This is a genomic window from Paenibacillus sp. J22FR5 (assembly GCF_059691975.1).
In genome coordinates this window covers 57,672-105,441 of the sequence record NZ_JCAUAN010000026.1, presented here as the reverse complement: position 1 = coordinate 105,441, position 47,770 = coordinate 57,672, and the positions used below count along the sequence as shown (strand labels likewise).

Here is a 47,770-nt window from a genome sequence, read left to right as displayed (position 1 = left end):
TTTTTTTGAACGATTTCTCGTTCGTGCTTACTCACTCGTTGTTCAGTTTTCAAAGATCAATTTCTTTCGTTCACTGCCGTGTTACCGAAGCAGCGAGAAGTAATATACCATGTTTACTTTTAATGTGCAACTACTTTTTTTCGAGTTACTTTCAGTTACTCTCGCCAGCCTGTCTTGCGGCCGGAGTGATAATATAGCATGGTTTCGACAAGTAATGCAATGTTTTATTTTTCCATTTAAAAATAAACTTTCTTCAGGCCTTATATACAGACCGAATTCGGAGTCCATAATCGTTTCTATTATTGAAGTGATTAAAAAAGCTTCTCTATTCATAATAGTCTTTATCCGAAACACAATATTCCGTAAATGGAGGTCAAATCCCCCATTCGGGGGATTTTTTTTGATTATTAATAGGCATATAGTATGGGAGAATTGTCGCAAAAGATCTAAATATGTAAAAAGACAGTACTACTTTCATTGCTTTTTAAAATGTATAAGGAGGTTATACAGGCAGTTTCTAGCGAGTCATTGTATCCTGCTTGAAAAACTTAAAGTATGCATTAAAAAAAACAGATCTTTACAGGAGGAAAAAGAAACTATGATTTTTAAATTTAAGAAAATGGTCATCTCTTCACTTTTAGCAGCATTAGTCATATTCGGTGCAGTCGCTCCTATGGCATCTGCAGCAGCAGCAGGTGGCGGATCTACGCGGGTAAATGGTTATGAACCTGATTTTAATTATTACTCAGATTCAAATACAGGTAGTATTCACGTTTATAACTTAGATCCGGATACTTCCAAAGTTGTTCTATATGATGCTACTGGCGTTGAAGCAAGTTCTGCAGTAAATGCAAATCCTGTGGTTAACAATCTGATCACTACAGGACAAACACTATTAGATGTTGAGTTTAAAAATGTAACTCCTGGTCTTTATACTGTTGCTGAATTCGCTGGTACAGTTAAAAGTGCACCCAGCGAAGTTATTACTTTGGGTCTTAAACACCCAGAATCAACTTATAGTTGGGATGCTACAGCGCTCGGGACAGTTCACGTTACTAATCTTACACCAGGAGCAGTTGTTTCTTTATTAGACGGACATCAACTAGGTGAAGTGCTGCTACAACCTACCAAAATAGCAGATAGTAACGGTAAAGCTGAATTTACAGGTGTTGCACATGGTACATGGTATGTTGTAAAACAAGAATTTGAGGCACTAGATGAGAATACACTTACTTCATCTTCAAATTCAGTAAAATATCTATCCAAAAATGACCTGCCTCGCATGAGTATTGATACGGATGCTCAAGGTAATGTAACTGTAAGTAATGCTACTCCTAATGCAGAATTGAGACTATATCATGTTTCAATAACTTCTACAGGTAGCACTTCGGTTACATCAGATGTTTATTTGTCAGCAGTCGCTCCACTTAGTGGAACTTTTACATTCCCAGCCGCTGCAACAGTTGCAGCACGCTACAGAGTACTTGAAATGGATAGCGAGGGAGGAGATAGATCCGATAGCTTCAGCGTAGAACCTCATGCGCCAACCCTTGCCTTATCGGCAACTGGAACAGGTTTAGTAATTACAGGAGCTTTACCACATGCTAACATTACTATTTACAACAGCTCCATAGGCAGAAATTTCAGTGGTACTGCTGATGAAAATGGTACTCTAACCTTTGACCAAGTTCCTGCAGGCAAATATACTGCTGCTCAAGCATCTCCATTTAATTCTTGTTCATATGGAGACAATTCAAATGAAATCATTGTACAAAAATGGATGACCCGTCATCTATATACAGGATGGAATACATTATCTGTTCCTTTCGCTTTGAAAACTGCCACTTTACAAGCTATTCTTGGAAATCAATTTACTTCCTTGGATAAAGCCTATGCGTATGACAATACATCTGGCTTATGGGTAGCACTAACAAATGCGAATCAAGCACAATATTTGTCCAAGCCTCAGACAGCTTTGTATATTAATCTACTAGCATCAAATGATTCTGTTAATGCGACCTTCGTTGCAACTTCAGATATCACGCCTCCGTCCGTTTTACACATTACTACTGGATGGAATCTAGTAGGTCCATCATTATTGAACATCGGTGGTTCTCCGAGTCAACTTTTAACTGGAAATTCTTTCGACGTCATTCCAATGTTGATCAGTCCCAATGGCCAAGGCTTTGTTTATAATGAGAATAATAATAATGAAAACTATGTAACTAATACACTAGGTTATTGGGTATACGCGAAATCAGCAACGAATTTAATCGGACAAATTTCTACTGGAACCGTTAGTGATCTTAATTATTGGGATATTAACACTTGGATTTACAACAGTAGACTCTAATTTATAACACGGGGGTACATTCTGCTGTACCCCTTTTTTATTTTGATATGTTCATTATTCTTATAAAAAAGCATCTCATTTGAAAGGCGGAAAACACTTGAAAAACAGGACTTTGAAATTTTCGGTAGTCTTCATTATATGTATCACGTTTTTGTTCTCAGGCATGTCAGTTTATGCCGATGAAAGTACCCCTCCTAGCTTGCCTATGTCTGTTTCCGGTTCAGTCATTTCCACAACTGGTGCGCCTGCTTCGGGATCCATTGAGGCTATTCTCGATGGTAAGACAGTCGGAACGCTTTCGATCAATTCGAATGGGACTTTTGGTGGTACAGGATTAGTGCCTCAGCTATTAGTTCAAGGCTCCTATTCGGAAAATAATGATCACCCAGTCACATTTAAAGTGAATGGTGGAAGTGCTACAGCTTCAATGGCAATTACCTTCCATGCAGGAACTAACATTACTAATGTGATAATTACTGCAACTATATCCTCACCTCCTAGCGGTGGCGGTGGCGGCGCAGTTATACTTCCACCAAAAAAAGGAACCCAAGTAACCCCTGTTGATTCAAATGCTGTGCCTGTAGAAGTAGACACTAGCAAGAATGTAGTTAAATCAACTAAAGATGTAGAGGGACATGTAACAAATAACGTTACTCAAGATGAACCAGCTTTAACTGACGCACTTAAAAAAGCAGCAAACCAAGATAACCATGGGGATGCTCCAATCGTTTATATCACTTTCGATAACCCATCTGGCGAAGCTGTCGTTTTTAATATTTCCTCCTCGGTATTGGCTGCTGCTGCAAACACTACACCTGGTGCAATCATTTCTTTACAAACCAATGATGGTGAGTATTCATTACCACTTAACATTATTGACTTTGCTGCAGTAGCACAAAGTCTTGGCACTTCAAATGCAAATATTAACATTCAAATCAATATCTCAACAATTAATACAGATATCAATGATAAGATCAAAACAGATGCTACAGACATTTCATCCTCTCAACAAGGAAGTGCAATTGAATTTTCAATTACAGCAGTTGGAAATGGAAAGACAGTTGAATTGAACAACTTTGGTACAACATATGTTGACAGAACTATTGTGTTGGCCATTCCCCTTGATGAAACTCATGCAACGGTAGTTCTTTACGATCCGGTTACAGGTCAATTTTCTTTCGTACCTGCATTATTTATAAAACAATCAGACGGATCAACAAAAGTTACCTTCAAGCGTAATGGGAACAGTATTTACACCGTACTTTCCTCGACTAAAATGTTCGATGATGTAAATAATCACTGGGCCAAAGCAGATATCGAGCTAATGGCTAACAAATTAATCGTCAAAGGCGCTACAGATACTAGCTTCGCTCCAGAAAGTAACATTACCCGCGCTGAATTTACTGCCTTGTTGGTTCGTGCATTAGGACTAACCTCAGATGCAGCTTCAGCAACCTTCATTGACGTAAAATCAAGTGATTGGTTTGCTGGCTCTGTTGGCGCTGCTGTTAAAGCTAAACTAGTAAGTGGCTTTGAAGATAATAGCTTCAAACCTAATGCTACCATTACACGTGAGCAAATGGCGGTTATGATAGCAGGTGCCATTAGCGCAGCTGGAAAAACAGCTGCTACAACTTCTACATCGAGCCATGCTTTGGCTAACTTCGATGACAGAGACTCTATCAGCAGTTGGGCTCAAGCAGCTGTAGCACAATCCGTTGAAGCGAAAATCATTTCTGGTATGACGAATACAACTTTGGTTCCTTCTGCAAATGCAAGTCGTGCTCAAGCGGTTGTTATGCTCAAGCGATTGATGCAATACGTAGATTTCATTAATTAAATCAATAAATTTGATAGAGGAGGATAACCTCCAATACAGGGGATGGTATCCTTTATTTATCACTAGCAGAAAAGGCCATTCCTTCATATCGAAGGATGGCCTTTTCAAATTCACTTACTCAAAATCCACAAAATCAATGAACCGCTCTTGCTGTAACTTCCGTTTCTCTTCGGCTTTCAACACCGTCACGAATACCTCTCGATCAATAGCGACGGCTACAAACTCATATCCGCTTTCCTTGATCATTTCATTAATCTCTTTGAGGATGTTTATATCGAGATAATCGTAGAAATACTCCGGATGTAGCACTTTCTTTTGGCCGAACATCGTAAAATTAATTGTAACGGGTCCCTCTTCTGATCCCCACGTTTCAGTAATGTCAGATGGCTCAAAAGCCCCGCGTGAAATGTCACTCCACCATTGTAGCGTATCTACATACACATTTTTCCCCTTGCCAACATCGGCTTTTGTGTCTTCTAACCAAACGCGGTCTTGGTCTATTTCTAACATATAGATTTCAGCAAACTCATTGTAATACTTGCTAGAATCAAATGGGTTCCAATCTTTCGTACCATTGTAAATCCCTAGGAACTTTGTATCAAATTCTTGGCTCGACAAGGTCTTATACTTATTGAAAAATCCAAAATTTCGATAGTAGTGTGCAGCATCTAAAAAACGTTCAGTAGGCTGTAGTGCTCCAAACTTTTCCTCGCTTAATTGCGCAGGTGTTTTGATTTCTTGGAAAGTTTGAACGATACTTTGGTAGTCTTTGATTTGTTCTGGATCAATAAGATCCTCACTCAGCAAAACAACTCTAAAATAATTATACTTTCCATCAATAATCGTTTGAAGGTAATTATAATTGATGCCATTCGTTGTTTTGAACGTGTATGAAAATTGTCGTGCATCCATACCGTTGAGCTTTAATACTTTATCCTCGGAAAATGAAGTGGCTTGTGGTTCTAGGGATTTTTTGATAGCTGCTTCATATTCCCCAAGGGTCTTAATTTCACCAACGGCCAACTTGGATTCCGTAAAAGTTAGCACTGCATTGTTTTCATTCTCGATGTATATTTGATACCTTAATGAAGATGATGGCTTCTGATTTAGCCATTTTCCATTAACGGTTAATTTCGACTGCCCATCTGGGCTAACTATGGAGCGAGTTGGCATGAGATAAATCGTTTTCGATTTACTGTCCCATGTAACAACGTAATTAGAAGCTTCTCCCACAAAGCGAATCGGCACAAAAACACTGCCTTCCACATTTCTTGGAGCTACGGTGAGGGTATACGGCGATCCATTCAGACTTCCATTCGTGCTATCTACCTGAAGAGTAATGTGTACCCCTTGCTTCTCTGCTTGAATTGTCCGTGTTTCTTGATCCCACTGAATAGTGAAACCTAGCTTTTCAAACAGTGGACGAAACTGTACTAACGTTGTTCCAGAGTCCACAATAGGAGAATGTTCAAACAGCACTCTCTCCTCATTGACCAAAACCGAAATGCCAGATGAGGAGTCCGAGACTGCGGATGTTCGATTCACAGCTACACCTGATTGTTCGAAAAGCTGCAGCAGTGACTTCGATTTCTCATCGAGAGGAGCCTGGTTCAGGAATAGATGATGCAGAGTACTCATAGACCCTAATGCCGTTACATCCCCAACAGGGTTCTCCAAAATATTCAGCCACCCTAAATGAAGCTTTGCAAGTGGTGTAATGCTTGTAAATTTATTGTTACTTGCGATCAAATCAGTTAGGGAAGTCAAATGTGAAAAACAACCGATATCCCTAATCTGATTATCACTAATCAATAGCGTTTTTAATTGATAGTGATACGCGATCGGGCAAGCGTTCTGAATTTGATTATGACTTAAAGAAAGAAACGTTAAGTTATACAGACTACTAAGTGGACTAATATCTGTAATTTCCTGATTAGATAAGTATAATTCTTTGAGGTTATACGCTTTGTTCAGGCCTTTTAAGCTTTTAATTTTCTCTTTCCCATTTGGGTAAAGGGACGTTAACTTTTCTAACGCTTTTACATCTAAAAGCGCACTAGCATCTAGCTTCAACTCGTCTCGAATTGCTTTCTCAAGAACAGGGTCTTCAATCTTTACTACCTCGTTTGCCGAAGCGGCGTAGGTCTGCGATGGCGTGAAAATGCCCAATACTAGAAAGCTAATGATAACCATTGCGAAAATTCTATGTTTCATTTTGACACTCCCTCTAAATAAAATACCATTTTTTACTTTATAACCCATTGCTCCATTATAGTAGAATTACGTAGTATCGTATACTAAATATTACACTTTCTGGTTTTCATACAACCACAAGTATTCTGAAATTGATGCGCAAATAGGCGCAGCCTCTCTAGGCACGCCCCTCACGTCATTATTTTAAAATGGAACTAACTTCGCTCAAATAGCGTCTGATTCAATTTCGCCTTCATATCCTCGTAACAATACAAAAGAGTGATTGTTTATCTCCACTTATTTATGTACATAATATCGGTGCACTAGCCAGATTGGGGCTCAAAAGTCACCCATTAAAACCCACCATCCTGCGTAATTCATTGGTTCGGACTGCACATTTCACAACCAAAATAGAACAAAACAAATTGAAATATAAAGAAGTTGAACAAGTCTATCAGACTTATAAAAAGAATCCCTTAACCATTAAACAGAAGGGGCAGGTTCGTATACAACAGAAATATAAGGTGCCGACCAGCGGTCCTTCGCTACATCTGCAGGAATACTCCCAAGGGCGGCATTATTGTCTATTTTACTATAATTCCTAATGCAGATAATGTGTAAATCGGATCCTTGCTGAGGCAGAGTGAAAAAGTTAAAGAAACTGAAGCAAAGGAAACCATGAAAATATTAGAAGAAAAACCGTCCCATCACAAGTGGTGTGATCGTGGACGGCTGGTTAAGCAATATTTATAATCAATCCTCTAAGCTTGGCAAATTCAGAAATAGCTTTCTTAGCATCTGCAAATTTCATTTTAGGCTCACCGCGGTCAGGATAAAACTGGATCAAAATCTTCTTTTCCGCTGCTTCAAATAATTGATTTTCCGTACTTTCAGGATCTAGCATCATGTGAATATATTTTTTGACATCCTCGCTCGATTTATAGCAATCGACAATGATATGGCATCGACATATTTATGATTACTACTTTTCCTCAGGTAATGACTTACCTTCACGAAAATATAGGACATGATTAAATAACAAAGAAAGCAATTTCCGCATCGATTTGATGCCCGCTTTGTTCATTATATTAGCAAGATGAATCTTGACCGTTTTTTCGCTGATCCTGCAATGTTCGGCAATTTCGTAATTAGAAAATCCATATACGGCAATCATCAACAAAATCTCCGACTCTCGCTTCGTTATTTGATACCGATTAGAAAAATCGTCCATGGACGTACCCGTTTCCTGAATAAGAAACTCATTCATACTCTCATAGTCGATGCTGTACTCTTCACGAATTCCGCTGTTCTTGCTGCAATGATCGTCTTCTTTCAAATCGTAGTCTCTCCTACTCAGGGTTACGTTCCAATAATGATCGGATGAGCATATATAAACTCAAGATTAGAAGAATGCCACCAAGTAAATTCCATAAAATCAGTAACAATTTGGACATGCCTCCCTTGCCATTATCAATATCCACTCCCCTTATTATAAATGCTACCAAAGACCTATCCTAGATGAAGAAGTTCACTAGAAAAGCCGTTTTTTCGCTATTACTCGTCAGTTCCGCCCCGTTTTATATGACTTAAGTCATGTTTATGGTAAAATAAGTAGAAACCAGATCATTCTACTAGAGGGCCACTTATATGGATGTACAATTAAATAATAAAATGACGCTCATTTTGAATATCATCGTTATAGGGGCAACATTCTTCGTATTGTTCCATACGAGTAATTTTTCGATTGGACTTTTGGGGCTAGCATGCACGTATGTGGCTATCGTCCTTATTCGAGATTACGTCTTGAAGATCGCTCTGCACGGAGTGACGGGCATGCGCTTTTTATATGGTCAACTAGCCTTGGCTTTATTGATATGTGTATGGTCGGAGAGCTTTTTCTCACAAATCTATCTCCTAATCCTCATTGGAGAATTTACGTTTCATCAATCCAGAAAACATGCCATTATCTTCACTACAATGAATTATGCTTGTGTTCTGTTAGGCGTATTGATCTATCGTCACTTTCCGCCTTTTGAGCAAATCTACTTACTTATTCCGCGAGTTGTGGACTTCTTTGCTATATTCGGGATGAGCCTTCTTGCCAAAATAGCTTTTCAGCAAAAGAACCAGTTGGCTACAGACAATGAACAACTGCGAATTACCTCTATTGCGTTGGAGCAGAAAGCGAAACTACAAGAACGGACACGAATATCCCGTGACATTCATGACTCCGTAGGACACACGCTTACCTCAGCATTAACCGGGTTACAGACAGCAGCACATGCCATTGAGAAAAATCATGTTCCACTTGCCAAAGAGATGATCGACAGAACGAAAGAAAGTATTCAACGAGGCCTGGATGACGTACGAAGCTCCGTACATGTTTTGCGAGAAAACTTCCCAGATCACTCGTTTATACCCGAGCTTATGAGGTTGATCGATGATACGAAAAAGCAAACGAATGTGGAAATTGCCTACACAATAGACACAATGACGCCTGATCTGTCACCCATTATCGAGATAACCATCTATCGCGCACTACAAGAGGGTCTTACCAATGGCATTCGTCATGGGATGAGCACCTATTTTCACTTCTCGTTGACTTATCATGATGGGGTGATTCGAGTTGTCTTATCCGATAATGGTCATGCACCAAACCAAATTGTTATGGGTTACGGACTAAACGCGATGAAAGAGAGAGTCGAGGATGTTGGAGGGGCATTTTCAATTCGTAACCAAGGTTCATCTGGGGGAGTAACACTGGATATAACCATACCCTTCAGTCGAAAATGATCCGAAGGAGTGATCGCATTGTCTACAACAACTATACTTATCGCAGACGACCAACCTCTCATCCGTGACGGTTTAGCAGCTATTCTAAGCATGGAAGAAGAATATACAGTCGTAGCTAAAACAGGTGATGGGTTGACTACACTCGCACTAGTGCAGCTGCATCGTCCTCAACTTGTTTTGATGGATATTCATATGCCGAAGCTAGATGGATTAGAAGCAACAAAACGAATCAAAGCAGAATTTCCAGATACCAAGGTGCTCATTTTGACAACTTTTGAAGACGAAGCTTACATCTGGGAAGCGATACGTCATGGTGCAAGCGGCTATTTAGTTAAAGGCGTCGAGACTAAAAAAATACTTGCAACGATTCAGGTCTGCTTAGATGGTGGAATTACTTACCCCATAAGTATTCAGCCACGGCTTGTCCAAGCTCTACGTACATCAGAGGAGCATGAAGATCGCGCATCGGAAGAAAGTCACAAACCTATTTCAGAGCAACAGCAGGATGACAAGTTACCTGGTTTATCCATACAGGAACGGAACATCCTAAGGAACTTGAAACAAGGGAAGTCGAATCAAGTTATCGCTTCCGAATTATTCTTAACAACGGGTACCGTGAAGAATTATCTGAGTGCCATTTACAAAAAGCTGAAAGTCTCTGGTCGGTCTGAAACCATTGCTTATTTGCATGAGAATGATCTTTAGAGATGGCGGATAGATGATGAATACGGGATGAGAAAGGAGCTAGGTTCAAGAACCTAGCTATTTTTTGTTGTATATGGTGAGTACCAGAGATTAAAGTGTCATCGCCTGTCCATACCGGGCTAGGTACGCTTCCTTCTCTTTATAATCCGGCATAATGCTGCCTACACGCCTCCAAAAAGATCGATCATGATTCATATGCAAGAGGTGACAGAGCTCATGGACGATAACATAATCAATCACCTCAACGGGCGCCATGGCTAGGCGATAATTAAACGTTAGCTTTTTATCCGAGCTGCAGCTCCCCCACTTCGTCCGCGACTCATCGATCTCGATCGTCTTCGGTTTGACTTTTAGTTGGGTTTGATAGGTTTTGATTCGTTCTGCTACGATCTTCTTGCAGCTAGCGAAATAGAACTTCTTCAGGTTGATTTTCAACTCGTCCTCCGATAAGCCATTCGTTTCGATCAACTCATGGAGGAAATGATATTTCCCAAGATGAAGAAACTTGCCTTCGTCTTCGTATTCTCTGACTTTGGGGATTGGTTGTCGCGCTTTGGTGATGGCGTTTAGCTTTTCTTGAATAGGCTTGCTGTGTTGTTTCACAGCGTTAATGATCAGCTCCTGACTGGTGTCATTCGGAGCTTTGACGGTGATGAAACCCGTGTCATCGATGTGGATGTAGAGTTTTTTGCGGATGCCGTATTGGACGTTGACGTCTATGGTTGTGTTTTCGAGTTCGATTTTCATGGGTATCATCGTTTCTTTGGAGGGATTTGTGTAACAGATAAAGAAAAGGAAATCCCCTCTTCTCGTTCCCCTATTGTATCAAAGTATGATTTGGTTTTGGTAGGGATTTCGGAGTAAATAGTGAATGAAAGGAAGAAACCCTAGAAGTTAGTGCTTCTAGGATTGGTTTGACTTAACGACAAAATCACCTAAGTTGTGGACTTATCTGACTCAACAACTCTTCGACATCCTCTTGTCTCAAACTTACTGGACTTGAAATGATCATCATAATAACATCCATAATGTCTAGAACCCCGTCATGATTTACATCAATTAACTCAATCATCTTGACTGGTTCACGGTTCACGTAGATTTCATAATCATTGAACGTTCCATCTTGCGCGATTACCTTGATCTGAATTGAGTTCGTGCCTACAAGCAGGTCGGGCACGACATACGTATACACATCGTTTGTCACCGTGCTGTAAACTGCACCTGTAACTACAATCGTTTCTGTTGGGTCTGCTTTAGTATAGAAAATTGTAAGATTTGAAATGTTATTAGGCACGATTACTGTATGCGCCAGTTGCGATGTCGGGAGCTCAGCTGCAAATCCCCCTTGGAGCACATTTAAGCTGGACAGCAGCGCATTGCTGCTCGGTGGTTCATTCACGCTGACGGTGTAAATCACGCTCGCTACCCCATCCTCCGCTGTAACGATAATCATACAACCTGTGACTAACGTAGTTGCTTCTGTGTGGCCATCCGCTTCATAAATGTGATATGTTGCATTAGCTGCAGGGGTGATCGAAGCTTTCAATGCGTCCAGTGTAGTCCCGTACGTAATATTCGTTACCGTTTCGTTCGCCGTTCCGCCTGTGCTAACGTTGCCAAGATAGGAAGTAAGGGTTGCTGATGTGCTTAACCATTTGGCAAACAACGTTGTATCGCCTAGCACCTTGTCTGATTCAAAGTCCCAGGGAGTCGTTAACGTGGACTCCTTATACCAGCCTGCAAAGGTATAATTCGCTTTCGTTGGCGCGGAAGGTGCTGTGATAGCTGTATCATAGTTCGCTTGCACACCCGCTACATCGCTGCCACCCTTGGATTCGAAGTTCACGATGTAATTACTCGGCATCCATTTCGCATATAGCGTTGTATTACCTTGCACTTTGTCTGATACAAAGACCCATGGAGTCGTTAAATCTTCCTTATACCAACCAGCGAAAGTATAGTTCGCTTTCGTCGGGTTGGACGGCACTGTAATTACCGTATCATAGCCCGCTTGCACACTCGCTACTTCACTGCCCTCATTTACTGCAAAGCTTATCGTGTAGTTGTTCGGCGTCCATTTCGCATACAGCGTCGTATTGCCTAGCACTTTGTCTGTTTCAAAGTCCCACGGAGTCGTTAGCGCGGATTCCTTATACCAACCAGCAAAGGTATAGTTCGCTTTCGTCGGGTTGGACGGTGCTGTGATTACCGTATTATAGCCCGCTTGCACACTCGCTACTTCACTGCCCTCGTTTACTGCATAGCTTACCATGTAGTTGTTCCGCGTCCATTTTGCATACAGCGTCGTATCACCTAGCACTTTATATGATTCAAAGTCCCATGGAGTCGTTAGCGCGGTTTCTTTATACCAACCGGCAAAGGTGTAATTCGCTTTCGTCGGGTTGGACGGCGCCGTGATTACCGTATTATAGCCCGCTTGCACGCTCGCTACTTCACTGCCATCGTTTACTGCAAAATTTACCGTGTAGTTGTTAGGCGTCCATTTCGCATACAGCGTTGTATTACCTAGTACTTTATCGGATCCAAAGTTCCATAGAGTCTCTAAATCTTCTTTATACCAGCCTGCAAACTCGTGATTCGGTTTCGATGGCGGATTGGAGGGCTCTGCGATTGTTGTATCATAGTCCGCTTGCATACCCACTACTCCGCTGCCTCCATTGGAGTCGAAGTTCACGTCGTATTTCTTCAGCGTCCAATTCGCGTACAGCGTTGTACTGCCTAGTACTTTGTCGGATTCAAAGTCCCACAGCGTCCTAAAATCTGCCTCTTTATACCAGCCGGCAAACTCGTAATTCGATTTCAATGGCTCAGTAGGAGCAGTGATTTTTGTATCATAGCCCATATTCATTTTTGCTACTAAGTCGCCTCCATTGGAGTCGAAGTTCACATCGTATTTCTTCAACGTCCAATTCGCGTACAGCGTTGTATTACCTAGTACTTTGTCGGATCCAAAGTCCCACAGCGTCCTAAAATCTGCCTCTTTATACCAGCCTGCAAACTCGTAATTCGATTTCAATGGCTCAGTAGGAGCTGTGATTTTTGTATCATAGTTCGCATTCACTTTTGTTACTATGTCGCCTCCATTGGTTTCGAAGTTCACGTCGTATTTCTTCAGCGTCCATTGCGCATACAACTTTGTATTCATTGTTATCGTAAATGTTTCTGCTGCCGCATAGTTCGTTCCACTTCCATCAGATGATGTATTCCATCCGACGAAAGAGTAACCATTTTTAACTAAAACTAAAACCTCAACAGTTTCTCCACTCGTATAAAAAGCACTAGAAGTCGGTATATTTCCCGCTATATTTCCGTTCCCATCATACGTCAGACTAACGTAGAAAGATCGTAAAATGGGATATCCATTATTTCGCAATGAATGGAATGCCCAAGTAGTTGCAAAATCCCAACTTGGATCCAAGTAGGTGCTCGGCTCCTTCATTTCGGCGGCTGTTTTGGCAAGACCTTTTCCTTCATCGTTCTGCCCTGTTGAATCGGAGTAGAAGCTGTTATTAACAGCCGCTAGATTTAAACCCACTAAGCCACCTACATTAGCTGCTTCACCCCCTGTTACAACCCCTGTGGCATAGCTATTGCTGATTGTTCCTCCTGGATAATCACCATTGAGACCATTGGCACCAACCAGGCCGCCTACATTACTTCTTGTTCCAACCACACTTCCAGTGGCATAGCTGGCACTAATTGCTGCGCCATGTAGAACTCTTCCAACCAAACCACCTATACAGTCTTCTCCACTCACATCCACAATTGCATAACTGTTAAGGATGGATGCAGTCGTCGTATCATTCTCACCAACCAAACCGCCTACAGTATCACTTCCATTCACATTACCTGTGACGGCGCTATGACTGATCGTACCTATATTTACACCAGCCAATCCAGCAACAAGCCATGAACCCGTAATCTGTACATCTTCCAACATCACATTGGTAATTGAACCATCATTTTTACCAACCAAACCACCTACAACCCAGTAACCTATTGCATTTACATTTACTAACTTCATGTTCGTAATCGAACTACCTACACCTATACGACCAAATAACCCCACATCATTCTCGTTCGGCCTATTAATCGATAAACCCGTAATCCTATGCCCATTTCCATCCAAGGTTCCAAAAAAAGGTGAATCTTCTCCACCTATCGGCTTCCAATTCGTGTATTCTCCCAAATTAATATCATCAGTCAGTTGATAATAGAGACTCATTTGTAAATAATCTCTGATCTTATCAAGTTGAGCCGCGGTTGCGATCTGATAAGGATTAGTAATCGTACCGTCTCCGCCAGCGAACGGTATTGGCAAAAAGTCATTTGCGGCGACCGTCAATGCCTTAGAGCTTGAAATATTTCCTTCTACACGTACAGTGATCGTATCTCCTGTTTTTGCATGAATATTGTCAACTAAAAAGCCATCGATCGAGATGTAGCTCCCTCCGTTAACGGAATACGCCATCCCACTTGCAACATTGTTCAATTTTGTTGTTGCCGGGAGCGTCCCCTGAGACAAAGTCGTAAATGACCATAATTGTGGATATTGATTAGGAAGCAGATACCACTCGGAATTGAAATCCCAACCCGAATACGAATACGAATACGTGCTTAGCGACTTCATTTCAGCCGTTGTTTTGCCAACACCTTTTCCTTCGTCAAATTGCCCTGTGATATCTCTGTCGTAAAAGCTGTTGTTGATAGAAGACGAAGAACTATCCCCCACCAAACCGCCGCTTGTCGACTCATATCCACTCACGCTTACATGTCCTGCAGCGTAGCTGTTGTTGATCGATCCGACATCATGATTCCGTCCAACTAAGCCACCCACTCTTGTTTCCCCATTTACATCGGTTGTGGCATAACTGTTGTTGATATATCCATCCAAATTGTAACCGACCAATCCCCCTGCTGTTTCACCCGAAGCATTCACTCGTCCTGTGGCGTAGCTGTTGCTGATTTGCCCCTCATTCTGACCTGCTAGACTACCTACCTTAGATTGACCCCAGATATTTGCTTCTTCCAGTTGCATATTCGTAACAACACCATGTTTACCTATAAAAGCAAACAATCCGATATATTCATCCATCGTATCAATCGTTAGATTCGTGATTTTATACCCATTGCCGTCCAAACGTCCTTGAAACCTGGCTCCATCCTCACCGATCGGAATCCAGTTCGCATAACTTGCTAAATCAATGTTTGCTGTCAGCTTATAAAAAGCGTTCAAATGCTTCCTAACCTCATTGAGCTGATCATCGGTTGCAATCAGATAAGGATTGTTAGCCGTACCATCTCCACCAGCGAATGCTATCGATTTGATATCTGTTGGCTCGATCGTAAAAAACTTTACACCCGGAAAATTTCCTTTTAAACGGATGATCATGGTATTGCCTGCTTTGACAATGATATTGTCAATAGAAGTACCCGTAATTGGAGTGAAAATCTCCCTATCCACCGAATACTCCATGCCTTCTGCAACATGGTTTAATTTCGTTGTTCCTGGTGCTGAACCTTGAGACAATGTCGTAAATGACCATAATTGCGGATATTGATTAGGAACCAGATACCACTCAGATTCGAAATCCCAATCCGAATACGTGCTTTGCAACTTCATTTCAGCCGTTATTTTACCAACACCTTTTCCTTCGTCTGCTGGTGTGGTCGTTCCACTGTCGTAGAAGCTGGAGATAGGATTATTACTAAAGTTATTGCCCACCAAGCCACCCGTATGCGCCATATTAACGCCGCTCACGAGTCCAGTAGCGTAACTATTGGTGATTGTACTATAATTAGCGCCGACTAATCCGCCCGCAGCATCTCTGCCGTTTCCGCTCACACTCCCTGTGGCGTAGCTGTTGATGATTTGGCCATAAGACTCACCAACCAAACCACCAAGGGCAAGCGTTTCAGTTCCACTTACGCTTGTCAAAGCATAACTGCTGCTGATAGTCCCATAATTGCGGCCAACCAAGCCGCCTACATAAGCACTGTCTTGTCCCGTTCTTAGTTGTCCGCTAACACTTCCAGTAGCGTAGCTGCTGCTGATCATACCATCATTCTTTCCAGCTAACCCACCGACATGTCGATAACCAGCAATATTTACATTTTCCAACCTCATATTCGTAACCGAGCCTTGCTCATCGATATATCCGAATAATCCTCGATACTCACTAAGTGACCAATTGACCGTTAAATTTGAAATTGTGAATCCATTGCCGTCGATATGACCCTGAAATCTGTCTTCCCCATTTTCCCCGATCGGCTCCCAGCCAGCACCCTCATTATAGGAGCTACCACCTAAATCAATATCGGCAATCAGCTTAAAATAGACACCCTCGTTCATATATTCTCTTACAGCATCAAGCTGTTTCGCGGTTGCAATTAGATAAGGACTAACCTCACTACCCGTTCCTCCCGCGAAATGAGCGAAATCTGCATCCCGAATGTAACACTTCTTAGGATAGCCAGGCATAGGATCTACATTTGTAATTGTACTCGTTTCGCATGAAACACCATCTGTAAAAATATTAGTTACATAACCTTCATAGATCCCGTAGCGCACTTCTTTCGTCCCTGAAAATGCACAAAATCCACCCTCATCCGCGCAGAAACTCCATTCTTCGCTCGCTGCTGCAACCTTCGCCGTACTACCAGGTGTTAATAGTCCCGACACACTACCTAACACTAACAACATCACAAGGATGAAGCTTAATCCTATTCTCCCTATCAAACGCACTCTACTTCCTCCTCCAAATCTACTGATTTGCTTTCATCGAATAAACATCTATTTGTTTAGTAAGAACTTCTCGCACCTGCTTAGACATTTATATTTAACTTTATAGTTCTATAGCCCTATAATCATATTCCACGATTCAACTTGAATCCCTTTATTTCGACACGGTTTTCGTTCTTACTAGAAAGCTTTTTTTTCAAAGCAAAAATCCCCAAAAAGGGGATGGGATCGTGGAGCAGTCGAAATAATAAAAAATTATACGTAATTCACAATAAAGCTGTATTTGTATTCCGCCGCGGCGTCGTTCTTTTTCAAAGTAAGGATATTATCTGGTCGTTTAGAAAGAGTCGGACTTCAATCCCCTTTGGGCTGCGCACAATGGTAGTTTAACCTTAAACGAAAACACCTCTCAGGTTAATCACATTAAGTATATTTTCAAATAATACTTCCATGACTTCGTTATCAATTAATTAACCCTTTTACACGCTAAATTGTTCAATCAATGTTTGAAGTTCTTCAGCCAGCTTGGATAAAGCAGCAGAGGAAGAACTGATTTCCTCCATGGAAGCCAACTGCTCTTCCGTAGCAGCTGCCATGTTTTGAGTCCCATAGGAAGTTATTTCAGCAATCTTGGTCACTTCAGTAATGGAGAAGATCACTTCCTTCGTACCTTCCGCTATTTGTTGGGAAGCAGTGGAAACCTTTTGAACTTGAGAGGAAACATCATCAACTGAATCTTGAATTTTGGCAAAGGATTCTCCAGCAACATTAACACTTTCGATCCCTTGAACCACCTCTCGTGAAGCTTTTTCCATGGTTTGAATTGCATCTTTCATTCCATCTTGAATTAATGTGATGACTTGTGATATTTCGTTGGCCGAGCTTGCCGATTGTTCTGCCAACTTTTGTACCTCTCCAGCAACTACGGCAAAGCCTCGGCCGTGCTCTCCTGCCCTGGCTGCTTCGATTGCAGCATTCAATGATAATAAATTGGTCTGGGAAGCGATGTCAGTAATAGCGGTAGTTATACTATCCACCTCTAGGGATCGGTCTCCTAGTCCTTTGATGACATTTGACATCTGCTCCATGATCAGATGGATAGACTGCATTTGTTTAATGACCGTTTGAATCGCTTGATTCCCTTGCTCTGCATGAGAAGAAGTTTGCTCCGCAGTAGAAGAAACTAACACCGCATTAGAAGCAATTTGTTGGACCCTCACTGACATTTCATTGACAGCTTCCGAGCTTTTGGTTATATTATGAACTTGATTTTCCGCCCCACCTGCCAATTCTTGAGCCGTTGAAGCAATCTGTTCCGTTGCTTTACTGTTTTGTTCGGCACTTGCTGATAATTGTTGGGAAGAAGCGGCTACACTTATAGAAGTTTCTGCCACTTGTCGGATTAACCTTTTCAGGTTTTCCGTCATATGATTGATTCCTTCTGCTAGTGTTCGAACTTCATCCTTGTTTTTGACCGTGATAGGGTCAAGCGTTAAATTACCTTCCGCGACTCGTTTGACTTGATCGGAAATTCTCAAGATTGGGGATGCCAAGGAGCGCCCCGAGAATAAACCGATTCCTACTGCCAAAATGGTAGAAAACGCAATAACCCCGAGCAGAAACCAAATAGAATGGCTATATACCTGCTCACTTTGATTTTTGATCACACTTACTTTCTCATTGTTTGCGGCTAACAGCTGTCTGATATTTTCTGATGCCTTACTAAAGGGGACTCCGCCTTTGGTAAGCCCTTCACTTGCTTCCGCATAACGATTGCTTCTGACCAGTTGGATATTATCCCTTACGATCGAGCTAAAATCAGTCCAGTTCGTTTTAAAATCCCCCAAAATTTCCATTTCCTTTGGACTAAGTTGTAGGATTGAGTACCTGTCTATCTTATTCTTGATCTCTTCTAGATTCTTTTCTGCAACATCCACAAACTTTGGATCTTTGTTTTTGACAGCACTTAGCATATTAACTCTGGTATTCTCGGCTAAAATGCCTATTTCCCCTAACTGTGAAGTAGGGAATAATCCCTGATTTAATATCGTTTCCTGATTAGCGTTTAACGTCCGTAGTGAACTAAAAGCGTATGTACCTAAGATGACCATAAGCACAATCACCCCTAAATACGAAGCAATCATTTTACCAGCTAAATTCAAATTTATTCTTGTTTTCATCCTTCTCACCCTTCATATCGTCTTCGCCCTGAATCGGAGATATCTAAAAATTCCGACATAATATTCCATTAATCGACATATTAACATATAAAATATGACAATGACGTGATACTTTGTGAATTTTTTTCGCTTTATCATTTTCCTCTGAGAAAAAAGTATAAAAAAAGGCCATGGACACAAAGTCCATGACAGGGTAATACGGGTAACACAGAGGAACCTGATCTTGTTGCTATGTGCTAATCAAGCATTTACGAAGTCAGACTGCTCTCGTTCAAGGATGCCGTCGTCCCTTTGCGCTTGCCTTTGGTAACGTGTCGCTTAAGAAATAAAACGCCCCCGAGCGATACCAGAAGAACCGGAATAAAACCCACGTACCAGATAGCTTCATACACGCCGTGATGGACCCATATGTAGACAAACACCGCCAGATAGAGCAGCAGATAGCTCAAGCTGACCGCACGAGACAACGACAGGTTCGGCACCGAGAAACGCCTCTTCGCCTTCTGCCCCATCAACGTCAAATACTCCGGCGTCGGCGTCTCCACATAAGAACGAATGGATAGGAAGGGCCAGTCTTCCCCGACCTTCTTCGCCGATGACCATTCGCCGGCATATTGTCCCTGCAGCTTGTCCATTTCTTGACCACAAGCGCAGTACCCGACGTACATCAGCGAGTATGCCTCCACTTCGGAGAACGCGTTCAGATCGGTCCTCATCGTCATCGCCAGCGTCCGCACCGTCGGATCAATGCCGGGGATCTCTTTTCGCATATCTACAATGGTATCATCCGTCCCCTCGATCCGAAGGTCGCGAATGGCACTCATGAAAAGGTCCTGAATGCGAAAGAACGACTCAACGGAATCGACTTCCGCATAATTCTCAATATGAAGCGGCTTGGACGCATCGCTGAGCAGGACCGACATCCCCTCTTGCCAAAGCAGCTGAATGGCATGGCCGCCCAGATTGTCCAATACCCCTCCGTCCACCCCATGCACCATACGATCCCCGAACGGGATAGTAATGGGGTTGAAGAGACCGGGGACACAAGCGGAGGCCGCCACCGCCTTGGATAGGGGGAGATTGATCATCTCATCGGCGCGAATCGCATGATTGCGCTCATTATGCCCCCATAGTAAGCTGGTCGGATTCGTGGAGATAAATAAAGGCTGTCCATTCTCCAGAATGGAGGTGTTCAGGATCAGCTCTGGCTTCCTGTTCTCGGGATGGACAGGAGTGTCCATTAGGTCACGCAGAACGGTCGTCTGAAACATAAGGGCTCTCATTCCCTGCTCCAGCTTGGAGTCGAGGATGACCGCCGGGTCCAGCGTAGGTACCACCTTATGAACCAGCCCTAGCAGCCGCTTCAGGATCGGCTCCGGAACCAAGCGCGAGATGCCACCGGTAATGACTACGCGATTCCGCAGATCTTCCTGAACAACAGCAACAAACGCCCGGATAACCCGCTGCATCAGGTCTCGGTAGTCCTGGTCGGTCAACGGCCGATCATTCCGCAGCTCCTCGCTCAGCATTTTATAATAAAAGGCGCCCACAATCGAACCGCCGGAAACAGTAGATAGAGCGTGCACCTCCTTCAACAACCCTTCATCGGCTAGTCGGGCCATTACACCGAGATGAAACAAGGACGCCCGGTAACCGCCGCCGGATAAGGCCAACCCAATCACATTCGTTCACTCTCCTCCACGTTAGTCTGCAACTACAAAAAAGGCACCTCGGAGGGTGCCTGCTGTTAATCGGTTATTTGATCATTCACCGACGTCGGAAACGCTTCTTCCAGGCTTGCTTGGTTATCCCGCTGGCTGTCCGCTAGCTCCTTAGCCGTTTCCGGTTGTATCTCTTTCTCAGACATCAATCGTCACCCCCAGATGGTTACATTTCGACACATGGGAGAATTATCCTTTACGGAAACATGCGTTACTTTTCACTCATTAGATTACTTCTTAGCAGTTTCAGTAGGTTGTACTGGAGTTTTGCTCGGTAACATGTTAATCAGAGAACCGTTACCCCAAGCGTCAGGCACATCGCCTTTCCAAGACTCAAGGAATTTATAATCTACTAAATCAGCAGTAATTGACTTAGCAAGCTCTTGGTTACCCTTTGCTTTTTGTTGTGCTACGTAAAGATCAGCATCCGCTTTAGCTTTTGCCGCAGTAGCGTCTGCTTCTGCTTTTACTACATTTTGCTGAGCGTCGATCTTAGCTTTATCTAGATCGTTCTGAGCTTTCATTGCATTTTGTGCTGCAATTTGTTTCTGCTCAATGGACTGATTAAATGCATCAGAGAATGTAAAGTTAACAATAGAGATATCCCCTACTTGGATGTTGTAAGCCTCTAGAGCTTTCTTTAATAATTCGTTTGTTTCTAATGCTACACGTTCACGTTTAGAAATTAGCTCCTCTGCACTGTACTTAGCTGTAACTTCTTTAAAAATCTCTTGTACATGAGGATTGATTACTTTGGTGTCGTAGTCTAAACCAACGTCATGAAGTAACTTGTAAGCTACTCCCTTAGGAATTGTAAAGTTAACAGCAACATGACTATGTACGGGTTGTAAGTCTTTAGAAGACGCTGCTGCGTCAGCTTCCGATTTTGCTACTTGAGTATTGACTTCTACAATACTTGAGATGAACGGCCACTTCCAATGAGGACCCGGCTCAAGCACTGTTGGACTAACGCTACCTAATGTTTTTCTGAATCCAACATGACCGTTCTCTACTGTACTAAACGAAGTCAAAACTAATAGTAATATCGCAACTCCACCAGCTCCATATTTGATCCCATTGGTTAAAGTCGATCCTTTTCTTACGTTCATACCTGTTTCCATAGTGACACTCTCCTGAATAGAAAATTTGTTTATTCGTACCGCGTAATCTCTTTACTTCAAAATGTATTCATCTAACTATCCTTTCAATCAATATTTTCGAAGTTGCTTGAGGATCTTACTCACTCTTTCTCAATTCTATTCGCGCTTCTCTTCTCTGACAGGCTTCACCTCAGCAGGTATTGGATCACCATGCACATATACCACATAAAACCGGCCGCTGTATCCGAACAGAGGTCCGAACGTTTTGTTATGAACCTGAACATCAATCCGGAACTTCCCATCTACATCGTCATACCATTCACAAACGTCTGCATAACCCGAAGCAATCATTGGAAATCGAAACCCCAGCAGTCCCTCATAAAAATATTGATTACCAGAGCGCAGCTTGATGCCTCCATTGTCCGCAACGGACATATCGATCTCTACGGCAAGGTGCTGGTGTGTGCCTAAGTAATCAATAATTTTTTGACGTTGCTCACTGTAAATCATCGTAGCATCAAATCTACGTACCCGATTCTGAAAATCAAAACTCCGTACCCATGTAACAGTCTCTCGTCCGAAACTATCTATATAGGCATAGTTATGTATGGTGAATGGAATATTCTCACCTTTTTGCGGAAATAGGATGTTGTGCCACGTCCCCATATATAGAAACGGCAATGTAAACCATTTACCATACCAAACTCTGTCCATTGTTCCACGGCCTATAGCCGCTATGCCATCGCTGCTGCTGAAACCGAATCGTTTTTGAATGTTGGGATGCAGCTTTGAATAATCGGACCCTAGCACTTTTTGGTAAATTGAACTCATGACTCTTCCCTCCAATGTACTATGCGCTTACAGCGACTAGCATTTGGCAAATCACGCAGCTGCAACAGCCCTACAAGGGACAAAGCAATCATGCTGGCATTGAGTGTAATCGGATTGAAAGGCTCGACATAGACATGTGGCTGTCCTATTGCACTAATACAAAGAAAAACCATAAAAATCAAGTTTAACAGGTACATGATCTTTCTCCATTTCCGGCCAACAAATAATAGAATAAGACCAAAGCTGATTTCACCAATCCCCATGACAGCCAGAAAAATCGAATCATAGCCGTGAAAGAGCCCCGTACTCTGTAAAATGTCCATTTCACCAGAATTCTGCACTAGCAGTTTCGGAACGAGACCTTGATATATCCAATCAAATGAAAGAATACTTATGCACAATATGTCTGTCAGAGAACGGCTGAAGGAAACTCGAGGTGAGATCCTCCTTTCCAGTGACAGCCTTAACCGATCAAAACTCCAAGCTGTTGCCCATCCCATCATAGGCCTAAATATCAGTTGGTCAAACCATTCCCCTACCTTGCCAAATCGCGTTTGATAATCATATTGGGTTATGAAGCGAATCCCATCTTTCGTAGGTATGTATCTCCAAAAACCAGCCCCCTCACGAATCAGAGATAGTGACTGATCAGAACTGAATTTTAAAACCGACGTTCTCACACCATCTTTTTCATATGTGCTGTACGTTTCCCCTAAGCCCTCAATACGCATCCCGAATCCGATCTTAGTCGCATATTTAAACTGCTGGGGTTCCGACTCCGCAGTCTTTGGCAAGTATTGAATTTCAGAAAATCGCAAGTCCCAACTCTCGTGCAGCATCGGGTCCTGTGTATATTTCCATATCAACTCTATATCAGTGCAAATTATAATTTCTACATATATTGGTTTTCTTGGCAAAAAAGTCTCCTCTTTTCCACGGCCATCTTTTAAAGGGCACCCCCTCGGGTGCCCCATTATTATGGAAATGCCGACTTACATTTATTTTCCTATACTAACAATTTGATTGGTTTGATCCCAGCTTACCTGCGCACCTAGCGCTTCACTAACAAAACGAACAGGAACTAGTGTCGTTTCATTGTGTAAACGAGGGGACACTTCCAATTGAATGCTGCGACCATTAATAACCGCCTCATTGGAGTTAATCTTTAACCTGATTTTACTACTCCCTTTACTCGCTGTAATCGTCTGTGTTTCACCATCCCATGTAATGTCCGCTCCTAGAGCAACAAAGATGCGACGCATAGGGACTAGGACTGTTCCATTTTCTAACAATGGCTGCTCGTCTCCGTAGTAACTTTGAACATACCCATTAACTTTGACGGATATAACATCGCCATATTTAATAACAGCTCCTCGGCTTTCCCCAGCCTTAATTACACTATTGCTACTAGCTTCCAATGGATTATTCACAAGATTAATTTCCCAAAGCTTTGGAAAATTGTTCAGAACATCAATATTAGAAATCTGATTATTGGCTAATGTTAATCTATTTAATTTCGTAAGCCCTGTAAGAGCAGATATATCCTTCACTTGATTGAAACTAATATCCAGACCATCCAACGCGGTCAACACTTTTAATGGTTGGAGATCTACGATCTTATTTTCAGATAAACTTAGACTTTGAAGCCTTTTAAGATTCTTCAATGGATCCAAATCGGTAATGTTATTGTGATCTAGATAGAGATATGCTAACTTATTCAAACTAGAGAGAAAATCTACATTCTCTAATCGATTTGAACCAAGCGTTAGAAATGTTAATGAATCGATTTGACCAAGTAAAGTAAAGTCTTTGACAGGATTAGCATCCAGAAAAAGAGTCGTTAACTTAGGTAACATTTGAAGAGGCGTAAGATCAGTGACTTTATTACCGCTAAGCATCACACTCGTTAATCCTACCATTTTAGAAAGTGGTGTAAGATCTGAAACCTCATTTTCAGATAGATCCAAACGTTCTAGAGACACAAGCTTATTGAGTGGTGAAATATCGATAATACGATTTTGCGACAGCTGCAGATCGGTTAAACTAACCATATTTTGAAGGAAAGATACGTCTTGAATATCAAAATGGCTGAGATCCAGATTCTCCACCTTACTTAAGTACTTTATAATTGTTAGATCTTTAATAGGGTTTCCGTCAAAACTCAGAATCCTTAGATCCGGCATATTCTTTAACACACTTAAATCTTTGATTTGATTACTACTAATAGAGAGAGCAGACATCTCTGATAATTTCTCTAGAGGGCTAATATCTTGAATACGGTTATTGCTTATAAAAAGAGCGCTCAATTGAGTCAGTCCTGATAAAGGAGAAATGTCCTCAATATGATTGTAATACGCAGTTAGAGACATTAGATCCTTCATCTCTTGCAGTGCCGTTATATCTGTAATCTCATTGTTGTAAATGTCTAATCTTTGAAGTTTAATTAGCTTTTGTAGAGGCTCAATATTAGTAATTTTATTGTCATATAAAGAGAGATCTTTAAGATTGATCAGTTCCTTCAAGGGCGTAATATCCGTTATCTCATTATGATTAAAATCAATAGAAGTTAGCTTTGTTAATTTAGCGATTGGAGAGAGATCCGTAAGTTTATTCTCGCCAATATATAAGGTAGTCAAGTTCTTTGCGTATTCTAATCCTTTTAAACTTTTAATCCCAAGCCAACTAGCTCCGGAAATTTCACGCAATGACTCGATATCTGCAATGGTGATCGAACCGTTCGTTATCCCCAGTTTCTTTTTTATTAATGACTCTAAGGCTGGATCCTCTATGTTTACTACGTTTGCTGATTCGGCTTTTGCAACATTGGCCTGGCCAACTAGATTTAAACCGAAGAACTGAATCAAAATGAATAGGGATAAGACTACTTTTGCTGTTATTCGCATGTTATGCCTCCGCGTCGATATATTTCTGAATGCTAGGTAATTGGATTGATTCCAGAAACCTACATGATTACTTATTTTTCGACAAATGGGTTTATAATCCTTTTATTTGGAAATATTTCTCAGTAACTCTATAATAAAAGATAAAGGAGCTAGGTTAATTAACCTAACTCCCGTTAAAGTTAAAGCGTCATATCGGTGAAACAGCAAAAAAAAGATCGCCTGCCATTGAGCCAATAGGACTAATGGTGGTGATCTTTTTTGTTTTACTTATCAATACTCTCTTCTTCCTTATTCGTCATCAGTTCGTTCACCATATAAGAATCAGCTGAAGTTTTCGTAAGTTTATAAACTGAAGTAAAGGTTTTGATCTTATGGGTCCCATCGCCATAGGAAAGATAATACTTCTCAGATGTCGTTATTTTCATATATTTCGTATCGATCGGCTCAACGGATTTGACTTCAACTGAAATCAAGCTCTCGCTGATACCCTTACTTTGTAAATAGTCCATGTAATTGAACTGTTCCCAATATGACTTGCCATCTTTATCAAGATACGGTTGTACAATGTAAAAATTCTTTTTCGCAAGCGCCATCATGCCTTTTCGCAGGTAGTCCTGTAAAAATATGGTTGCACGCAAATCACTACTAGAAGGTCTCACCTCTTGTTTCAATGTCAATTTGGAAGTATCAGCCAGGGGTAGCCCAATTAGTCCCGAATACGATGCTGTCAGCTTATCATATTCCGTTTTATGCTTGGTGGCTTCGTTCCATCTGTCATCCATACTAGTCCGATCCCGCAGCGACAATTTGACTTGGTCATATGCTCTCGTAATAAAACTACCAAACTGAATATCCGGAACTTGTTGTGCTTCCTCCAAATTCATATTTATCGCTTCCAAATATCTATCAAACGATTTTAGAGCCCAATGGTAACCGTCAAATGAATTAAATATTTTTTGGAGTTCATCAATGGCGTTGCCTCGACTATTAAGAGCTTGAACAAAGGAGAGTTGCACTTCCTTAAACTTATCAGATATCACCAAACTGAGCAGCTCGTCTTTCAAACTGCTATTTCTTTTAGAAAGATCATCGCTTTTTCTATACTGGTCATAGTCAAAGTCATTTATATGATTTGCAAAATCGCTAATCTCTGTGTCAAGGTTCGTGCTCCGTTGCAGAACGCTTTGCAGTTTTTCAATATCTTTGAGCTTATCGGCAAGTTGGGTAGTCGCCATATCAAGATCATGTACTTCGGGTTCTTTCTTCTCGTTTGCTTGGAGCGATTTATATTTAGAATTATTGTTTAATTCCTTAAATTGCGAAACAAAGGTGTTTTTAGACTGTAGGTCCTTATAAAAGGTGATCATGTCTTGAAGTGTCTTTACATCGGTAGGTGGAGTGTCAAGTTTGGTTTTGAAGGTGGCGCTGGCCTCTTGTATCGTGCTAAAACCTTTGTTATATTCATTGACCAGTGACTTATGATGATTGTTTTTCATTAACAAGTAGCCGCCACTACCCCCGGCAGAAAGTACAACGATTAGTATGCCCCCGATTAGAATCCTTGTTTTTTTGCTTAGCTTGCTGAACATTTGCTCACTCCAATTTTCGTCATTTTTCTGATAAATTCGATATTTACCTAAAATTTTCCTGCTTCAGTGGGTGGATTTGGAAAATATTTATTTGTTGTATGATAAAAGTATGCTATCCCTGATAGATTAATGAAAATGATATTATCGGAAGACTACAAATTTCAGAACAAATATAAACGGAAAAAGCCAGATCGGAATTGAATTCCTTACCTGGCCAAGGATATGAATCACTCTATCGTTCCATCTAACTTCGTTGATATGATGATGCCAGAATTGATTTTACATGTTTATCGTACAACTCTTCGAGCATTTGCAATGCATGTACTTGTGTTGGAATTCCATTGCCTTGCGTTGGAAAAGGGAATAAAAAGATATGAAGCCTCTTATAACACATTGAACATGTAGCTTCGCTACCTTCTGTTAAGAATAAACTCGTTCCCACTCAATAGAAATACGCCGCAAAGAAGCATAAGAACCCGAGCGATTGCTGTACCAATCGTTCAGGTTCTTTTTCTTAATGACTATATATAGTTCATTCAAATGTGTCCTATTTTACGCTTAAACCACTTCTGTACTACTAATTTTATAGCGCTGTTTCATTTCGAACTAGCAGTCAACCGACTCACCTCTTTCATTCCAATTCACTCTCAATTGAATAAAAAAACTGTACCCCAACGTTAGATGGTGTCTAACAAATGGGGTGCAGTTCACATAAACATTGTGATTTTGCTCGGACAAGGGCTCAGGAAATCGAACCGTGGCTAGGTAGAACCATAATTCGCCGCCGCGATGATCAGGATGTTTGGAGAGGCGGCTTACTTTTCAAATCTCTTATAATCCTCATAAGGTCTTTTAAAATAGGCGATCTGTTACCCTTACCCCATTGCTCCCACTTCATAAGGCCGCCGCATACTTCTCAATTGAAAAGGAATACTCTCCTTAAGAATCTCAAGAAATTAACGTCCTTAAAAGAATTCATTTGTTTACTCAGATGGTGAAGCTCCCATTGTTTTCCTGCAAGGTGCTTATTTATTTCAGCTATCTCCTTATCGAATTGGTTGAGTTCGTTATTCAGGTTGATTCTGGCGGTATGTTCTTCCCTCTTTATGAAATCATACTCCAGACTATAGGATTGCCTTTTGTTTGATATCATGTCCTGCCAACTGTTTTGATAAGTTTGTTCTAAGTTATTCAATATTGATTTCCTGTCCTTAAATTTTGATTTTATGGCTGTGATTTCACTACGAGGAACGGATTGGGGGATTTTAGTCCTATACTTGCGTTCTATCTTTTTTTTCCACTCTACCAGCGCTTTCGCTTGGGATGGACTCATTCCTACATGAACCGAGCCCCCGTTTTTTAATATCATATACACCTTTTCAATTTTTTTGCGGCCATAGGACTGGAAGATATTAATGTCCAAAAAATCAGCCGGCGTACGAATTCCGCTCGATCTTAAACGCCGTTTGATTTCATCGTCTATATCTGGTATTTTTTCTTGGCTAATCCTAATCTTCATTAATTGATTTTCCAACCAAGTTTTTTGGAAAGAGGCCAATGCGCCGGCAAGCTCGGTTTTTTCCTCCTGATCTATGATTTGTCTTTCACCCACGATTTCGCTTATATGACTCCGGAGTTCCTTCTGCAATTTGTCCGTTTCATTCTTTTCTCGTTCCGATACTTCCCCTTGCCTTCGTAATATATCGTTTATCTTGTCTTCCTCCATCTGTTGGAACTTATGCTTTATATCGTTGACTTCGTTCAATTCGCTTGTCAGATCGGAAACAACATATTCAAGCTCCTTTATTTTTTCAGACGTGGTTCTCTTTACTTTAACAGTGGGAAGTTTCACATAACACCAGCTTAAAAAGGCCATCTCCACACCTAATCCCAAAGTCGTGCAGGATACTAAAGCTGTAACCGGAGCGTTTCCATACATAACAGTTGCAGCCGATGCTGCGGTAGTTAATACCAATAATGAAATGGTTCTTTCCAACACGAACCTATCTTTTGACAGAGACTTGCAAGGTATTGCTTCCGTTGTGAGATAATCCAGTACCCACGACGAACCAACAGGATACGATGTTTCTGGTTGTGATTGGACAGCGGCTGACCGCATCTTCCTAGCGAGCCAATCAGAGAAGGCTGCTAGATGAGTCATTAATTTCGTTGCAGAGGCGGCTGAGATAGAGGCGGCTAAAGGATGCATGGCATCAACCAGTGATTCGGGATCAGGGGGCCGAGGCACCTTCGGCATTTCTATTGCCGTAACATCACGAAAGGAGTTTACCAAAAAACGTAACGTTTCATCATCAACAAGTTCCAGAAATTCAAAAGCGCGAGATGCGCCTGGCGAGACAAAGTCTTTCTGTCGAAAGAGGAGACATTCTTCACCTTCTCCCGCTCCAAGCGAATTCCATAATGAAGCATCCACAGAAACGGCTGCTATTGAAATCAAAATGACCCACGCTGAAAAGTTATCGATATACGGCCCAAAGTGTCCTTCGTTTCTTCCGGGGTGTTGATAATTTCTGTGACCGAGCTCGATGCTTTTCATGCCGTTTAAGCCTGGTACATACATACCATCATAATCGATCAGAATAATTTCATCATTGTGAATCAATATGTTGCCATGCTGCAGGTCGCCATGCGCAATATTTGCCATGTGCAGCTCAGTGATCATTTTTAGCCATTTATTTGCTAGTCCTTTCAATATTTCAACGTTATGCAAATTTCTTTGGATATAATGAAGCAGCGATTCCCCCTCAACCCACTGCATTTTAACAACTGGAAACCAATTGCCGTTTATTTTTATGCCTTCAGAGAGGTACTCAAAAGGGACGATATAAGGGAGATTAACGGAGCTTAAATGCAAGCTGATGGCATCGTAACGGACCTTTTGATCCTTCACGTTATTGGTAAAGCACCTGACCGCCCATTCCGTCTTTCCGCACTTTATTTTGTAAACACTAGCGAAACCTCCCGAAATAGGACGAGGCAGTCCAAGCTTATCCAATTCAGGGAGTCCGGATTGAAGCTCCGGGTCCTTGAAACAAATTTGCGGATTTTGTATCGCTTCCCTATAATCCTGTGGAGTGGGCCATAACATCACCTCACATCCCCTTACAATAGATTTACCCGAATTAATGTAACATCATCATTTCTTAGATAAAAACCGCCGTCGCGGCAAATTAACTTCCTTTCGGACTGAACTAAATTTATGAAGTCATGTTCACCGGCTAACCCTTGTATTTTCTTTATTACGCTTGGGTCTTCCTCGTAACGAGTTAATATCCAGCATGCCAGGGCATCGGTCATTAACAAAAAGGTGTCTCCCGTTTGGGCAGTACCGGTCCATTTTTTAACGAACATTGTAAGGTGAATGTTATTGGCTGTGTTACTCGATATAAGAACCGGCCTATTATGAAAATCATCGACGGAGCTCAAAGGAAAAAAGGCGATAATTTTATCACCCCGAACTTGAAATATACAGCTGTCACCGATCGCTACCGCATCAAACCCCGCGGATGAGGCATCCGTCAAACGAAAAGTGATTCCGGCTAATGTAGAGAACGCCCCGCTTTTTAACTTCTCCTCAGCGTACCAGGGAAGGTCTTTGGCATTTAGTTTTCTCTTCCAAGCCTTTGACAATTTGGAAACGGATTTATCGATATGTTTACTTTCAAATTTGCCATTGCAATAACCGCTTGCGAGCAAATCAGCCCATATCTCGGCAAACGAAGATTCACTAGCCCCGTCGGCTATAGCGAATCTATAATACGCAATATCCTTATTAACAAAAATGCTGCTGCCAACGGCATCTTCATATTCATCTTTGCGGTTTCCCGCCTTTGGCAATGAAAACCATGTGTTTTCTATTTGCACCATAGCCCCCCCTATCTAAGATTGGCGGGACGCGTTCCAATGTCAAGCGCCTGGATCACAAGGGTTAGATCGGCATTTAATACAAATCCCCTTGATCCATCCGAAAGATTCAATTCATGTTCCTGATTGGCCACCCGGATCATAAATGGTGTCAGCATGCTTGAGCCTTCGTAGAGCATCCTGGAATATTGGTCAGGGAGTCCATCCGAGGTTTCCGGAAAACGCAGCTCAACCGCACTCGGACTGCCCGATATATGCAAGTTGAACAGCAATACATTTCCATCGTCCGTAGCTAGTAACCTTATTTGTTCCATTGCAGCAGTCGGATCACCGTCGGTGGATTCTCCGTCCGTAATATGAATGACCACCGGCGGAAAACAATGAGCGTATTCACTGATCCATTGACTCAAGATGAGATGGGCTGTATTCAACGCCTGGCACATTGGAGTACCGCCGTTCGCGACAGGATCAAACCAGACAGGAAACTTAACAAGCTGATCTACAAGCCCGCCTGCCCCATCCGGAACTTTCTTCAGACGTTTTTCCAATCTTGACGGATTATCTGCTATTTCACTAATCGGCACTAATTCCTTTCCGGCTAATACACCGCCGAATGCCGGCCCAACGCTGGCGCCATAGCCGATCACACCAACATGATAGTAGTCGCGTATACCTTCCGACTTTGCACACTTTATACTAAGATTTTGCAATAAACGATTTATTGCATCGGAAACACTTCCGGCTTTTGAGCTAGCCCCGAACGGGTCGGACATCGATCCGGACTGGTCAATAATAAACAGAAAACAAGACGGATCTGAACGGCTGATTTCTGCTGAATACATGATTTTTCCTCCTCAAAAATGTACATATTCCCATCATATTCCGGCAGGAACGAAGATTTGTACTTTTGAAGAAAAAAAATATTACATGAATCAATATACCCCATGCCGCGGACACAAGAAAAATATCCCTACATCACTATTCACGGTGATGTAGGGATACTATTTTTCAAAGCCTATTTCGTTGCGTCGATTTGTTTAAGCATTAGAAATTAAGGAATTGCCCACGACTACTCTCATTGATTAAATATTTGATAATTCGTTTCACTACATAATTTGCAGCTTCTTCGATTGAAAACTTGCTTGTATCGATTTCGATTTCCGGGTTCCCAGGTGTATCATTTGTGCTCGAGCTGCCTGCAAACGATCCGTTTACGTAAACTTCAATATATTCTTTGCCAATGATGTCTCGCACGGTTTCTTGGCCGTTAATGTTCGGGGAATCATTCGATACCAATGCAATAAGTCCAGCATCGTTCATCAATTTTGCAACTTCTGCTAATCGCTGCAACGATTCTCCTTGGCCATTCTTGAGTAACATAGTATGGTGGCCTGTCGATACCAAACGTTTTTCGACTTCCTTCGCAAGGGCCGATTGATCTGAAACCGAACCAGTGAACCAAAGGGTCAAAGGATTCTGACCTTTTTGCTGGGCACGAACATCTCTGGTGATTTCCGTATCTAGCTGTACAGATTTGTCGGAGCTTTGAAGGATTTGCTCAATCACTCCGCAAGCAGATGTCATATTGGTGACACGATCGATCAGAATAAATCCGCCAATGCTTTTATTTTCTTCAAAAGAATCAATAACGATAGCGTCAGATAAAGAAAACTCACATTTGGCTAATTCATTTTTGACAATATGATCGGTTGGAAGCGTTTTTCCAGTATTAACATCGATTTTATGCGTAATCGCCGTTACGGTACCTGGCAGGACTTTCGTTCCTACTTTGACCAGATAGTTCTTGCCTGGCGTCAGTACAGAATCATCCATCCAAAGAATCGTAGCACTAAAACTGTCCGCCTCTTGAATCTGACTATCCTTCGTGAATACACAGCCCCGCGAAACGTCGACTTCCCGATCCAATTGAATGGTTACGGGCTGTCCAGCATAGGCATAATCGCGATCTTGGTCTCCCACGAGGATCCGTTTGACTTTCGCCTTCTCATGACTAGGCAACGTTGTCAGCTCATCGCCAACCGCGATACGCCCAGCCTCAATTTGGCCTTGGAAACCGCGGAATGTATGATCCGGACGGCATACACGCTGAATCGGCATCATAAATTGCTTCGCATTGTCGTTCTGATGAACATCCACATTTTCCAAATATGGCAGCAAGGCAAGACCTTCGTACCAAGGGGTATTTGGCGATTTTTTCGTAATGTTATCCCCTTCTGTGGCAGAAACAGGGATCACCTGAATGCTTTCAAAGTGAAACTCAGCGGTCAATTGCAAGAATTCTTGTTTGATAGCATCAAATATCTTAGGATCAAAACCCACTAAATCCATTTTATTCACGGCTAAAACAAGATGTTTAATGCCCATAAGTGCGCAAATTCGAGTGTGGCGCTTAGTTTGGGTAATAACCCCTTTCTTTGCGTCCACAAGAATGATAGCTAGATCCGCAAAAGATGCGCCAACGGCCATGTTACGGGTATATTCTTCGTGTCCAGGCGTATCTGCTACGATGAATGAACGGTGGTCCGTCGTAAAATACCGATAAGCCACGTCAATCGTAATCCCTTGCTCACGCTCGGCTAGCAGCCCGTCAAGCAGTAAGGAATAGTCAATTTTGCCGCCGCGGCTGCCCAGTCTGCTGTCCAGTTCTAACGCTCTTTCCTGATCGGCGAATAATAGCTTGGCCTCATAAAGCATATGTCCAATTAGGGTGGATTTTCCGTCGTCCACACTTCCGCAAGTAATAAATTTAAGAAGACTTTTCATTTTAGAAATAACCCTCCCGTTTACGTCTTTCCATACTTCCCGCCGCTTCTTGGTCAATTACCCGCGTTGTCCGTTCGGATGAAACCGCACCAAGCGTTTCTTCAATAATGGCATCTATCGTATCCGCCTCCGATTCGGCTCCGCCAGTAAGAGGATAGCAGCCTAATGTACGAAACCGCATCTTCTTCATTTCAATTTTCTCATGAGTTTCGAGTTTCATGCGATCATCGTCAACCATGATGAGATGTCCGTCGCGTTCGAGTACAGGTCTTTCTTTTGCAAAATAGAGTGGCACAATATCAATGTTTTCTCTGCGAATGTATTGCCAGATGTCTTTTTCCGTCCAGTTGGATATTGGGAATACGCGGGTGCTTTCGCCCTTATTGATTCTTGTATTAAAAAGCTTCCACATTTCTGGTCGTTGGTTTTTCGGATCCCAGGCATGGTTTTTATTACGGAAAGAGAAAATCCGCTCCTTCGCACGCGACTTCTCCTCGTCACGTCTTCCGCCGCCGAACGCAGCTGTAAATCCGTATTTATCCAATCCTTCTTTCAAGGCTTGGGTTTTCATAATATCCGTATACGCGGAACCATGATCGAACGGGTTGATCCCTTGATCAATCCCTTCCTGATTGGAGTGAACAATCATCTTAATTCCGAATTCTTTGGCTTTACGATCGCGGAATTCAATCATTTCTTTAAACTTCCACGTTGTATCAATATGCATGAAAGGAAACGGCGGCTTCTCCGGATAAAAAGCTTTCAGCGCCAAATGCAGCATCACAGAGCTATCCTTCCCGATCGAATACAGCATTACGGGATTTTCACATTCCGCCGCTACTTCTCGAATAATATAAATTGCTTCAGCCTCGAGTTGATCCAGATGCGTCATTTCATCTATAGAATCAAGCATCATTTTTTCCATGGAAAGGTGCCTCCTTTTAATCCTTACTAAAACTATCGTCTTTCTTTATATCTTATCAGATTCTGGCTTTTATGCAAAGTGGAAGAAAGTGAAAAACTTAAGAATTCTGACTTTTTTGTCGGATAATGTCGTACTTATTCCTTGAGATCTAATTATATGCCAACAAGCTGTAGTTTACACGAACCCTGTTCATTTTTTCATGCGAACTGAAATATTTTATTTATATATGCGCATAATGGGCTAGAAGTTACTGATGCGTGCAGCGCCTCAAAAACAAGCTGCATAGGTTGAATTACTCAAAAGTAAGAATATAACCCAAAGAAAAAAAGCACACCTGAATATCAAGTGTACTTTTGTTTATTTTTAAATAAAGCCATTATGAGGTACTAAGGCCGTTCATTCTTAAACCGACTTCGTCTTTAAACAATATTATTGGATTTAATGTACTTATATAACTGGTAATCAACAGGTTGTTCTAAGATCATATTCATGTGAACGACAGGGACTTCTTTATCATTCTTACCATCCATCCTAGTCTCTTCAACAGTCTCTTTATCTGGAGTAGCTTTTCCTAAATAGTAGAAGTCACTACCTTCATCATCATCTTTTTTCACGAAGATCATAACGTCGATATTATTCTCTTTAGCATCAATAATCTTCTTTACTTCTTCCGATTGCAATGTCCGATTACTTCTCGTATACCATTTCAACGTAGTTGGATTAAGTAGTTCGTCTCCGTAATTAATACTAGACTCTACTTCATCATGCTTGTGATAGGTCACGAAGATTGGACATGAGTTACTTTTCGTTTTATAACCATAAACCGTAGAGCTTTCATCTTTCTCCCAGTTAAGAAGCTTACAAACATCTTTACGTGTATATTTTTGGAAAAGAGTCAATGGAGTTATGGTCTCATAATCTTGTGCTTTATCCAATGCACTGCGAAGGACATCTACGACCATTGTTCTGAAATGAGCCCCAGCTTGCAATCTCGCTTTCATTTCAGAATCGAAATTGATGGTACCATCTTCACTGAAAATGCATATCGGGTGTTCTCCGTATTTCTCCCTGTACGCTTGCACAAAAAATGTTAGGTCCAACACCATTTGAACAGAAGCAAGCGTTTCATCATCTGTTCGACAATTGTTTTCTTTTAGCTTCATCAAGTAAATTTCACTCGTGACTGTATCCTGCTGTAGTAACAAATCCAGCAAAATGACCTCATGCTTTCTCTTCCCATTAAGAATTTCAGACGAAAGCATGGTAAGTACTTTATCTTCATAGATAGTCAAAGATGGAATACTCTCATTTATTTTCAATAAAAACTGTTGATAGTTACTATAGGCTTTCACGATAATAATCGGATCTAACGAATTATGAAGAATAAAATCGTGAAGATACGGCATCCGTCCTAATCTGTTCTTCAATTCGAAATAAGCTTCCCTTAGCTTCTTTAATTCCGATAAATTACTATTACTAATGGACTTATAAATCAGTTGCTTGGCTACTTCTTCAAAATTTATTGTCGATACCCCTTTAATGTAACTTGTGTCTTTCATGATTCTTCGAATATTATCTTTATTATTCGATTTATCACCCGACAACGCTATTGGGATCATATAGTTATTCTTATAATTGCCTATAAAATCGATAATGGTTACAAATTCTTTCGAATCATGTTTTCTCAGCCCGCGACCTAGTTGTTGAATAAAAATAATACTAGATTGCGTTTGTCTTAACATGACAACTTGATTAACAGCGGGAATATCAATACCCTCGTTAAAAATATCTACAGTAATGATGTACTCAAGTTCTCCTTTTTCTAAGGCTTGAATCTGTTGTTCCCTGTACGCAATGCCATCATCACCAGTTAAAGCGACCGCCTGATAGCCTTTCGCATTCATCATCTCTGCTATTTGTTTGGCTTCTTCCTTACGACTACAAAAGATGAGCCCTCTAACCTTTGTCCCTGAATATCCATAGTATTCGATCTTATCTATGACATGATCTACTCGCTCGTCTGTTACAAGCTTAGTCAACTTAGTCGTATCATCAATTAACTCACCGTCACTTTCAAAATCAGTTACGCCAAAATAATTAAATGGGCATAGCATATCTTCTTCAAGTGCCTCTTGTAATCGAATCTCGTAGGCCACATTGTAATCAAATAGTTGATAGATGTTAAAATCATCTGTTCTTTCCGGCGTTGCCGTCATCCCCAGAAGAAACTTGGGCTTAAAATAATCGATAACCTTCTGGTAGGAAGTTGCTCCTGCTTTATGTACCTCATCAATCAGGATATAGTCAAATTCTTCTGGGTCAAATTGTAGCAATACCTCTGATTGGGATATGGTCTGAATCGTGGCAAACAAATAACTTGCTTGGGTATTTTTATCCGACCCCGATAATAAACCGAAGTCTTCTTCATTTCCGCCTACCACACCTACAAAGTCTTTTTGCGCTTTAAGTAATATCTGTTCTCTATGAGCTATAAACAACATTCTCTTGGGCTTAAAATTCCTAACATCGAACGCGGCTAAATACGTCTTACCAGTCCCTGTAGCGGAGACAATCAATCCTTTTTGGGCGCCTGTTTGACGTAAATCAGTAATATTATATAATGCAGCCGACTGCATTTTATTAGGCTCAATCGTTGAAATAGGATTCGCTTCACTACTCACACCTTGCTGAACGAGAGCAAATTCTTCCTCAATAATTTTCCTAGCTGCAATTTGAATATATGTCTTTTCATATTCCTTTATCCAGGCCTCAGTCAAAGCACGAGAAACTCCCCATACTTCCTCGAATTGATTTCGAATCTGAACCATCAAATTTTCAAGCGGCAATAACCGAAGCTTAACGTTCCATTCATAATTTACTTTAAGCGCCTTCGCGGTTAGATTGGTGCTTCCAATTATAAGTGCTGTATCAACTTCATTGTTAAATATATAGCCTTTGGAATGGAACCCTTCTAAATCCGTTAAACGAACTTCCAAGTTTTCAATTTTCAATAGTTCTCGAAACACTTTAGGGTGATTAAAAGATAAATATGTGGATGTAAGTAGTTTACCTTGAATCCCCCTTCGCTTTAAATCCATAAAGTGAGATTTCAGCATAGCTAATCCGCTTTCTGTCACGAATGCTACAATGAACATAAAGGAGCCACACTGGGTTAGTTCCTCAACGACCTCGTTTAATACATTTTCATGCGTTCTCGGATTATTAATTAAGAGTTTAGGCGAATATTTAGAGTAATCTGAACCCAATTGAGGCAGTAAACGATTGTAGATGGATGTTTCATATGTTAACACTACGTTTGCCATGTTTGATTTACTCCTCAAATATTCTATTATCAAAAATGCTTATTTGAACATTGCACTGTTTCGTTGGCTCATAATCTTCTCAATTGCCGGAACGTCCGCAGGAGCCCACTCTAAACTATCTAATTCTGCTGGATGTAGCCACTGGATAGCAGCATGCTCGGATAGTACAGGCGTTCCATCAAGTAACTTGCAATAAAAAGTAGTTAAATGAACTACACCAAATTCGTACTCATGAATCGTATGTTCGATTTGATCGCTGACTTCAATGGTACAATTCATCTCTTCCATAATTTCACGCTTTAATGCTTCTTGCGGTGTCTCACCTATTTCGATTTTCCCGCCAGGAAACTCCCATTTCAAAGATAAAGATTGATTCTCCCCTCTTTGCGCACAAAGGATCCTTCCTTGATTTACGATCACCGCGCCAACTACATGTATTTGTTTTTTCATAGCTTCCTCCTGAAATGAAATATATGTTTATCATACTGTGTGAGGGGATGGGTGGCAACAGGAAGGCTGGAATAACCGAAATGGGTAGCTAAAAAAGAGGAGAAGGCTCGAGGTATATGATTCGATCCAGGGGACCTTTACATCTTATCCCCTTCATTTTAATATAGCCACGAATATGATTAGGTTTTGAGTAGATGTGGTTACTGATATGAATGTGGCCTATGCTTCGGTAAACATGATGTCACAGAATGTTCGCTCGCATGAGAAAGACGTGGACCTAAAAAGTCACACGTCTTATCTTAAAGTTAATACCTTTTTTCTTTTCTTGAACTTACGATTGCATTCGCCATATTTAAGAAACTAGATACATCATCGCTTGAATTCATTTTATCTTTTAGCAGTTGGAGCTCATCTATCATTTCATCCCTTGGCTTAGCAGATATATGATTCATATACTTATTAACAAGTTCTGCCTTTGTATTTTTTGAGGTGGTCAACATAACCTTTCGCGAAACAAAGCTTTGTAGCTCTTTTACCGTCCTGCACGAATCTTTTGACAAAAGCATTTTATTTATTTCAAAAAGCAGCTCATTGATCTCTGGATCCGTATTTTTAAAACTTCCTAAATTTATCGAAACCGCTTCCTTTTTATTTCGGGAATTCAGTTTTATTCCGGACATACCCTCAAGTTGTTGAATTAATTTGACGACATGCACTAAGAATGGCTCAGAACCGTCCTTTAATACTTCAGCAACCTGCTCGAATTCATTGTCGCTATACCTCACCTTTAATTTCAACATATCAAGTAACAGCTCTTTGGACTGATTCGTCATTCAATCCCCACACTCCGCAAAAACTCGTCTCCTACTGCGTAAAATTCTTCCATAATATGACCTAGCGCCCTAGAATCCTTGAACATAGGCTTTCCTTCACGTATTCCGTTAATATACGATTTGGACTCTCTAACTTCATTATCGAATACATGCCAGTTATTTTCTTTAGCGAATGCTAAAACCTCTCTCTTGGAAATACGGTTTTCCGGTATATCCCCGGCCTCAACATTATTGAAAATAATTCCTGAAACGGAAATCTTGTATTCACCTTCGTTATCCTCATTGAAATCTTCAATGCTTCCTTTAAGCAATGGCAGCCCTATGATCGCTAATTTCTCAGGTTTTACAGGAATAATTAACGAATCGCTGGCCAAATAGCTAGCCACTGATAAAATGGAGTCAGTCGGCGGACAATCAATCAGAATCAGGTCGTAATTACTTTGAACCTTCGTTAAAAATCTACGAAGTTTATGCTCCTTTGTCGTTGGATTTTTCAACGTTTTCGATAACTCAGCTCTCGCCGGTACAAGATGGAGAAGACTACCATCCAACCATTCATCAACAGAATGAATAATCTCCTTTGTTACTTTGTTGCTGTTTTCAAAAATGTCTACTATTGATTGCCTAGGACTTTCTAAATAATCCCGATAGCCGTCGCCCCCCATAAAAATTTGCGTTAGATTCGACTGGGGGTCAAGATCGACGACTAATACTTTATACATTTTTTTATAAGCTGCATACCAAGCTAGGTTGTAGGTTAGGGTGGTCTTACCGACTCCACCTTTCATATTAAGCATAGAGACAACTTTTGGCACTCTACCCGCTCCTTCTACCTATTATTGAATTAGATCTTAACGATATGTTCATTCATGTCTGTTCAATAATACGTATGGAGTTTCCAACATATGCGTCATCGTTCGGCTTAATCCAAAACGAATTTTCTCTATCGAATCGCAAAGAAGCATAAAAACCCAAACGATTGCTTTACCAATCGTTCGGGTTCTGTTTGTGCATATCAAAACATTCAAAATATGCCCTGTTTGCGCTTAGTTCTGATGATATCAACTGAATCACTAATCTAACGCTGTTTCATTCCGTTCAAGCAACGCAACTGATTCCACATGCACCGTATGCGGGAACATATCCACCGGCGTCACCTCCGCGACGCCGTACCCACCATCGACCAGCACGCGCAGGTCGCGCGCAAGTGTCGATGCGCTGCACGACACGTACACCACTCGCCGCGGCTGCAGCTCGAGGATGGTCGCCAGCAGCGCCGGGTCGCAGCCCTTGCGCGGCGGGTCGACCACGATCACGTCAGGCCGAACGCCCTGACGTGTCCACTCCGGCAGGACGACCTCGGCGGGTCCTGCCTCGAAGTGCACGTTCGTCATGCCGTTTAACTCGGCATTCTTCCGTGCATCCGAGATCGCCTCTTCGACGATCTCGACACCGTACACCTGTCCCGCGCGCTGCGCCAGGAACAGGGAGATCGTGCCGATGCCGCAGTAGGCATCGACGACAACTTCATCGCCGGTCAACGCGGCGTACTCCAAGGCCTTCCCGTACAAGACTTCCGTCTGGACGGGGTTCACTTGAAAGAAGGATCGCGCGGAAATGGCAAATTTCACTTCGCCGATATAGTCATAGATGACCTCGCTGCCCCACAGGACGCGCGTCTCATCCCCAAAAATAACATTGGTTTGTCTCACATTAATGTTATGACAAATGCTCTTCACCGCAGGCAGAGCCTCGCGAATGCCGGCAATCCACTCGTCCGCACGCGGAATCTCCGCCCCATTGGTCACCAAAACGACCATGACCTCGCCCGTGCGGAAGCCGACTTTGACGACAACATGGCGCAGAAGCCCAGTACCCGTCTCCTCACTATACGCGCGAATTCCTAAGCGCGAGCCGATCTCTTTCACGCGTGCAACGACTTCGTCGTTCGCCTCGTGCTGGATCAGACAAGCCTCCATATCAATAATGCGATGGCTGCCCTGCGCATAGAATCCACCAATGAGGCCGCCGCGTTCTTCCCCAAAAGGAACCTGAGCCTTGTTACGATACCGCCACGGGTCGGTCATCCCCAACGTGGGATGAACAACGATCCCTTGAACTTGCTCCTCATCTCCACTTTCACCAGCTCGGCCAAGTGTCTGTTCCCCTGCCACCTGCAGCTTCCCAATCCGCTGCAAATTATCCACGACCTGCTGCCGCTTCACGCGCAGCTGTGCCTCATAACTCAAATGCTGCAGCTGACAGCCGCCGCACTCCTCATAAATCCCACAGTCTGGAGCCACGCGATCCGGACTCACTGCCAGCAGCTCCACTAAGCTAGCGTAGCCGTATTGCTTTTTCAGATGCCCTACCCTAACTAATGCCCGCTCACCCGGCAGCGCCCCCGCGACAAAAAGGGTAAAGCCGTTTACACGGCCCACCCCTTCGCCATCATGGCTGATCCCGATGATCTCAGCCTCATATTGTTGCCCGATTTGAACAGGCAAGCCTGCCATCCAAGCTGGCACTTCTTTTTTCCCTCTGTTGCCTGCCGAACTCCCCGCTCTTCCAGCCGATCCCGACTTCCCACTACCTCTATGTTTACCTGGCGCAGAGCCAGATGTACCTTTTGCTTTCATATTACCCTCACTTTAATTCTAGCTAAAATTAATCATGTTAATCTTTTCTCACTTGGCACTTGCCACTTAGCTCTTGTCATCTACCTACTCATGCTCATCATGCCCATTCCCATGCCCTCTCAATTGAAACGGCGTGGTCAATGTCTCAAAAAACTTCTTTTTATAAATCGACTGCCCCGACTCATCGACGATTACCTGCAAATGTCCCTGCAAATTCGTCATCACACAAGGGAGCGTCCCGCCAAACTCACCGTCAAGGTTTAGTTGAACGTAATCAGGGGAGTTAATTTCGATATGATTCGTCTGAAAATAAATCAGATTCGGGTCACTCAAATGCTCGCCGCGCAGCGCCAATGAAACGATACGGATGAATTCTGCGAGGTTACATTTCCGCAAAATAATCACGTCGAACATGCCATCATTCATGCTGGCTTCTGGAGCCAGCTTCTCGAAGCCGCCAACGGAGTTGGTGTTGCCCACGAGGAAGAGCATGACTTCTTCATGCATCTCGCGATTGCCTGCTTTGATATAGAGCTCGATCGGCTTCAGCCTAGGCAGCTTCTCGAGTCCCTTCATATAATAGGCCAACTGGCCGATCATGGTTTTGAGCTTGCTCGGGACTTCATACGTCAGCTCGGTCATCGAGCCGCCCCCGGCGATATTGATGAAATAGCGGTTGTTGATTTTGCCTACATCGATAGCGGTTGAATACTGCTGAATGATGAGGTCGCAGGCATATTCCAAATTCTTGGGGATACCGAGCGCACGCGCAAAATCATTGGTCGTCCCGAGTGGCAAAATGCCCAGCGGCGGTCTACCTTCTTTTTCGGCCATGCCGTTGACGACTTCGCATAACGTACCGTCGCCGCCAGCTGCGATGATTAAATCGAACCCACGCCTTACGGCCTCGGCCGCTGCCAGTGTGGCATCTCCTTCACCGATGGTTGCGTGAGCGGATGTTTCGAACCCGCCGCGCTCCAAGCGTTGGAGGATTTCGGGCAATCTTTTTTTCATTTCTTCCCGGCCTGAAGTCGGATTATAGATCAATCGTGCTCGTTTGACCACTCTGTGTTCATCCCCTGTTCACCTTATGGGAATACGGAGGCAATCTGCCCCTCAATCCATTTGGAAATTAGCGGACTAGGCAACAATGCCCGTCCATTATATTGATAGTCGAACCCTTCCAAACGGGAAGGAATCACTTTATTCGTAAAATACCCTTCACTGAGAAAAAGCGGTGCCACGATCACGGTAAAAGCTGGCTTCTCGCGCGCCCACCAAGCCATTTTCTCCGCCAGTTGATCCGGCAAAAGCATAGCAATATCCACCTCGGCAAAGCCGCCTAGCTTCTGCAACCGCGCTGCGAGCTGTTCTAACCCTTGGCGCCACCTCTGGTGGAAGCCGTCTTCCATGCTCCCATGTCCCACCAATAGTAGAATCTCTCCCTGTGGCGACGCGGATAGTTCTTGGATTTTGCCATAAATAATAGCTGCAATATCAGGATGATCATCAATCGGCGACGTGAAGTGAATCCGCGCACGGATCTCCATGAGCTCCATGTCGGTTTCGAGCACCGGCTCTGCAATAACGCCTAATGCGTAGCTGATCTCATCAATATGTGTACTCCCAGAGGACACGAACAGCGGAACGACGATGATGTCCGTCACGCCCTGCGCCTCTAAACTGTATATACCGTCTTGTATCAATCTACCCTCGATAAGCTCCAGATATGACGCATAAATGGGCATGGATTCGGGCACCCGCACCGCTTTCACGGCATTTTCAACCAGCTCCACCCAGCCTTCATCACGGGATCCGTGGCTAATTACAAGCACACCATACTGACTCATTTCAACTTCCCCCACCCGTACGAACTAAGCCTATCTTCCTATGCTAACGAATGTGCTACCTCCTGTCAATTTGAACCCCGCTTAAACAGGAAAAACCCCGTATTACACGAGGTAATACAGGATTTGGCACTACAAGTATTTAACGACCTAAACGATCCAATGTCAGCACATAACCATCGTTCCCGTAATTCAGGCACCTTTTGACCCGTGAAATGGTAGCTGTAGAAGCCCCTGTTTCCGCTTCGATCTGGTTATACGTACATCCCTTGCGCAGCATTCGAGCGACTTCAAGGCGTTGCGAAAGCGACTGAATCTCATTCACGGTACACAAGTCATCAAAAAAGACGTAACACTCTTCAATATCCTTCAAGGTTAGTACAGCTTCGAAAAGCTGGTCTATGGCTTTATCATTTAATTTTTTTAATTGCATCTGCTGTCAACTCCCGGTCAAAAAGCATGTTAGCTCATACGTTCTCTAAGCTCCTGTGTATCATTCGACACGCCCTGGTCAATTCCTTCCTTTAGGATTGCAGAACGTTAAAATTTCTATGCGTTAATTGACTAAACAGCAACAAATCCCCAGGACCCGTGACATTCGTCCATACCAAAGGTAGGCAAGTGACATATCCTGTAGGAGACAAATCTGATAAAAAGGATCGTGAATCCTAGTGACCAACCCAAGACAACAAATTATTGGTAATGGCGGAAATACTCCTGAAGTGCAAACAAGGAGCTTAACCTTACCAGGTGAAGGCTTCGGTCAATACCCAGGCTTAGGCGGTGGTGGTAATCCTTTCTCTGGCGGCGGCTTCGGTGGAGGCGGTGGCGGTTTCTTCGGCGGCCCTCCTGCTAGCGGTAATGCTGGCGGTGGATTTTTTGGCGGCGGTGGCGGAAATACAGGCGGTGGTTTCTTCGGCGGTGGCGGTGGAGGTAATGCCGGAGGTGGTGGCGGCGGTAACTTCCTAAGCAATCTACTTGGCGGCGGTGGCGCTGCTGGTGGAGGTTCTTCGAACCCGCTAAGCGGCTTAAATATGAAGCAAATCTCTGGCTTCGTTGAGCGGATGGGTGGTATTGACGGCATCATCGGCACGATGGGCAAGGTTCAGAAATTCATGTCTACCTTTCAACAAATGGCACCTATGGTGAAAACGCTCATCGGCTCCATCGGCAAAGGCAAAGTCAATTCCTCAGCGGACCTGGAGGAAGTCTTCCGTCCGAAACGCAAACGCCGTAAGAAATCCGGCACAGCCAAAAGACGGAAAGGCGGCTCGAAGTCCAGCACGGCTAAGCGGAAACGCAGATAGTGCTTGGCGAGACCCAATATCAGCCCCCGTGTAAGGAGTTGCTTACATAGGGGCTGAATGGCTTCTTGAGCAAGGGGAGCGCAACTTGCCATTTCCACCACGTGAATCCCCGCCTCGCAGGCGATAGCGCAACAAATTAGCGGGAAAACCTCCCGCTAATTTAGTCTATTATCGTGCGCAGAGCGAAATAACTGGAAAACCTATTCCACCTTCAACTTCGTCCCCTCCGGCACGATCTGCACCCACGTGTTGCCCGGCAGCAGCGGCACTTCCTTGCCATCGCTGGCGTAGGCGCGGAGCATGCCGTTTTTGCGTTCCCATGTGATGGCTTGGGACATGCCTTCTTGGAAGATCATGCCCTTATTCGGGCCGAACACGTCTACAATTCGGCGCCCCTCTTTGTCGATGATCTGATGCTTGCTCTCAAGAACAAGCAAATTCTTCGTCTGCAGCTGCTTGCCGGTTTCCTTGTCGAGATGGGGCTTGCCTTCCATGCTGCGCTTGTACACACCCGCAGCAGCATCATAATCATACGAAGCGAAATACCCCATGAGGTATGGAATTTGCACATAATGAACGGCTTCGCCCGTAAGTTTACTTTGGCCTGCCTTAGCGAACGTGAGCAAAGGCCCGTTCCATTCGGTGCGGAACTTGCGCGCCTCGGCACCTTTTTTCATTTTATCCACAGAGGTATAGAGGTTGTGCGGTGCCTTTCGGTCGGTGGATCGCCAATAGTAGGCGCCATCGCCATACACTTCATCGAGATGGGACAGATTGCGGCCAGCCATCATATCCATCGCATCCTGACTCCAGCCGGCATGCACGATAATCGCATCCAGCGCATCGCCGATCTCTACAAAATAAGGTCGAATGCTGCGCACGGGACCGATCGTCTTAGCATCTTGGCTCTGGAATACCGAGACGAATCTAGTAATTTCACCCTCGGCGAGGATTTCGTAAACGATGTCTGCCTGATCTAGGCCGGTTTGGGGCCGGGCTTGTGGGGCATTTTCGACCATAACCATATAGGGCCGGGTCTTCACCTCGTGATCGGCAGGCAAGCCGGTTAATGGAAATTTGAAAGGAAGCTGTGCTTCCGCAGTTGTCGTGGCAGGCTGCGCCGCAGGCGTTGGAGTGGCAGTAGCCGTCACTGTGACGGTTTGCGGGGTAGCGGACGATATGGCAGAAGGCGAATCCGTGCAACCAGCAAGGGTTAGGACAGAGCATCCAAGTATGAGCCATGAGCTAAGGGTTCTTTTACGGATTAACGGCAATAATTTCAAGGGGCTGCACCTCTTCTTCTCGTGGACTATCGATCTCTGAAATGTATATGCTAGAGGCATGGAAAATAGAAGCCTACGATCAGCAGCTTCTCCCTTTACGGATGACATGCAAAAAAGCCATTAACTCCAAGTTAATGGCTTTCCCCCTCTTTTCACAACAACTTACTGCGTTTGCTTGCCCCTCCAGGACATGATGCCGCCCTTCAGATGGGATAGCTCGCTAAAGCCATTTCTCCGAAGAATTCTGGCTGCTTGTTTGCTCCTCATGCCGCTCCGACAGTACAGATAGATCTGACGATCCTTAGGGATCTCGCTCACTCTTTTGCCCATCGAGGACAACGGGATATTCACCGCTCCTGGGATGTAGCCTTGCTTCACTTCACCAGGCTCACGCACATCAATGAGAACATGCTTGTCCTTGTCTGCTGCCATTCCCTGTTCAAATTGATCGGACGAAAGATTGCGCAGCCCTTTGACACCTGCAAAACGGGAATAGAAAAACCAAACGATAAAGCAAAGCGCCACGATATTGAAAATCAGTTTACCATCCATAACTTGCCTCTTTTCTAAGTCGAATCGATTAAACTTTCACATCATTCTCATATTGTAGCACCATCACCCGAACTTGGAACAGCTACATTGATGTATACTAAAAGAGAGTCAAAGCCATGTAGCACGGAGGTAGCCCTATGCCTACAACGACTGATCATCATGCTGTCATTTTATTCGATGGTGTTTGCTTGCTATGCAGTAGTAGCGTGCAGTTCATCCTGCGAAACGACCCGAAGGGTGTGTTTCACTTCGCTTCTCTCCAGTCTGAGACGGGACAAAAGCTGCTCAAAAAGCACCATCTGCCCTTAGATCAACTAAGCACGATTGTGCTGATTGAAGGTGAACGCTCCTATACGCGTTCCACAGCAGCATTGCGTATTGCGCGTCGCTTGCGTGGCGCTTACCCTCTGGCCTACGCGGCCATCATCATTCCGGTTCCGATTCGGAATATCGGCTACAGCTTCGTCGCCCGCAACCGCTATCGCTGGTTCGGCCAAACCGAACATTGCATGCTGCCGAAGCCCGAGCATAAGGGGCGGTTTCTGGACTGAACCGCCTGCCAAAGCAAGGCATTGAGCAGGACGCTAAGGCGCCTGCTTACGCGCCCTCAAGCTGCCAAACATCCAGCAGCACAAGCTCAGGCTGCCCATCTGGAAGCTATGGTGCAGCAGCTTCGCGCTCCGTGAGGCATCACCTGCTCCAAACGCAATCAGCAGCGGAGCAAAATGCTCCGGCGTCGGTACCGCTTCCCGCGCATGCGGGGCTCTTTCATCGTAGCGGATCAGTGCTTCTAAGTTCCACGTCTCCAGTTGCTCCGCTAACCACTCATCGAACTCCACGGCCCACAGCTGTGGCACCGGATTGTTGTGATCCAACTTACTCAGATTGTGAACCGTCCCACCACTGCCAATAATGAGCACCTGCTCATCCCGCAAAGGTCCCAATGCAGCACCAATCCGATAATGCTCCTC

Annotated in this window: 35 protein-coding genes (1 of these 35 running past the window's edge); 7 read left to right on the top strand and 28 right to left on the bottom strand. The window is 43.0% G+C overall.

What is annotated here, in order from left to right; translation table 11 throughout:
• Window positions 1–598: 598 nt before the first annotated feature.
• On the top strand, window positions 599–2,353 hold the full coding sequence (locus tag AC58P7_RS25620; RefSeq protein ID WP_497348006.1) for a carboxypeptidase-like regulatory domain-containing protein: 1,755 nt from the start codon (window positions 599–601) through the stop codon (window positions 2,351–2,353).
• A 163-nt stretch (window positions 2,354–2,516) separates the two neighbouring features.
• Window positions 2,517–4,193, top strand: a complete 1,677-nt coding sequence (locus AC58P7_RS25615) for an S-layer homology domain-containing protein (protein WP_497348004.1) — start codon at window positions 2,517–2,519, stop codon at window positions 4,191–4,193.
• A 114-nt stretch (window positions 4,194–4,307) separates the two neighbouring features.
• Here the strand turns inward: AC58P7_RS25615 and AC58P7_RS25610 are convergent, their stop codons facing one another.
• The 3 genes from AC58P7_RS25610 to AC58P7_RS25600 form a co-directional block, all read right to left on the bottom strand.
• Window positions 4,308–6,407, bottom strand: coding sequence for a stalk domain-containing protein (locus AC58P7_RS25610; protein WP_497348003.1), 2,100 nt, complete (start codon window positions 6,405–6,407; stop codon window positions 4,308–4,310).
• 715 nt (window positions 6,408–7,122) lie between these two features.
• The gene (locus AC58P7_RS25605; protein ID WP_497348001.1) at window positions 7,123–7,290 is read right to left on the bottom strand and encodes a hypothetical protein; all 168 of its coding nucleotides are present in this window, start codon (window positions 7,288–7,290) and stop codon (window positions 7,123–7,125) included.
• Between the two features lie 78 nt (window positions 7,291–7,368).
• Window positions 7,369–7,722, bottom strand: coding sequence for a helix-turn-helix transcriptional regulator (locus AC58P7_RS25600; RefSeq protein ID WP_497347999.1), 354 nt, complete (start codon window positions 7,720–7,722; stop codon window positions 7,369–7,371).
• A 311-nt stretch (window positions 7,723–8,033) separates the two neighbouring features.
• Between AC58P7_RS25600 and AC58P7_RS25595 the strand changes: the two genes are divergently transcribed.
• Both AC58P7_RS25595 and AC58P7_RS25590 read left to right on the top strand, forming a co-directional pair.
• On the top strand, window positions 8,034–9,179 hold the full coding sequence (locus AC58P7_RS25595) for a sensor histidine kinase (protein WP_497347997.1): 1,146 nt from the start codon (window positions 8,034–8,036) through the stop codon (window positions 9,177–9,179).
• Between the two features lie 18 nt (window positions 9,180–9,197).
• Window positions 9,198–9,884, top strand: coding sequence for a response regulator (locus AC58P7_RS25590; RefSeq protein WP_497347995.1), 687 nt, complete (start codon window positions 9,198–9,200; stop codon window positions 9,882–9,884).
• 90 nt (window positions 9,885–9,974) lie between these two features.
• Here AC58P7_RS25590 and AC58P7_RS25585 read toward each other — a convergent pair whose 3' ends face one another.
• The 22 genes from AC58P7_RS25585 to AC58P7_RS25480 form a co-directional block, all read right to left on the bottom strand.
• Window positions 9,975–10,631: a M48 family metallopeptidase gene (locus AC58P7_RS25585; protein ID WP_497347993.1), complete on the bottom strand. Its 657-nt coding sequence runs from the start codon at window positions 10,629–10,631 to the stop codon at window positions 9,975–9,977.
• Between the two features lie 184 nt (window positions 10,632–10,815).
• The gene (locus AC58P7_RS25580) at window positions 10,816–16,650 is read right to left on the bottom strand and encodes an InlB B-repeat-containing protein (protein ID WP_497347991.1); all 5,835 of its coding nucleotides are present in this window, start codon (window positions 16,648–16,650) and stop codon (window positions 10,816–10,818) included.
• Between the two features lie 476 nt (window positions 16,651–17,126).
• Window positions 17,127–18,827: a methyl-accepting chemotaxis protein gene (locus tag AC58P7_RS25575; protein ID WP_497347989.1), complete on the bottom strand. Its 1,701-nt coding sequence runs from the start codon at window positions 18,825–18,827 to the stop codon at window positions 17,127–17,129.
• Between the two features lie 248 nt (window positions 18,828–19,075).
• Window positions 19,076–20,509, bottom strand: a complete 1,434-nt coding sequence (locus AC58P7_RS25570; RefSeq protein ID WP_497347987.1) for a patatin-like phospholipase family protein — start codon at window positions 20,507–20,509, stop codon at window positions 19,076–19,078.
• A 269-nt stretch (window positions 20,510–20,778) separates the two neighbouring features.
• Complete coding sequence (locus tag AC58P7_RS25565; protein WP_497347985.1) at window positions 20,779–21,669, bottom strand: prohibitin family protein; 891 nt, start codon at window positions 21,667–21,669, stop codon at window positions 20,779–20,781.
• Window positions 21,670–21,804: 135 nt separating this feature from the next.
• The gene (locus AC58P7_RS25560; RefSeq protein WP_497347983.1) at window positions 21,805–22,479 is read right to left on the bottom strand and encodes a DUF4166 domain-containing protein; all 675 of its coding nucleotides are present in this window, start codon (window positions 22,477–22,479) and stop codon (window positions 21,805–21,807) included.
• A complete protein-coding gene (locus AC58P7_RS25555) occupies window positions 22,476–23,273 on the bottom strand; it encodes a DoxX-like family protein (RefSeq protein WP_497347981.1) in 798 nt (265 codons plus the stop codon). The genes AC58P7_RS25560 and AC58P7_RS25555 overlap by 4 nt, the downstream gene beginning before the upstream one ends.
• A 204-nt stretch (window positions 23,274–23,477) precedes the next feature.
• Complete coding sequence (locus AC58P7_RS25550) at window positions 23,478–25,382, bottom strand: leucine-rich repeat domain-containing protein (protein ID WP_497347979.1); 1,905 nt, start codon at window positions 25,380–25,382, stop codon at window positions 23,478–23,480.
• A gap of 263 nt (window positions 25,383–25,645) precedes the next feature.
• Window positions 25,646–26,971, bottom strand: coding sequence for a TcaA NTF2-like domain-containing protein (locus AC58P7_RS25545; RefSeq protein ID WP_497347977.1), 1,326 nt, complete (start codon window positions 26,969–26,971; stop codon window positions 25,646–25,648).
• Between the two features lie 916 nt (window positions 26,972–27,887).
• Window positions 27,888–29,882, bottom strand: a complete 1,995-nt coding sequence (locus AC58P7_RS25540; protein WP_497347975.1) for a BUD32 family EKC/KEOPS complex subunit — start codon at window positions 29,880–29,882, stop codon at window positions 27,888–27,890.
• Window positions 29,883–30,094: 212 nt separating this feature from the next.
• Window positions 30,095–30,856, bottom strand: a complete 762-nt coding sequence (locus tag AC58P7_RS25535; protein ID WP_497347973.1) for a protein phosphatase 2C domain-containing protein — start codon at window positions 30,854–30,856, stop codon at window positions 30,095–30,097.
• An 11-nt stretch (window positions 30,857–30,867) separates the two neighbouring features.
• Complete coding sequence (locus tag AC58P7_RS25530; RefSeq protein WP_497347971.1) at window positions 30,868–31,566, bottom strand: vWA domain-containing protein; 699 nt, start codon at window positions 31,564–31,566, stop codon at window positions 30,868–30,870.
• 334 nt (window positions 31,567–31,900) lie between these two features.
• Window positions 31,901–33,640 (bottom strand): GTP-binding protein, encoded by a 1,740-nt coding sequence (locus AC58P7_RS25525; RefSeq protein ID WP_497347969.1) that lies wholly within the window; start codon window positions 33,638–33,640, stop codon window positions 31,901–31,903.
• Between the two features lies 1 nt (window position 33,641).
• Complete coding sequence (gene cysD / locus AC58P7_RS25520) at window positions 33,642–34,565, bottom strand: sulfate adenylyltransferase subunit CysD (RefSeq protein ID WP_497347967.1); 924 nt, start codon at window positions 34,563–34,565, stop codon at window positions 33,642–33,644.
• A gap of 419 nt (window positions 34,566–34,984) precedes the next feature.
• The gene (locus tag AC58P7_RS25515) at window positions 34,985–37,888 is read right to left on the bottom strand and encodes a DEAD/DEAH box helicase (protein ID WP_497347965.1); all 2,904 of its coding nucleotides are present in this window, start codon (window positions 37,886–37,888) and stop codon (window positions 34,985–34,987) included.
• A 39-nt stretch (window positions 37,889–37,927) separates the two neighbouring features.
• Entirely contained in the window at window positions 37,928–38,338 is a 411-nt protein-coding gene (locus tag AC58P7_RS25510; protein ID WP_497347963.1) for a (deoxy)nucleoside triphosphate pyrophosphohydrolase, read from the bottom strand.
• A gap of 305 nt (window positions 38,339–38,643) precedes the next feature.
• A complete protein-coding gene (locus AC58P7_RS25505; RefSeq protein ID WP_497347961.1) occupies window positions 38,644–39,138 on the bottom strand; it encodes a hypothetical protein in 495 nt (164 codons plus the stop codon).
• Window positions 39,139–39,167: 29 nt separating this feature from the next.
• Complete coding sequence (locus tag AC58P7_RS25500) at window positions 39,168–39,986, bottom strand: ParA family protein (RefSeq protein WP_497347959.1); 819 nt, start codon at window positions 39,984–39,986, stop codon at window positions 39,168–39,170.
• 258 nt (window positions 39,987–40,244) lie between these two features.
• Entirely contained in the window at window positions 40,245–41,687 is a 1,443-nt protein-coding gene (rlmD, locus tag AC58P7_RS25495) for a 23S rRNA (uracil(1939)-C(5))-methyltransferase RlmD (protein ID WP_497347957.1), read from the bottom strand.
• A 207-nt stretch (window positions 41,688–41,894) separates the two neighbouring features.
• Entirely contained in the window at window positions 41,895–42,824 is a 930-nt protein-coding gene (locus AC58P7_RS25490) for a diacylglycerol kinase (protein ID WP_497348011.1), read from the bottom strand.
• Between the two features lie 74 nt (window positions 42,825–42,898).
• The gene (locus AC58P7_RS25485) at window positions 42,899–43,660 is read right to left on the bottom strand and encodes a sirohydrochlorin chelatase (RefSeq protein ID WP_497347955.1); all 762 of its coding nucleotides are present in this window, start codon (window positions 43,658–43,660) and stop codon (window positions 42,899–42,901) included.
• A gap of 139 nt (window positions 43,661–43,799) precedes the next feature.
• Entirely contained in the window at window positions 43,800–44,090 is a 291-nt protein-coding gene (locus AC58P7_RS25480; RefSeq protein WP_029198698.1) for a YerC/YecD family TrpR-related protein, read from the bottom strand.
• 238 nt (window positions 44,091–44,328) lie between these two features.
• Between AC58P7_RS25480 and AC58P7_RS25475 the strand changes: the two genes are divergently transcribed.
• A complete protein-coding gene (locus AC58P7_RS25475) occupies window positions 44,329–44,964 on the top strand; it encodes an aminotransferase (protein ID WP_497347953.1) in 636 nt (211 codons plus the stop codon).
• A gap of 200 nt (window positions 44,965–45,164) precedes the next feature.
• Here AC58P7_RS25475 and AC58P7_RS25470 read toward each other — a convergent pair whose 3' ends face one another.
• On the bottom strand, window positions 45,165–46,025 hold the full coding sequence (locus AC58P7_RS25470) for a DUF3048 domain-containing protein (protein ID WP_497347951.1): 861 nt from the start codon (window positions 46,023–46,025) through the stop codon (window positions 45,165–45,167).
• 16 nt (window positions 46,026–46,041) lie between these two features.
• On the opposite strand from AC58P7_RS25470, the gene AC58P7_RS25465 reads away from it, so the two are divergent.
• A complete protein-coding gene (locus tag AC58P7_RS25465) occupies window positions 46,042–46,287 on the top strand; it encodes a hypothetical protein (RefSeq protein ID WP_497347949.1) in 246 nt (81 codons plus the stop codon).
• A 122-nt stretch (window positions 46,288–46,409) separates the two neighbouring features.
• Here AC58P7_RS25465 and AC58P7_RS25460 read toward each other — a convergent pair whose 3' ends face one another.
• Window positions 46,410–46,799: a rhodanese-like domain-containing protein gene (locus AC58P7_RS25460; protein WP_497347947.1), complete on the bottom strand. Its 390-nt coding sequence runs from the start codon at window positions 46,797–46,799 to the stop codon at window positions 46,410–46,412.
• 137 nt (window positions 46,800–46,936) lie between these two features.
• On the opposite strand from AC58P7_RS25460, the gene AC58P7_RS25455 reads away from it, so the two are divergent.
• The gene (locus tag AC58P7_RS25455; protein WP_497347945.1) at window positions 46,937–47,350 is read left to right on the top strand and encodes a thiol-disulfide oxidoreductase DCC family protein; all 414 of its coding nucleotides are present in this window, start codon (window positions 46,937–46,939) and stop codon (window positions 47,348–47,350) included.
• A gap of 33 nt (window positions 47,351–47,383) precedes the next feature.
• Here the strand turns inward: AC58P7_RS25455 and AC58P7_RS25450 are convergent, their stop codons facing one another.
• On the bottom strand, window positions 47,384–47,770 hold the final stretch of the coding sequence (locus AC58P7_RS25450; protein ID WP_497347943.1) for a DODA-type extradiol aromatic ring-opening family dioxygenase. It continues 411 nt past the right edge of the window; only the last 387 of its 798 coding nucleotides appear in the window; its start codon lies beyond the right edge, outside the window; its stop codon occupies window positions 47,384–47,386.

Excerpts from the sequence above, each read along its gene's own strand:
- rlmD (WP_497347957.1), bottom strand. The coding sequence starts at position 41,687 with ATGGCAGGCTTGCCTGTTCAAATCGGGCAACAATATGAGGCTGAGATC.
- AC58P7_RS25485 (WP_497347955.1), bottom strand. The coding sequence starts at position 43,660 with ATGAGTCAGTATGGTGTGCTTGTAATTAGCCACGGATCCCGTGATGAA.
- AC58P7_RS25575 (WP_497347989.1), bottom strand. The coding sequence starts at position 18,827 with ATGAAAACAAGAATAAATTTGAATTTAGCTGGTAAAATGATTGCTTCG.
- AC58P7_RS25525 (WP_497347969.1), bottom strand. The coding sequence starts at position 33,640 with ATGAAAAGTCTTCTTAAATTTATTACTTGCGGAAGTGTGGACGACGGA.
- cysD (WP_497347967.1), bottom strand. The coding sequence starts at position 34,565 with ATGGAAAAAATGATGCTTGATTCTATAGATGAAATGACGCATCTGGAT.
- AC58P7_RS25460 (WP_497347947.1), bottom strand. The coding sequence starts at position 46,799 with ATGGATGGTAAACTGATTTTCAATATCGTGGCGCTTTGCTTTATCGTT.
- AC58P7_RS25610 (WP_497348003.1), bottom strand. The coding sequence starts at position 6,407 with ATGAAACATAGAATTTTCGCAATGGTTATCATTAGCTTTCTAGTATTG.
- AC58P7_RS25595 (WP_497347997.1), top strand. The coding sequence starts at position 8,034 with ATGGATGTACAATTAAATAATAAAATGACGCTCATTTTGAATATCATC.
- AC58P7_RS25545 (WP_497347977.1), bottom strand. The coding sequence starts at position 26,971 with ATGTTCAGCAAGCTAAGCAAAAAAACAAGGATTCTAATCGGGGGCATA.
- AC58P7_RS25480 (WP_029198698.1), bottom strand. The coding sequence starts at position 44,090 with ATGCAATTAAAAAAATTAAATGATAAAGCCATAGACCAGCTTTTCGAA.
- AC58P7_RS25605 (WP_497348001.1), bottom strand. The coding sequence starts at position 7,290 with ATGCTAGATCCTGAAAGTACGGAAAATCAATTATTTGAAGCAGCGGAA.
- AC58P7_RS25620 (WP_497348006.1), top strand. The coding sequence starts at position 599 with ATGATTTTTAAATTTAAGAAAATGGTCATCTCTTCACTTTTAGCAGCA.
- AC58P7_RS25510 (WP_497347963.1), bottom strand. The coding sequence starts at position 38,338 with ATGAAAAAACAAATACATGTAGTTGGCGCGGTGATCGTAAATCAAGGA.
- AC58P7_RS25560 (WP_497347983.1), bottom strand. The coding sequence starts at position 22,479 with ATGAGTTCAATTTACCAAAAAGTGCTAGGGTCCGATTATTCAAAGCTG.
- AC58P7_RS25550 (WP_497347979.1), bottom strand. The coding sequence starts at position 25,382 with ATGCGAATAACAGCAAAAGTAGTCTTATCCCTATTCATTTTGATTCAG.
- AC58P7_RS25490 (WP_497348011.1), bottom strand. The coding sequence starts at position 42,824 with ATGAAAAAAAGATTGCCCGAAATCCTCCAACGCTTGGAGCGCGGCGGG.
- AC58P7_RS25455 (WP_497347945.1), top strand. The coding sequence starts at position 46,937 with ATGCCTACAACGACTGATCATCATGCTGTCATTTTATTCGATGGTGTT.
- AC58P7_RS25515 (WP_497347965.1), bottom strand. The coding sequence starts at position 37,888 with ATGGCAAACGTAGTGTTAACATATGAAACATCCATCTACAATCGTTTA.
- AC58P7_RS25505 (WP_497347961.1), bottom strand. The coding sequence starts at position 39,138 with ATGTTGAAATTAAAGGTGAGGTATAGCGACAATGAATTCGAGCAGGTT.
- AC58P7_RS25585 (WP_497347993.1), bottom strand. The coding sequence starts at position 10,631 with ATGAAAATCGAACTCGAAAACACAACCATAGACGTCAACGTCCAATAC.
- AC58P7_RS25615 (WP_497348004.1), top strand. The coding sequence starts at position 2,517 with ATGTCAGTTTATGCCGATGAAAGTACCCCTCCTAGCTTGCCTATGTCT.
- AC58P7_RS25565 (WP_497347985.1), bottom strand. The coding sequence starts at position 21,669 with ATGGAAACAGGTATGAACGTAAGAAAAGGATCGACTTTAACCAATGGG.